This window comes from Blautia sp. OF03-15BH (assembly GCF_003463065.1).
In the GTDB taxonomy this organism is placed as follows: Bacteria; Bacillota; Clostridia; order Lachnospirales; family Lachnospiraceae; genus Limivivens.
On sequence record NZ_QSCM01000001.1, the window covers coordinates 346,029 to 403,699 of the forward strand.

The following is a 57,671-nucleotide window of genomic DNA, read 5'->3' on the forward strand; positions in this document are numbered from 1 at the left end:
TCAGATCAGCATGCTCTGTGAGGATATGAAAACCGAATATGAGGCAGGAAACTATGTGCTTTGCGGCGGAGATTTCAACCATGATCTCAAAGCCTCTGAAGACGATTCTTCCACGCATGAATCCTGGGCTTATCCGTTCCCAAGAGAAAGCCTTCCGGAACATTTTACCTTCTGTCTGGATCTTTTATCCGAAAAAGAAAAAGCGGATCTCTGGGACAGTGCCCGGAATGCCGATATGGAATATGTGCCAGGTGTAACCTACACCGTTACCCTCGATGGCTTCATCATCTCCGACAACCTGGAGTGTCTTTCCTATGAAAACATCAATACCGGTTATTCCTGCTCCGACCATGATCCGGTATATCTGAAATTTAAACTGAAATAAGAATCCTGCCCGGAAAGTTTTTTGTTTTTATTTCAGAATGATGGCAACGCTTATGAATCTCAGGCAAAAATTGCGAATGTCCGCTTTAGAATCGCTAAAAAATGCAGCTCATGTGAATTTCACACATGAGCTGTATTTTTTACATCGATATCCATCCAAAAGCGTTTGCGACAGAACTGATCAGAATAATAGCTGCAAAAACCGGGCATAAGTAGCGGATCATGAAAGCAAAGATCTTCTTTCTCCGGAAAGTACCATTCTCAAGAAGCACCTCTTCTTCAATTCTCTTTGTCCCCACTACTCTGGACACCAGGATACAGGTTGCGATCGCCGCAATGGGCATCATGACGGAGTTCGTCAGGAAATCAAAGAAATCCAGAAACTGCATGCCAAGGATCTTTACCCCATCCAGAGGACCATAGCCCAGAGAAGACAGGGAACCCAGAACCACCATGATCACTCCCACGATAAGAGCAGATTTTTTCCGGCTCCAGCCCAGTTCATCCTGGAATGTAGAGACGGCACTCTCCGTCAGTGCAATCGAGCTTGTAAGCGCCGCACAGAGGACCAGAAGGAAAAACAGGATCCCGACGAAAGTTCCAAGACCCATACTTGCAAAAACCTTCGGGATCGTGATGAACATAAGGGAAGGACCTGCCTTCAGACTTTCCGCATCACCACCGGAAAATGCAAACACGGCAGGAATGATCATCAGACCTGCCATAATGGCAATGGCCGTATCAAAGATCTCTACATTTTGTGTCGATCCCTCAATGGAAATATCTTTTTTCATATAAGAACCGAATGTAATCAAAATTCCCATGGCAATGGAGAGCGAATAAAACATCTGTCCCATAGCAGTCACAACTGTCATCCATGAAAAATTCTTCACATTGGGAATCAGGAAATATTTTACACCTTCCAGTGCCCCCGGTCTTGTCATGGAAAAAACAGCAATGATCACAGAAAGAACCACCAGAACAGGCATCATACACTTTGACACCCGCTCCACTCCGTTTCTGACTCCGGCATAAATGATCCCTATCGTCAGCAGGGTAAAGATCAGAAAACAGATTTCTGTGGCTGCTCCATCAGAAATAAAGCCTGAAAAATAACCATCCGCTGCCAGGCCTGCCCCCTGACCTGTAAGGTAACTGAACAGATATTTGATCACCCATCCGCCGATCACAGAATAGTAGGGAACGATCAGCACCGGAATAATGGCGTTGATCCAGCCGCCGAAAGACAGCCACTTCGATTTTCCAAAAGAAGCATATGCTCCCACCGGGCTTTTTCTGGTCATACGTCCCAGCGTCGTTTCTGCCATGATCATGGTATATCCAAAGGTAAGGGCCAGTATAATATAGACCAGCAGGAAAATTCCTCCGCCGTATTTTGCCGCCAGATAAGGGAAGCGCCAGATATTTCCCAGTCCGACCGAAGCTCCGGCTGCTGACAGCACAAATCCCAGTTTTCCTGAAAAAGTACTTCGTTTATTATGATGTGTATCCATAGATTTTCTCCCGTTTTTATCTTTTATTCTGCCGTCAGATCTTCAAAGAACAACGGATATCTCTCCTGGAACTCTTTGAGGATCAAACGGGTGATCTCACGGATCTGGGGATGCGCAGCCTTGGCACCGCGAAGACGGATGAAATGTCTCCATTCCCGGAGATCCATTGTCATAACGATCTCTGTTTTCAGAGAGTTCGGAAGGATGCTTCTGGCCTCTTCAGCCCGGGCTCCCAGTTCCAGCATCCTGAAGTAATATTTTTCTGCGGATTCCATAGCTTCCTGCCAGAGCAGATATTTCTGACGGTCTTCCTCTTTATTCAAGTCATAGGCAAAACCGTTTGCAAGATCGATACAGGAAATCTGATTTTCAAATTTATCCTTTGAATAATTGCAGTAACGGGTACTCTCCTGGCTGTAGCTGGCCAGACGATGACGGACGATCTCATGCGTCACTCCACGGTCGCAGATCACTTTCACCGTGATCCCTGCATGCTCAATGACGGATTCATGACCTCTTTTCAGAATGTTCCGGATAAAACGCTCTGCGGAACCGTCCTCAATGCTTTCCTCACTCTTGTAGCAGACACGTCCTGCTCTCTCCACTCTTTTTAACATTTCCTCGTAAGGCTCTGTGCTGATGATTTCTATGCTTGCCGGTACGATCTTCATCCTTGGTTCGCTCCTCTCTTATCTTTTCCTGCCTATTCTGGCAGACCCTTTTCGTCTGACAGCTGTTCGCAGGTTTTCTTTTCGGGATTTTGACAGATTCATGCCAAAACATCTCTCAGGACCGTGGCCCTGAATAGTTACTTCAGACAGCTTGTCCGCTTCTCTCTGTAAGTATTTCCGCATGTTCTTTTTTCATGCGGTATCGGAACTATGTTACCACAGATCGTACGGTCACGCAATGTTTAGTTACCAGAGGCTTCATAGGCCGTTTTATCCTGTGATTACAGCACATACTCCAGCTGCCGGTCTTTCGGAGCGTTTTTCATGTGTTCTTCATCCGGCTCCTGGGCATCCGTGCAGCCTAACGCCCGGTAAAAGAGCTGGCTTTCGATCGCCGGATTTGCAGCGATATAAAGCTTCTGTCCGCCCATGGCCAGAGCCCAGCCGGCAGCCAGATGAAAGAGCCGGGTGCCGATCCCCCGTCCTCTCATATCTCTGGAAACATGAAGGCTGGTAAGATCCCGGTAGGTTCCTGCATAGCCCAGCGGATTCCCGGAAACAGAAGCAAAGCCTTTTACCGCATTTCCTTCAAAAGCACCAAAGACCACGCCGCCTTCCCGGATCGTATCCTGAAGACAGGCCAGCAGAAATTCATAATCTTCCTTTGACCATTCCTCCACCAGGGATACCGGCCGTTCTACCCAGGCATCCCCCTGTTTCTGAAGCTGCCGGTCCACATTCTGCCGGCGCTGGAATTTCCGGAAAAGCTCCAGTTTCAGTTCTTCCATCTCTATCTTTCGATATATCAGTGTATCGTCCATTGTTTTTCCCCTTTTTGATTATTTGCTCCCTTTTTTCTTTCCATCCTCCATGGTACGCCGTCCCAGGCGCACATCCTCCATCAGTTCCGCCATTTCTCCCGGAAGCTGATGGATCAGGAGGTTTTTCGACGGCTCCTGCCGATTCAGATAATCACCGCGGATCTCTCTGCTGGCAGCCTCCATCTCTTCTCTGAGACCTTTCGCAGAAAGCCTTCTGGCTCCCTGTCCCAGAATGATCACCTGTTCCAGTCCGTCTGATGTTGCCACCGTCACTCCGTATTTCCGGCCAATGGCATGAACCGTTTTTTCGATATACTGGTCTGCCGTTTCCGCCTCTTTTGTATAAACGATATGAATGTTGTGGTATTTCACTACTTCTCCCGGATTTCCTTCTACCTTATAGGCGTCAAAGACGAGGATCACATGGCATTTCCGGTAACCCTGATAATTACACAGAAGGTCTGCCAGCTTGTTTCTGGCACCTTCCATATTCACCCTGGAAAGCTCATTTAAATCCTCCCAGGAAAAAATAATGTTGTAGCCGTCCACCAGCAGATACTGCTCCTGCGGGGCCTCTTTCTTTACCGGCCGGCAGGTCTGTGTGCTTTCAGAAGAAGAACGGCGGACTCTTTTTTCCAAAGATCCCCGCTCCTTTCTGACCGGGCCATACGTCCGTTCAAAAATGGCTTTCAGTTCATCCTCCGATGCATAACCTTCCGAAGCCGCTTCTCTCTGCCTCCGGATACTCTCCGTGACCGGCAGACCTTCCGGTTCTTCCTTTGGACTGCTGCCGCCCCAGGCACTTTCCAGGTGCATATAAGCTTCCACCTGATCCCAGTCCACCACAAAACCGGCTCCATGAGCGCAGAAAACAGAGCCTGTGGGATTTTCCGTATCGCCTTCCGGATCGTAAGCGGAAAGAGCCACGATCTCCTCGCTGTTATGGCAGGGCTCATAACCTTTCAGGGCAACGGAAAGTCTTCCTCTGCCTCTGCTGTAAGCTGTCACCTCTCTTGGATAGCCACGCATGGCAGAAACCGGTGCCGTACCGGTAAGGACTGCTGTTTCCCCATCCAGCTCCGGTCCGGAAAAATTCCCGTTCATCCGCTGGATATCCGCCATTGCCCTGCCGACCAGATCTGCCGGGAGCTCCAGCCGGTACTCATACACCGGCTCCAGAAGAATACTTTTCGCTTTTCGAAGCCCCTGGCGTACCGCCCGGTAGGTCGCCTGACGGAAATCGCCGCCTTCCGTATGTTTGATGTGCGCACGCCCGGTAAGAAGTGTGATCTTCATATCTGTGATCTCAGAACCAGTAAGCACGCCCGGATGCTTTTTCTCTTCCAGATGAGTCAGGATCAGCCGCTGCCAGTTCCGGTCGAGCACGTCTTCACTGCACACGGTATCAAAGGTAAGGCCGCTGCCCCGTTCTGCCGGTTCCAGCAGAAGATGAACCTCTGCATAATGACGCAACGGTTCGAAATGCCCCACACCTTCGACCGGTTCCAGGATCGTCTCCTTATAAACGATATTTCCGTCTCCAAATTCCACATCCAGCTGAAAACGGTCACGGATCAGGCTTTTTAATATCTCGATCTGCACTTCTCCCATGACCTGTGCATGGATCTCGCTGAGCCGTTCATTCCAGACAATGTGAAGTTCCGGAATCTCCTCTTCCAGTTTGAGAAGCTTCAGAAAGGTTTCGTGGACGTTGGTTCCTTCCGGAAGCTCGATCCGATAGGTCAGTACCGGCTCCAGAATGGGAAGACTGCCTTCTGCCTCTTCACCCAGACCCTCTCCGGCGAAAGTCTTGCTTAAACCTGTGACCGCACAGATGCTTCCCGGACCGGCTTCATTTACTGTCTGATAACCGGATCCGGAATACAGACGGATCTGATCTGCTTTTTCTTCCCAGATCTCACTTTCTTCCATGCCTTCCCGACGATTGGTCAGCGGCATTTTTACTCTCAGCACCCCTCCTGTCACCTTCAGATGAGTCAGGCGGCTGCCGGCCTCGTCCCTGCTGATCTTATAGACTCTGGCAGAAAACGCTTCCCTGCAGACAGCAGAAGAAGCATACATTTCCAGTCCTTTTAAAAGCTCCTCCACTCCCTGGATCTTTAAAGCGGAGCCAAAAAAGCAGGGAAACAGCTTTCTCCCAGCAATGGCTTTCTTTAGCGTTTCCCGGTCCAGCCTGCCGCTTTCGAGATATTCCTCCAGAAGACTTTCCTCACTCATGGCGGCTTCTTCCGCAAAAGCGGCGTAATCCGTCTCCTCCTGGTTGAAATCCACACAGTTTCCGTCCAGTCTTTTTTTCAGTTCCGAAAGAAGCGTTTCCCGGTCCGTCCCTTCCTGGTCCATCTTATTCACAAAGAGAAACACCGGGATCCGATAATATTTCAAAAGCTTCCAGAGTGTCTCCACATGGCCCTGGACACCGTCTGCTCCGCTGATGACCAGCACTGCTGCATCCAGAACCTGTAAGGTACGTTCCATTTCCGCAGAAAAATCCACATGGCCCGGTGTGTCCAGAAGCGTCACTTCCCGTTCTCCCAGCTTCAGTCTTGCCTGCTTGGAAAAAATCGTGATCCCTCTGGAACGCTCCAGTTCATAATTGTCCAGAAAGGCATCGCCGTGATCCACCCGGCCGATCTTACGGATACTTCCACGAAGATAAAGGATACTCTCCGCCAGGGTGGTTTTTCCCGCATCTACATGGGCGAGAATGCCCAGTGTCAGTTTTTCTGTATGATCCATAAAAATTTTCCTTCAATCTCTTGATACTCTCCGTCTGGCTGCCGGTACTTTCTCTGCTGTTCCGGCAGACTCCTGCAGTCAGTCCGCAATTACGTTTTATTCTATCATTTTCCGGACCGCTTTACCAGAAAAAAATGAACAGAAACCAAAAAACGGAAAAAGCGTCCGAAAGACTTTCGTCCTGCAAACGCTTTTTCCCGTTTATTTTCCATTCAGTTCTTCATTTCTTTTTTCTGCTGCCAGGCGCTTGGGATGCTCCGGTGCATAATGATTCTGAAATCCCTGCAAAGCTGTTTTCAGATATTTCTTTTCCTTTTCCGTTTCTCCCAGCATCCGGAATGCCCGCGCCAGATTCCAGGCGGGCTCCGCACAGGCGATCTCTCCCAGCTTTTTTTCTTCAGCCAGCTGGTAAGCCTCCTTCAGATAAAGCACGGCTTCTCCCGGCAGTCCGTCATCCAGATAGGTCACACCGATGTTGTTGTCCGTCAGGGAAAGGGTATTTCCCTGATCGTAAGCATTTTTCAGCAGTCCTTTTCTCATCAGAAACTGATTCTCCAGCGCCTTTTTCCGGTTTCCCACTCGATTATAGGCCGTTCCCAGTTCTCCGCAGGCTGCAAGATAATTGATATGATTCTTTCCGTAAAACTCTTCCAGCATTTTTTTATGACGTTCCAGAAACGTAAGCGATTCCTCCAGGTTTCCACGGCAGGCAGCCATCTGCCCTTTTATTTGGACCAGACAGAGCAGAAGCCCCGGCGGATTTCCGGTTTTCTTTACCACATCTTCCAGAAGCTCGATCGTCTGAGCGGCTTCTTTGTTTTCTCCGATCCCCAGGTGCGTCATCCCCTTCATGTAAAGGATCATTCCGAGAAGTTCTCCAAAACCGCCATCCACGACTCTCTCCAGCCTGACCTTTTCTTTCTCTTCCCATCTTTTTTCTACGGGAACCGCATGACAAAGGAGCAGCCAGATCCCGTGTTCAAAGCATGTGATCGCTGCTGAAAATTCTGTCCGGTAATAGCAGCACTGCCCCCGGAGGAATTCTCCGTACACTTTGAAGGTCAGACTTTCCGTACATAAAAGGACCCTGACACTGAACGTTTCTGTTTCTGTAAGCTTTCCCAGTGCAAGAAGGTGCTGGCTGTAATTGATAATCACATGCAGGAGTCTGTCTTCGGGAAGAAGTCCTTTCTCTATGTAAGTAACAAGCTGATCACTATAATCAGAAACATTCGTCATAAATTCCAGCTGAAGACTCCTGGCCAGAAAGCGATTTTCCTCTGACAGACCCACGCACCGCTCGATAAGCCTTTCCAGTTTTTCTCCTGCCTGATAGCGTTTCCTCATATAAAAAAGAGCTTTCAGTCCCAGTCCCACCAGATGGTCACTGACCGTTCCGCAGATGGAAGAAACTGCATTCCAGATCATCCAGGCGATCTCTTCCATGACCGGATCCTCTGCCGGTCCCGGCTGTCCGTCAAAGAAACACTTTTCTGCCCGCTCCCAAAAAGGAAGGAACTCTTCTTCTGCCGGTGCTTTCATCCGGATACTCTCGGCAATGACCGGATGCATCCGGTAGCCGTCTTCTGTGTTTTCCAGCCAGCCAAGTGCTGAGAGCTTCTTCAGTTCTTCCTCCAGAAACTCTCCTTTTTTTAGAAAGCCCTGAAAAAACATTCTCGTAAAGGCAATGGATATCTCACGATAAGGCAGGATCGCAAAGATACGTACCAGTTGTCCGCCGGTTTCGGAAGTTCCGGACAGCTGATAAAGCCGCCGGTACATATCACGAAGTCCTGCGTCTCCTGTCGTTTCCACCCAGGCAGTCTCCAGTTCACTTTCCAGTTCCTCCAGCGTCCAGAGTTTTTCCCCTGCTGCCTTTCCAAGAAGGCGAAGTGTCAGAGGATGCTGGAAGATCTGCTTTTCCAACAGCTGATTTAAGCTTTCTCTTTCTTCCATCGTAAGCGTACGCTCATAGTTATCACGAAAGATCAGACCAAGCGCACTTTTTCCTGGTGTCCCCACCAGAAAACTCCGGAATCCTTCCAGTTTTTCCATCCGGCTGGAGACAAAAACAGTACAGGAAAGGTCTTTCAGTTCCAGAAGTGTCGGATCTTCTTTTTCTGTATGGTCAACATTGTCCATAAAAAGAACGGTCTTTTTTCCGGAAAGACGATAGAGACCTTCGTGAAAACGCTTCTCCGGATCTTCTCCCTCCAGATCCTGAAAGCTCCTGTTTATGCTTTCTGAAAGAGTATTGACATACTGGACCACAGCGATCTTTCTGGCTTTTCCTTCTCTTTCACACCAGATCAGGAGCTGACGGAGAAGTTCCGTCTTTCCCATGCCTCCAAGACCCGTAAGCAGGAATTTTCCTCCACTTTCCAACATTTCCTTCAGATCATAGAGTTCCTCTTCTCTTCCGAAAAAATGTTCCACGTCCAGAGGGGCCACACAGAGTTCGCTGTTTCTCGAAGTGAGGAAGACGGGTTGGTGCTTCGCCTGCTCCTGCTCCATTTTTTTCCACAGAAATTCCGGTGCCAGATCTTTCCGTTTCCGGAGTTCCTTCATTTTTTCCATATCCATCTGGTCACCGGCCATGGCATGAAGTGAAAGCATGCTCAGAAGCCAGCCTGCCAGAAAGCGTTCCGGCAGTTTCTTCCGGTTTTTTTCTATATCACTGACCCAGGCAAGAAGATTTCCTGCACATTCTCCGGAAAGCCAGGGATCTTCCCTTTCCGCTTCCAGAAGAAATTCTTTCAGTTTTATAAGAAAAACAGAATGATCATACTCCCGTTCCGTCAGAAATTTTTCAAAAAGCCGAAGCTGCTTTCCAAAGCTCTCTGCCGTCAGTCCGTCCAGTACCTCCTGAATATAGACTTCATACAGCGGAAAATCAGCCCGACGATTACAGATTTCAGAATGATAACGGTTTCTGCTACCGCTGGTCCTCCAGATCAGCCGTCCGTGAACGGTATTTCTCCACTCATACAAAAGATACTCATCCCAGAAACGGACCAGTGTGAGCCCCTTCTTGTTTTTTCTCCGAAGGATCCCGGTGGAATAGACCGGGTAATCCTTCGCTGTAAGCAGGCGGTACAGATTTTTCAGGGAAAGCTGTACATTGTTTCTGCTTTCTGTAGCCATCCTTATATTCTCCCTTTTCTTTTTCCTAAATGATGATGCAGAGCAGGTCTTATCTTTTCCGTTTCCGGCTCCGCTTTCTGATTATAAATACTATCATAAGCATCCTGGCAAAACAACGACTGGAAACGCTTTTGCGCTTTTTGTACACGAAGTTGTCTTTTTTGTTCACAAAAAAGACAACAACAGGAAGAATGGTTTACACAAACCGTTTCTTATGGCATAATGGAGAAAGTTCTAAAGAAACGAGGAAATGTTATGATCATTCAAGTAATCAGCACCATCTACAACTTTCTCTGGGGCGATCTCATCCAGATCCCGCTTCCCGGAGGCAGCAGCATCGGTATTTCTCTCCTGATCCTGCTTTTGATCCCAACCGGCATCTTTTTCACCATCAGAACCCGTTTTCTTCCGATCCGGCTCTTTCCGGATATGCTCCGGGCGCTGAAAGGAACGAAAGGCAGCAAAAACAGCCTCTCCTCCTTCCAGTCTCTCATCATATCCACCGCCACCCGGGTGGGGATGGGAAATCTGGTCGGTGTCGTGGCTGCTGTTTCTGCCGGCGGCGCCGGAGCCGTTTTCTGGATGTGGATCACCGCCATCATCGGTTCTTCTACAGCATTTATTGAAGCGACTCTTGCCCAGCTGCACAAAGAAGAGGATCCTCTCTATGGCGGATACCGCGGAGGACCTGCCTATTATATCCATCATCTGATGGAGGAACGGCTGGGACGGAAAAAAAGATACATGCTGTTTTCTGTACTGTTTGCCATCTCCGGCCTGATCTGCTGGTGCGGCATCAGTCAGGTTATCAGTAACTCTGTCGCTTCTTCTTTTGAGAACGCTTTTTCCATCCCGCCCCTTTACACAAGCATCCTTCTGGTGATCATTTCTGCAATCATCGTTCTCAGAAAACATGCAACGGTAAAGGTTCTGGATACCATTGTCCCCATTATGGCAGTCTGCTACTTCTTCATCACGCTCTTTATCATCGCAGTCAATTACCGTCTGCTTCCCGGCGTTTTTGCCCGGATCTTTGAAGAAGCCTTTGGAGTGCGCCAGGCAGTAGCCGGCGGTTTCGGTGCCGTTCTCATGAATGGAGTGAAAAGAGGACTTTTCTCCAATGAAGCCGGTTCCGGCTCTGCTCCCTGTGCGGCAGCCGCAGCAGAATGCGATCAGCCCGCCAAGGCCGGTCTGGTTCAGGCGTTCGGTGTCTTCATCGACACCATCGTGATCTGCAGCTGTACCGCCATGATCATGCTTCTTGTTCCGGAAGATCTGATTTCCGGTCTTTCCGGTATGACACTCCTGCAGAAAGCCATGGATTACCATCTGGGACAGTTCGGCGTGATCTTCATTGCACTCACGCTGTTCCTCTTCAGCTTTTCCACTTTTCTCGGCATTATTTTCTATGCCAGAAGCAATGTGGCTTATCTTTTCGGAGATAAATGGTGCTGGCAGACCCTCTATAAAATTCTGGCTCTGGTCATGCTCTTCATCGGCGGTATCGCAACTTATACCTTCGTATGGGATCTTGGCGATGTGGGGATCGGTCTTATGACCATTTTCAATATCATCGCTCTTTATCCCCTCTCAGGTCAGGCTCTGAAAGAACTGGAACGATACGAAAAAGACCACTGAGCTGATCTTATTCTTTCATCTTTGGCTGAAAAACAAGACTTGCCAGATAAGAAAAAATCAAGGCGGCAGAAATACCTGCGGCACTGGCTGTAAAGCCGCCCGTAAAAAGCCCCAGGAAACCTTCCTCATCCACAGCTTTTCTTATCCCCTGATAAAGGGTGTTTCCAAAGCCCAGAAGAGGAACGCCTGCCCCGGCTCCGGCAAAAGCCTTTAATGGTTCATAAATCCCAAGGAAGCCCAAGACCGCACCGGAACAGACCAGCAGGACCATAACTCTGCCCGGCATAAGTTTTGTCCGGTCTAAAAGGATCTGGACCAGTGCACAGATCAGACCTCCCACCCAGAATGCATGGATATATTCCATATCATTTTCCTCCATTATTAATGGTCGATATCCACAGGCCTGCAGGCATCCTATTGCTGCAGGCCTGTTTCATTATGTTCCAGTACCACTGCATGAGCGATTCCCGGAACACTCTGCCCTTCATTATAGCTCACGGTTGACAAAAGGGCGCCTGTCGGTACAAAAAGCACCCGTTTCCATTCACCGGAAACAAGCTTCGGCAGGATCAGCGCAGCCAGAGTCACTGCAGAGCAGCCGCAGCCGCTTCCACCGGAATGCGTATCCTGCTTTTCCTGATCAAAAATCTCAATGCCGCAGTCCATATGCTGTTCCTTGATCCTGATCCCCTTTTCTTCCAAAAGTTCCAGAAGGAGTCTTTTTCCCACATATCCCAGATCTCCGGTGATGATCCGGTCGTAATCCTCCGGTTTTCTTTTCAGATCTTTTAAATTCTGTTCAATGGTATCCGCAGCGGCCGGAGCCATACAGGCTCCCATATTCAGAGAATCCTTCACTCCGTAATCCACAATCTTTCCTGGTGTCACTTCCGGGATCCTCACCTTTCCTCCTCTTTTCCCAAGCAGAAAAGCACCGGCTCCGGTCACTGTCCAGGTCGCGGAAAGAGGCCGCTGATTTCCGTATTCCAGAGGAAAACGAAACTGCTTCTCTGCTCCGCCAAAATGACTGCTGGTGACAACTGCCACATGGTCTGCAAAGCCTCCCGCCACCGTCATGGCTGCCAGACACAGTGCTTCCCCGCAGGTGGAACAGGCTCCGTAAAGACCAAACAGCGGGATTCCCAGCTCCTTTACCCCAAAAGATGTGGCAATGAGCTGTCCTAACAGATCGCCCCCGAAAAGGAAACGGATCTCTTTCTCCTGCATGCCTGTCTTTTCCAGAACCTTTTCCAGTGCTGCACGCTGTATGGCGCTTTCTGCTTCTTCCCAGGTGGCTTTTCCAAAAAAAGGATCCTCAAACACCTGATCAAACCGGTCTCCCAGAGGACCCTCCCCTTCTTTTTTGCCTGCGATGCTGGCCGCACACAAAAGATGTACCGCCTCGTCAAAACGGATGCTCTGTTTTCCTGTCATTTCCGCCTGTTTCTTTTTTTCTTCCACTTTTCCGGTTCCTCCTTCCATTTCTGCCTTCTGTCAGACGTTTCCGTTTCAGAAGACAAGCTACCTGTTTAGCCCCGTAAGAAACCAAAGGCCCAGTAAATAAGTCCCAGCCCCCAGCTGGTGATGATGCCATACAGAATCACAGGTCCTGCAATGGTGAAAATTTTGCATCCGATACCAAAGATCTGTCCTTCTTTCTGGTATTCGATGGCCGGAGCAGCCACCGAATTGGCAAAGCCCGTGATGGGAACCAGTGTTCCTGCACCTCCGAATCTGGCAATTTTCGGATAGAGATTAAAACCGGTGAGTATCACGCTGCCTAATACCAGAAGCAGAGAACACCAGCTGCCTGCCACATCCGGGTCCAGTCCCTGCGCTTTGCAGAAATTTAAGATCACCTGCCCCAGAAGACAGATTGTTCCTCCTGTCAGAAAAGCACCTGCCATATTTTTCAGAAGATTATGCTTCGGTGTAACCTGCTCTACATAGTCTCTGTACTGCTGCTTTCTTTGTTCGTTCCTGTCCATATTGTCCCCTTTCTACCATGTTCTTTTCATAAGTTTACCACCGCAGATAAAAATGCAGCAGGCTTCCGGTCATTTTCCCAAGAGCGATCGCAATAACCACCACGCTTAAGCCTCTGGTCAGCCCGATCCGCCGGGCAAGAATGGGAAAAATATTGACAACCTCTGCCAGTGCCAGGATCCAGCCTCCCACAAAGATCCCCGAAAAAAGCCCTAAGACGGCAAGTCCCGGAAGCTCCAGCGGGATTGTCGGCTGATAGACGGTCATCAGTGTCCCGCACACGGCTCCTGCAGAAATTGCTGTTTCATAAATTTTCACCCTGTCAGCCGTATGGCTGATTCCCACAAAACGAGTAATCACTCCAAGCCCCACCAGAAGAGCGGTCACCCCGCCTGCGATGACAAGTCCCCCGGAAAGCCCGATGATTCCCAGAAAGATCTGTTCCTTCAATGTTTTTCCTCCTTTTTCCTCTCCGGTGTTCTCCTGCTCGCCTCCAGAACCGTGGTATCCACCTGATCCTCATAGGAACGCATCTCCACTTCCAGCGGTGTCGGGTCTGCCGTCAGCTTTTTCCCCGCAAAATGATTAAAAAAGACCAGCACTCCCAGACCGATCCCGATGGAATAGGTCACTTCCAGGATGGTAAAGCCATCGGAGACCTGCCCGGTAAACTGTTCATAAAGCTGCCCGAAAAGTCTTGGGATGTCCACGTCGTTATTAAAGGTCATAATTGCAAAAGCTGCACCGAAAAAAGCAATGAAAGCCACAAGTACCGTCTTGCACCAGGCCAGGATCCCTCCCGGCTGTTTCTTTTTTTCAAAGGTCAGGATAAAATCCGTTTCCCCTTCGTTGCTGACTGTGACTCCCGGAATTTCTTTCTGGATCAGAGCGATCACAGTCATCACAGAAACCGGATAACGCCCGGGTCCCTGAACCGTATCCGCCGGAAGCTTCAGCACCCGGATCCGGTTTTCCAGGGCACTGTCATCTGACACGATCTGTGCAATGTCTTTCAGATAAACGCTCCGGCTGCGGATCTGCACGTTTTTTTCAATTTTCAGATAAACGGTCCCGCTCATACAAAGCACCTCTCTTTTTACAACTATTCTTCCTTTTCCGGACAAAAAATATGCAGGGACTCAGAAAAATCTTCCCCGCATTTTTTTCAGTACCTTTTTTTCCATCCTTGAGACCTGAACCTGCGTCATGGAAAGAGCGGCCGCCACCTGATTCTGAGTCTTTTCTTCAAAATACCGCATTTTGATAAGCTTTTTTTCCTGTTCCTCCAGAGAATCCATCACCTCCTGAAGGACCAGATGATCCAGAAGTCTTTCATTTGGATTGTCCTTTTCCTCCAGCCGGTCTTCCAGAGAAATGGCATTTCCGTCTCCCTGATAGATTGTCCGGTAAATGGAATCCACCTCTGCAGACGACTCCATCGCCATAACGATCTCCTCACCGGAAAGCCCGGTCTCCGCCGAAAGTTCCTGCATGCAGGGCTCTCTTCCCAGACACTTTTCCAGCCGTTCCCTGGCCGAAAACACCTTTCTTGCATTCTCCTTCAGGCTCCGGCTTACTTTGATCATCCCGTCATCCCTCAGAAACCGCTTGATCTCTCCGGCGATCATAGGAACCGCGTATGTGGAAAACTGCACTTCAAATCCCGTATCAAACTTGTCTACCGCCTTGATCAGACCGATGCTTCCGATCTGCACCAGATCTTCCATTTCAATGCCCCGTCCCAGAAAACGGCGCACGATGCTGTAGACCAGTCCGATGTTCTCTTCTACCAGTGTATTTCTTGCCTTTTTATCCCCTTGGTGTGATTTTGCGATTAACGCCAGGGTTCTTTCCATAGGCTTCCTTTCACTGTTCAAACTTATTTATCGTTCTTCCGATCTTCTTTTTCATCGTTACCCGGGTTCCTTCGCCCGGACGGGACTCCACCTCCAGCGAATCCATAAAAGCTTCCATAAAGGCAAATCCCATACCGCAGCGTTCGGAATCCGGTTTTGTGGTAAACAAAGGCTCCATAGCCTGATGGACATCTGCAATGCCGCAGCCTCTGTCCTCTACCAGTATCGTAAGCTCCTGTCCTTTGATCATACATTCCACCAGGATCTTTTCCACCTTTCCCTCATAGGCATGGACCACACAGTTGGTCACAGCCTCGGAAAGAGCAGTCTTCACATCTGCCACCTCCTCAAGCGTAGGATTCAGCTGACTCAAAAAAGCTGCCACGGCTACTCTGGCAAAGCTTTCATTGGCAGAACGGCTGTCGAATTCCAGTTTCATTCTGTTTTCATACTCCATCTGCATTTTCCTCCTCAAAATACTTCTGAATGTTTTGGCAATTCCTCATAGATATCGATGTATTTATAAACACCGGACAGTGTCAGGATCCTGCGGATCCGCTCGTTGACCCGCACAGCCAGCACCGTACCTCCGGCAAACCGGATATTTTTATACCGGCCCATGATCATTCCGATACCGGAGCTGTCCATAAAACTGGTCTTTTCGAAATCAAAAATGATACTCCGGATATTCCTTGTTTCCAGCAGATGATCTGCCTCTTTTTTGATCTCCTCCGCATGATGATGATCCAGTTCTTTCGGCATATGGATCGTCAGATTGGTTCCTCTGACCACAAAAGTTTTTTCCATTTCGTTTTGTCTCCTTCCTTTTTAAATCTTTTTTTCAATAAGAAAAGGACGCATGGATTTTTCTTTCCATACGTCCTCTGCTCCGAGGTTTCTCTTATTTACTGAATCGTTGTAATGTCATCCGCATCCACCGGATTGCCGCTGGCGTCTGTTTCTTTCGTCTGCGTCACCGGATTGCCGCTGGCATCTGTTTCTCCTGTCTGTGTTTCTGTCCCACTGGAAGTATTTGTGATATAGGGCTGGATCTCGGAAGCCTTTGCCGGGAACCTCTGCAGTGCTTCTTTAAACGTCTTATCTGCATTGACCGTATCTCCGGAATTCCGGTAAGACCATGCCAGATAATTGATGGCATCAAAAGAGTCCGGATTTGCGGCCACTGCTTTGGTATACTCGGCAATAGCAGTCGCATAATCACCTGCCATGTAAGCAGTGCCGGCTTTATTGTAAGCTTCATTAAACACATAGTCCTGAAGCAGGGTATTCAGGCTGGTGTAAAGATTTTTTCCTTCACCGGTCATGGATTCTCCATCCACCTCTGCCAGCTGGGCTGCTGCAGAAGACTGATCTCCCGTCAGATAAGTGCCTGCCGCTTTCAGAAGCTGATCATAAGACTCCACCTTTTTATTCGCGTCATCCTTTGTCTTGTTTGCCGCATCCACCTCACTCTGGTAAGTCTCGATCTGTTCCTCCAGTCCCTGTACCTGTGCCACCTGCTGCGCCATTTTCGTATTTGCATCCGTCACCTGCTTATTCGCAGACGCATTGACACTCTGACGCGTAGCCGGAACTGCTAAAAACCACACAATAGCCCCGCCCAGGATCAGTCCCAGGAAGATATTAAAAAAGGTAGCTGCCGCAGAGCTTTCCCGAAAAGTAGCCGGCTGAATGATCATCTCATTGCCGTTCATGTAGGTTGTCGCCCCTGTCAGCCGGTTTACCGTCTCTTCACGGGCATACTTCTTCTTATGCTTCACCTCAAGACTGGTGGAAATACCGGTTGCCAGTTCCACTTCCTTCAGATAACGGAGCGTGGTGGTATTCGTGGTATCGATATAAGCCGCCTTTTTGAGAAGCTTTCTGGCTTTCTCGTAGTCCTGACGCTTCAGATAGAGAAGTGCCAGAAGATGATAGGCTTTGATAAACTTCGGGTTCTGGGCAAGAACCTTTTTCAGCTGGATCATAGCCATGTCTTCATTGTCCTGACGACAATAAAGAAGCGCCTGGTTATATTTCCGGATGGTCTGGTTGATGGTATCCAGTTTGTTTTTATTTGACTGCAGCTTGGCTATGTACACATCTGCCACATTGTCGGGTACGTTCAGATTTTTACTGATGACCCACTCACTTAAGGCAGATACCACCTCACCGGTCTCAAAATAGACCAGACCCAGGAGGTTTCTCGCCGCTACATTTTCCTTGTTGAACTTCAGACTCCGTTTCAGACAGGCAATGGCTCCGGAAAGATCACGCACCTGCGCTTTCTCCAGTCCTTCGTTGTAAAGAAGGTTGGAGATCCTTCCGATCCGCTTCAGAAGCGTCACATCCGCACCGCAGCCCGTACAGTAGTCAATGGATGACAACGGAGTTCCACAGTATATACATCTCATAAATTCCCCTTATGATTTCTGTTTCTTTTTCTTTTCATCGTTGATCAGCTCTTTCAGGATATCGGTGACATCCGTGAAATCTCTGTTATAGATCGCATCCTCTGCCTCGTTTACATCCAGGCTTGGATGAAATTTCTTTAATTCTTCTTCGTAATTGATCATGTATCAGCACTCCTTCTTTTTCCGCTCTGCCAGAATCGCCTTCAGCTCACCCACCAGATAAAGAGAACCCACACAGAACAGCATGCCATCTTCCTTCTCCTTCAGGGCTTCCTCGAACGCATCAGCGATCCCGGATACCGCCGTTACCGGTGCGTCCGTATATTTCCGGAAAACAGCCGCCAGCTCTTCTGCCGGTACGTTCCGGTCACCTTTGATCTCTGTGGCAACCACAGCAGAAAGGTTGGTCTCATGGCAGATGGTTTCGATCATGGTCTCAAAATTTTTCTCCACAACGGCAGCAAAGAGCATAACTACCCGACGGCTTCCTTCGATCTCTTTCACCGTCCGGACGAACTCCTTCACACCTGCCGTATTGTGGGCACCGTCCAGAACCACACCTGGCATCACCGTCTCCATACGGCCCTGCCAGCGGGTCTTTTTGATTCCTTCCAGGCGGGTCTCCAGCGAAATCTCATGCGCTTGATCCACTGCATCTATAGCCATAAGTGCCAGAGAACTGTTCATCATCTGATAGTCAGCCAGATAGGGAACTGTCACAGCCGTATGTTCATAATACCCACAATTCAGGTAAAAATCAATGCTTTTGTCTGTCTTAAGGAAAACTTCACACATGGACGGATAAACCGGGTAAGCCGGACTTCCCAGTTCCTTTGCCCGGGCAAGGATGACTTTTTCTGCCTCTGGAGAGCTTCCGTCATAGATCACAGGCACACCCGGTTTGATGATACCGGCTTTTTCAAAAGCGATCTTTTCTATCGTATCACCAAGGATCTCCGTGTGATCCAGACTGATGGAAGTGATCACAGTCGCCAGCGGATGCTCGACGGTATTGGTGGCATCCAGCCGTCCGCCAAGACCTGTCTCCAGGACTACATATTCCGCCTTGAGCTCTGCAAAAAGCACCATCGCCACACCAAAGAGCAATTCGAAATAGGTGGGATGCGGCAGCCCGTCTGCCTGCATGCCTTTTACCACTTCATCTACTTTTAAAAAGGCAGAGAGAAATTCTTCATCCGATACCATCTGATTGTTGATCTGAAAACGTTCGTTGATCTTCACCAGATGCGGAGAAGTAAAGAGAGCCGTTCTCTTTCCGCCCTCCGTCAGCATGGAGGAAAGGAAGGCACAGACAGAGCCTTTTCCATTGGTCCCTGCCACATGGATGATCTTCATGGAACGCTCCGGATGGCCCAGCCGGTTCAGAAACTCTGCTGTATGCTCCGGTTTGTTTTTTGTCGTAAATTTAGGAATATTGTATATATATTCAACTGCTTCTGTATAATTCAAAATAGTCACCTTTTTTCTTTAGATTTGTACAGGCACAGGGGAACCTGTCCTTTTGCCCCTGCATCACCATTATAATATAGCCTTCGATTTATGCAAGAAAATTTTTTCGCAAAAACTGTCAAAAGCTTCTTTCCATAAAAAAGAAGCCCCGGAAAACCGGAACCTCTTTATGGATATTGGTTTATTGTAACTGTTCAGGACGTTCAAAACAACAGGCCACAGACCCGCGCATTGCATGCGCTCTCGCTGCATTCGCAGCTTTTGTCTGAGGCTAATGGGCGTTCCGCCCATTCCCAAATAAAAAATTCATCCTATTGCAAACAAGTTTGCATAGTCTGATTTTTCATTTCGCTGATATTCTGAACTGTTACGATTTATTTGATGATCTTGCTCAGGAACGTCTTCAGACGTTCACTCTTTGGATGTTCAAAGAAATTCTCCGGATCATTTTCTTCCTGTACCTGACCGTCTGCCATAAAGATCACCCGGTCCGCCACCTCACGGGCAAAGCCCATCTCATGCGTGACAACCACCATGGTCATATGCTCGTTGGCCAGTTCCTTCATAACATTTAACACCTCGCCTACCATCTCCGGATCCAGTGCAGAGGTCGGCTCGTCAAAAAGCATTACTTCCGGATTCATGCAAAGTGCCCGGACAATGGCAATACGCTGTTTCTGTCCGCCGGACAACTGACTCGGATAAGCGTTGGCACGGTCTTCCAGACCAACCCGTTTCAGAAGCTCCATTGCCTGCTTCTCCACTTCTTCCTTTGGCCGTTTCTGCAGTTTGACAGGCGCCAGCGTCATGTTTTTCAGGATCGTCATATGCGGAAACAGGTTGAAATGCTGAAACACCATCCCCATCCTCTGTCTGTGTTTATCCAGATCCACATCTTTTCCCATCAGATCCGTTCCGTCAAAATAAATATGGCCTTCCGTCGGGACCTCCAGAAGGTTCAGAGAACGCAGGAAGGTAGATTTTCCGCTTCCGGAAGGACCTACGATCACAACAACCTCGCCTTTACGGATCTCCTGGCTCACACCGTTCAGGGCATGCAGACCGCCCGGGAATACTTTTTTCAGATTTTCGGTCCGGATCAGGACCTCTCCTTTATTAGTGGTCACTGTTACGCAGCCTCCTTTCCAGAATACCAACCAGTTTGGTGAAGATCGTTACCATGACAAGATAGATCAGTGCCACAGTGAGCAGCGGGAAAAATGCGCTGAAAGTACGGCTTCTGATGATATCGCCGCCCTTCGTCAGATCCTCCAGAGCAATATAACCAGCAACGGAGGTCTCTTTTAAGAGAACGATAAACTCGTTTCCAAGTGCCGGAAGTACATTTTTGAATGCCTGCGGCATGATGATATAAAGCATGGTTTTTCCATAACTGAAGCCAAGGCTTCTTCCAGCCTCAAACTGTCCGTCATCGATGGACATGATACCGGAACGGAAGATCTCTGCCACATAAGCGCCTGAGTTCAGGCCAAACGCCATGATCGCCACAAAAACCTTGTCGATCTTCACGGAACCAAATACCACGAAATAGATGATCAGAAGCTGTACAACGACCGGAGTACCACGGATCACCGTGATATAGATTCCGCAAAGGAAGCTTCCGATCTTCATTTTGCCTGTCTTTGCATAAGTAGAACGAACCACCGCTACCAGAAGTCCCAGAACAATACCGATGAGTACGGCAAAGAAGGTAACCTCCAGTGTAACTTTCAGACCATTGGTCAGATAACGCCATCTATTATCGGCGATAAAGTTGTTATAAATCTGCTCGCGCAGCCACTCCATAATTTTACCTCACATCCTTTTTTCCAAAAACAAGGGAGCCAGCTTTCCGGCTCCCCTGCCTGTTACCTATAAAGCGTCTTTCTTACTCCTCAAAATCATCTTTTACAATGATGACCTGTTTGGAGCTGTAATAGCTGTCAGAGAACAGAACCTCTTTCTCACGGTCCGGAGTTACGGTCATACCTGCAACACCCATATCTGCTTTTCCGCTGTTTACTGCCGGAATGATGGAATCAAAAGCCATATCCTCGACCTCAAGCTCCATGCCCAGTTTATCACAGATGGCCTGAGCAAAGTCTATATCCAGACCGGTGATCTCATCACTTTCATAATATTCATACGGCGGGAACTCTGCGTTGGTAGCCATGGTCAGGGTACCGTTGGAACGATCCACATCTTCCGGAGACTCATAATAGTTCTCTCCGGCCGTATCACCAATGTAGGAATTGGCGATCTGATCGAAGATTCCCTCTTCTTTCAGCTCTTTAATCGCCTCGTTGACTTTGTCCGCAAGTTCTGTATTCTCTTTTGAAAAGCAGATTGCATAATCTTCCTGGCTGTATGCACTCTCCAGGATCTTCAGTCCTTCTACTGATTTTACAAACTCTTCTGCCGGCAGCTCATCGATGACAACGGCATCGATCTTTCCCTGAACCAGAGCCTGTACTGCCTCAAAGCCTTTATTGTAACGCTCTACTGCATCGTCACCATATTCATCGGTAACAGAAAGATCTCCGGTAGTTCCAAGCTGTACACCCATAGTCAAGCCGGTCAGATCTACTTTTTTCTCCGTCTCACTTTCTGCTTCGGAGGCTCCCTCAGTCTCTGCTGCAGCTGTTTCAGTCTCGGTCTCTGCTGCTGAAGCAGAAACTGCCATCGGAACGACTGCCATGATTGCGCTTAACATTACTGCTACGATACGTTTTTTCATAATTATACATCCTCCTAAATATTTAAAAATTATCTTCCCTAAAATTAACATTCTTTTCCCCACTTGTCAACTGCCAATTTTCGGTTTCTCTGTCTTTTTTCACCATCATTGTATTTTTTCTGCGAATCTGCCAATATTGGAGACACTTCTTCCGTCACTTTGTCAGACCTGCACAAAGGACGTACTTTCTCCATATTTCGCCTTTTCATCTCCAGAGAGGAATGGACGTAACGGTTCAATGTGATATTGACGCTTGCATGGCCGAGGATCTCACTCAATGCTTTGATGTCCACACCACTCTCTATGCAGCGGGTGGCAAAGGTATGACGAAGTGCATGGAAATTCACCGGCCGGAGCCGACAGGCCTCCTGATATTTCCGGAAATGGTTTTGCAGGTTTCTCGGTTCCATAAAACAGGTTTCCGAACCGGTCAGTAGATATGCTTCTTCCGGGTAACTCCTCATATATTCCATATGTTCCAGAAGAAACGAAGGGATCGGAATTTCCCGGATCGAGTGAAAACTTTTCGGTTCCGTAATGACGATCTTCGTTTTCGGACCTTTCTCCGCTTCTGCTGCCTGTACCCGCTGCATCGTAGCATGGATCCGGAGGATTCCTTCCTCATAGAAGACATGCTTTCGCTTCAGAGCGCAGATTTCCCCCAGACGGATCCCCATATAAAGACTCAGCAGGATTCCCGTCCGGACCGGATCCTTTTCTCCCAGAAGAAAAGCTTCTAATTTTATTTGCGACTGCCGTTCCAGCACAACTGCCTTTTTTTCTTTTTTCTTCACATGCAGAAGTTCCAGCCTGCACGGCGTATGATACCCCAGAAGTTCTCCGTAAGACAGGATCTCCTTCAGGACCATCAAAATGTCTCCCATCGTTTTTTCGGAAATTTTTTCTGCTGTCTCCTCTCTCATCAGCTCCAGTCCCAGCTCTCGCCGCACCATCTCCTCTGCCTGCCGGGTGGTAAGTTCCCCATCCTGGCAGTTTCCAAGAGCGGGAATCAGATGTTTTCTTACTACATTTGCATACTTTGCATACGTGGATTCTTTGACCCGGCAGCGGATGTTCCCCAGCCAGAGCTCTGCCACTTCTTGAAACGTACTTTCCATTTTTCTTCCTCCAGATAAGTTTTTCAGAAAGTATCGTATCAAAAAAAGACTCCGGAAAACGCTTTTCCTGTTCCGTTTCCGAAGTCTTTCCTTTACTCAAAGTCTGCGATCACCGTTTCCCCTGCCGTTGCATGGATACCCGTGTGAAAATGGATCTTCTTTACACCGGCTTCATCCGTCACTGCCAGGATCGTCAGAGCCGTATGGCCTGCCTTTTTGATCTCTTCCGGTGAAAATGTGATAAGCGGTGCTCCTTTTTCCACGTTCTCCCCTATGCTTACATGAAGCTGAAAACCTTTCCCCTTCATATCGACTGTATCGAGGCCTACATGGATCAGACATTCCACGCCATTGACAAATTTCAGCCCCAGTGCATGTCTGGAATCTTCCATAACTGCTGTTACTTCTGCTGCTGCCGGTGCTGTCACCACATGATTTTCCGGCTCGATGGCCACGCCGTCACCCATGATCCCTGCGGAAAATACCTGATCCGGTACTTCTGAGATCGGAATGACCTTTCCATCCAGAAAAGCGGTAAGCGTTTCCAGTTCCTGACCTTCTTTTTTCTTTACAAATGAAAACATGTCAACCCCCCTTTTTGGTTTTTCAGACGCCCTCCCCGTTAAAATCAGGGATAAAGCTCTCTTTTGCTGCTTCCCCTTCCTGAAAAAAGCCGTTTTCAATTCCCAGCTCCAGGGCATAATCCAAAAGCCGCTCATACTCCCGCCTGGTCACTTTCCGGTTGAGTTCCTCAAATGGCAGCTCCTTCGAAAGCGGCGTATACTGACTCATAATGCTGATATAGATCCGGTTTCCATAGGTGTCATGAAGATAACGAAGCACTTCTCTGGAATTTTTCACATGACCGGGCAAGAGAAGATGACGGACAACGACCCCTTTTCTGAGATAACCTTCCTCATCAAAAACGCACGCCCCTGTCTGACAGGCCATCTCGTCAATGGCCTTCATCGCCCGTTCCCGGTAATCCGGCACTCCGGAAAAACGAAGTCCCAGTTCATCATCCCAGTATTTAAAATCCGGAAGCCAGATATCTACAGAACCCTTCAGAAGACGGATCGTTTCCGGCTTTTCATAGCCGCTGGAATTATAGACTACCGGAAGTGTCAGCCCCTGTTCTTTTGCAAGTGTCAGCCCCTCCAGGATCCCGGGAACAAAATGCTCTCCCGTCACCAGATTGATATTGGCCGCCCCTTTTTCCTGAAGTTCCAGAAAAATCTCTGCAAGCCGTTCTTCGCTGATCTCTTTTCCAAGACCGCCATAAGAAAGCTCCCGGTTCTGGCAGAAAATACAGCCCAGAGAACAGCCGGAAAAAAATACCGTCCCGGAGCCTCTTGTTCCGGAAATACAAGGTTCTTCCCACATATGAAGTGCTGCTCTTCCCACACGGAGCACGGAATTTTCCCCACATGCTCCTTTTTTGCCGGAAAGACGATCCGCATGGCACTCTCTCGGACAAAGCGTACAGCTTTGATAAAGCTCGTTCTTCAAGTTTTCACCTTCTTCTATTTTACACCATTTTTCCAAACAGTAAAGCGGACATTCACAATCCGCTTCGCGCCTGCATTCAAATTATATAGTTCTTTTTTGGGATTGTCCATTTATTTCTTGTTTTTATTATTTCTTTTATCTGCATGCACTGTTGTTAGTATCATTCCATTTAAGTTAAAAAAGAAGGTGCTGCCATCAGGCAACACCTTCTCAAACGATCCGTATCTATTATGTGTTTTATTTTTCAACAAGTGCCAGCAGTTTTTCCTTTATCTTTTCCTGCTCTGCAGGATCCGGATACATCCGCTTTGTCCACTCAAGTGCGATCGGAAGATATTCCTCCTTCACGGCCTTATCATCGATCGGTTTGGGATTTCCCGGCTGAATAACGCTTCTGTAAGTATCCCGGTAAATCTTCTTCAGTGCTTCATCTGAGAGATTTAATCCTTTACAGCGGTAGCCATCTGCATTCATATAAACAGCATCTGTTTCCAGACTGCTGCGCAGGCACTCGATCCGTCCTTCCCAGCCTGCCCCGAAAATGTCTGTTCCATAAACAAGCCTTCCGGCATATTTTTCAATGAAATCACGCCATCTTTCATCCCGTTCAAAACCTTCATACATTTCCCATCCTGGGCACAGATCAAACGTCAGATTCGGATACGTCTCCAGCAATTCCTCCGCAAGGTCATACTGATCAGCATTGGAAAGGAAGAAGATATGTGCGATCGTCATGTTCAGCTTCGGATGCTTCTTCAGGATTCCAATCGTTTCTTCCCGGATCTGCTCATGAGTCGGATACGTTTCGTCACAGTAATATCCGGCTTCCATTGCCCACTTTGGAATCCGTTCTTTGTCCCAGAATTCCACCGGATCGTTGGAATGCAGGAGTACCGGGATATTATTTCTTTCCAGAAAATCGTACATCGGATCGTAACATTCATCACACAGAGAAACACCATCCGCCTTACGACATTCCGGTTTTCCGAACAGCAGCTTCATTCCGTCAAATCCGACTTTATGATAAGCCTGTACCTGCCGCAGCAGCTCGTCCGCCTCCGGTGCACCCTCTCCTGTCTTATGAAGGCATGCATAAGCATAGATCTTTTCCGGTGCTTTTTTCTTGATATCCAGAAGTTCCAGATTTCCCCAGACACATTTTGGATTTATACTCCCTGATAAAAGCACATACTGTTCATATTCCGCTTTCTTCACTGCTTTGTTGATCTCTTCGATATCGCCTACATGAATGTGTGTATCGATGATCGGATATTTAAAATACATTTTTTTCCTCCTGTTCCGGCCTTAAGCCTTGGTTCCTGTCATTGCGATTCCCTCTACAAAGCTCTTCTGGAAGAAGAAGAAGAGAAGGATCATCGGCATTGCGGCGATTACGCCGCCTGCCATGAGTTCCGGGTAATTGGTAATGTTCTGTCCTACCATGTTTGCAAGTCCTGCAGACAGCACCATCTTATTCATATCCACGTTGATGATCAACGGCCACATCATATCTTTCCATGCGCCAAGTCCTGTCAGAATACACAGAGCTGTGATCGGTGCTTTCAGAAGCGGGAGCAGGATCTGCAGGTAAATCCGAAAACGGCTGCAGCCATCCAGCATTGCCGCCTCGTCCAGTTCCAGCGGCAGTGAGGAGAAAAACTGCCGCAGCATGAACAATGCAAAAATATTAAAGACCTTCGGCAGCCAGAGCGCTGTCAGGGTATTATTCAGATGCCATGCCACCATGATGTCATAATGTGGAATCAGAAAGATCTGACTTGGGATCATCATCATACTGAGGATCAGCAGAAACAGCAGATTTTTCCCCGGAAACTTCAGTCTGGCAAACGCATAGGCTGCCAGTGAACAAACCAGGATCTGGCTGACGATTGACAGGATCATGACAATAAAAGTGTTCACATACAGTCTCAGGATCGGATAGTTATTCCATACTTTTGCATAATTTGACCATTGAGGGAGCTCCGGAAAAATTACCATAGGGATCTGAATACTCTCGGCATACGTTTTTAAAGAAGTCAACAGCATCCATCCAAATGGAACCAGAGTGATCAGGGCACAGAGGATCAGAAACGCATGGATCGCGATCGTCGCTTTTCGTTTTCTCACTTGTCATCACCTCCGTTTTCTGAATAAACCCATTTTTTCTGAAGTTTCATCTGAACAATCGTGATCACCAGAATGATCAGGAAGAGCATATTTGCCATTGCCGCGCCGTATCCTTTGTTAAACTTGGTAAATGCCTCCTCATAAAACAGCATAACGATGCTTCGCGCTCCCTTCATTCCGGAACTTGTCGATGAGATCATCAGGAAAATAAGATCAAATACCTGGAAGAATCCGATGATTTCCGTCACAACCAGCATAAACGTTGTTGGTGAAAGAAGCGGAAACGTGATGGATCTGAACTTTTGCCAGGCGTTCGCGCCGTCGATCTCTGCCGCCTCATAGTAAGAGGTTGAAATCCCCTGCAGACCAGACAGAAAGATAATAACTGCCGTTCCGATGCTGGACCAGATCAGTACGATACAGACTGCCAGCAGCGACCACTTCGGATCAGAAAGCCAGGCAGGTCCGGTGATCCCGATCCCTGCAAGCATTTCATTGATCAGACCGAACTGGTTGTTAAACAGCCACTTCCACAGCATTCCCACTGCAGTAGGCAGTGTGATGACCGGAAGGTAGATTAGTGTCCGGTAAATCCCCATTCCTTTGATTTTCTGATTCAATGCCACCGCAATAATAAGTGACAAAATAATAACTGCCGGCACGCAGATCACCACATACAACAGTGTATTCTGGATCGCCTGATAAAATTTCGCATCTGCCAAAAGCTTCACATAATTGCTCAGTCCGACAAACTTTGCCTGACCGAGACTTTTCTTATTTGTAAAGCTGATGATGATATTCTGAACGAATGCATAAACATTAAAAATTGACACCCCGACCAGGAAGGGCAGCAAAAAAAGATACGCCTCCATTGCCTCTTTCTTTGCCCGTCTGCTTCTGTACTGCCGCACGTTCTCACTCCCTTTCATGTTCATTCAAAAATACCATCGGCAGGATTGCTGTGAAATGCACGTTATGCAACACATGACGTATTCATCTGCGCATCCTGGCAATCCTGCCGAGGGCTATATCAGATCAGAGACCGAATCTCTTCACTGATCAATTTCTTTTGTTGTATTACTTACCAGCTTCAATAGCGGCATTGATATCTGCTGCCATCTGTTCCAGGCCTTCCTTTACTTCGACATTTTTATTGAAGATTTCAATGATCTGCTCATTCATGATGGAGTTGATTTCATCTGACGCATAGGCCGGTCCCATTTCAGCCGGTTTTGCTGACGGGATCACATCTACAAATGCCTGACCGTTAAATTTGGTAAAGCTTTCTCCATAATATTCCTGGGAGGATAATCTGGCCGGAAGGTCGATTCCGCTCTTTCCGATGATATCATTTGCTTCCTCACTTGCCAGATACTCTAGGAATTTCCATGCCTCGTCTTTGTGCTCACTTGCCGCATTCATGCCGTAATGCATGGTTGCAGCGAGGAAGTCCTGTGATTTTGCAGCCGGGATCTGGATCAGTTTTACATTTTCCATCTCTGCCTGCTCAACCTTCTGTGCACTGAAGGTCGGCAGATACAGCATACATGTCTGTCCGGAAATGAACAGTTCTTCCGCAGCAGTATCACTGATCGTCTGGTAATCCGGAATGTATCCCTCATCGATCATGTCCACCAGTGCCTGAATACCTGCAACTGCTTCATCAGAAGCAAGTGCGCTGGTGCCATCCTCATTGAATGCCTGACCGCCAAATTCATAGATCACAGGCTCCCAGGCTCCATTTGCAGAATTCAGGATAAAGTCCATCGGATAGATTGAATCTCCTGCTGCTTCGATCGCCGTTTTCAGTTCTCCACATACCGTGAGCATATCGTCCCAGGTCCATCCATTCTCCGGCTCTGTCACCCCGTATTTTTCAAACAATGCGGAATTGACGATCACTGCCAGAGAATCGGTTCCCTTCGGAACTGCGTAGTGTACACCATTGTACGTGCTGCTTTCAACTACTGACGGGGCATAAAGGGAAAAGTCGAAATCAGATTTCTCCATATAGTCGTCCAGCGGTTCCAGAATTCCTGCTTCTGCATATTTGGGCACCCAGATATTCATAAAGAATACATCTGCCGCCTGGTTTGCACCTGCTGATGCATCAAATTTTGTCCAGTACTGATCCCACGGAGTAAGCTGCATCTCCACATGGATATTCGGGTTCTGCTCCTCAAAATTGTCGATCAGCTGCTGGTAGACTACGGACTGGATCTCATCCCAGAGTGAAAAAGTGATCGTTACCTGGTCCTCCGCCGCTGTACCGGTTACTGCCATTGAAGCTGCGAGTACGCCGCTTAATACCATTGCTGTAAGTCTTTTTCTATTCATTTACGTTTCCCCACTTTCATTTTTTTGTTTTCATTCTTTTTTCTATCATTTACGCGCTGCGAAACTGCCGGCTTTTTCGCTTTGCAAAATGTTTCTCTGTTTAATTCTGTTTTCTTTCTGCACAGCTGCCCTTTTCCAGCAGCTGAAACCCTTTTAACCCATAGTGTCTTGATTTTCTATTTTCAGTTGTTTCCTTTTCTTCCTCACAGGCTTCCTTTTTTGGAAGCTCAAGGATTTCCATGATCGCCCTTACCAGGGCATCTGCATATGCATCCATCGGAAACGCCATTGTGGTAAGGCGTGGCGTCATACAATCCCCAAACGGGATCCCGTCCAGACCGATCACTGAAATATCCTCTGGAATCTTTATGCCCTGCTGCATCAGATACATCATTGCACCGATGGCCGTCTCATCACTGTAACACACGATTGCGGTCGGCTTATATGCGGAATGCATGATCGATCCGACACGTTTGTTTGCTTCCCTCATCGTACTCACATTATGCAGAACAATATCATCAATATACGGAACACCATATTTTTTGAGTGCCATCTGAAAACCACGCTTTCGCGCCGCTATAAATCCTGTCTGCCTCTCATCCTCTGCAAAAATTCCGCCGATCACCCGATGGCCGAGCCCGATGAGATAGGAAGTTGCCTCATAGATTGCTTTTTCGTTTACTTCTGCCCAGTGATCTTCCCACACCTCATTTGAGTCAAAAAAACAAGTCTGACGGCTTCTTGAGCGAAGAAGTTCTTCTTCCTTTTTACTCGTCTCTTTAGCGCAGAAGACCAGTTCTACATTCTGTTCCTGAAGGCGTTCATATGTCCGTATAAAGTTTTCATACCCCTCCTTCGCAAAGGCCATTGATACATTATAGCCGGCCTCTGTGATCCTGGTATTCAGACACTGAAGCAGATACAAATGATACTGGTTCATTTGTTCCGGAAAAATAATTCCGATCAGCCTGCTCCGTTTCGTTGCCAGCCCTCTGGCCATCGCGTTCGGATGGTAATCGTATTTTGCGATCACATCATAAACTCTCTGTTCCAGCTCACTGCTTACCCGTTTGCTCTTATTGAGCACCCGTGATACCGTCGCCGGTGAACATCCTGCCTTTTTTGCTATAAAATCAATGTTTACTGTATCCATTCTATTCCTCCGTGAAAGCGCTTTCCGTGATCCTTATTCTAGTGGGAAAGCCCTTTCCCCGCAATTGACAAAATATATAAATCAAACCTATCTTTGGTCGATTATTTCCATTCATTTTCTGTAACCATTCAGGATATCAACAAAACAAGAAATCAGACTGTGCAAATTTGTCTGTGACAGGATGTTTTTTTATTCATGTTTCATAAAAAGCAAGTGAGATCCATATATAAAAGAAGGTGCTGCCATCAGACAACACCTTCCAAAACCATTCCTATCTATCTTTCTTTTATTTTTTTGTACTCTTCTTCAATACCTGCGATCAATGTTTCCATTGTATACTCCAGTATTTCATTACCGAACGCTTCCGATGATTCTTTGACCGGATGGCGTCCTGCGATTCCGATCAGATTGCTCTCATCGTCTTTTACCTGTCCAAAGTCAACCAGCTCCGGCCGCACAGCCATTACGATCGAGGTCTCATTCGCTCCGGCATGGTCATTCTGATACTTCAGTCTCTCATCTTTCGCAAATGTCCATGCTGTCAGGATGCGCAGACCATACTTTTCTTCTGCCTCTTCCTTTAGTTCCTGAAATGCATTTGTCGACGGACCGTGTCCATGTCCGACAACGATACGGATTCCCACTCTGGAGAGTTGAGCAAAAATACTGCGCAGATACTCTTGAAACAGTTCCTTTTCCATCCAGTAAGCGCTGCCTTTCAGCTGCTGGACATAATAGGTATGCAGTGCGCCCTCCGTATTGATATCCATTCCATAAAATGCTTTTCCACCGTCATGAAAGATACGGTCGGGTCCCATAAACAGCATCGGAAGCACCACACCGCCGACCTTTTCTGCTACCCGGACAAACAACTCTTTCGACTGAATTCCGTCGGCTCCAAGAGGCATATGGGGGCCATGCCACTCCAGTGTACCCAGCGGCAGGTAAGCAACCGGCATCTCCTGTACTCTCTGCACCAGTTCTTCCGGAAGTAATTCTTCGTACAATACTTTTTTCATAGTCTTTCCTCCATTTCTGATTGAAATTTCCCTTATTGTTTCTTTTGTATCATATGATGTTGGGGTCAAAAGGTCTTTTTCCGGTTCATCCAGATGATCCCTGAGTTCATCGACTGGAATATTCCGAAAGCCGCTAATATCCTTCCCGAAATACAAAATGATTCCCCAAATATATCTTTCATTTTAATTCGACTTATTTCTTCTGTCAATTATGATAAATTGGTAACTGTTCAGAGTCAAGCAGATTTTCATGCAAAAGTGTGAATCATGCTTGCATGAATGAACACTTTTACATGGAAATCTATTTGGCGGATACGCCACACCGACGAAATGCGAAGCATTTTGGAGGCTGGCTCTGAATAGTTACATAAATTGTAACTTTTCAGGACATTCAAAACAGAATTTCCTGTTGCCTTATGATTTCCGCTAATGTCGAGAGTAACTGTTCAACCTGGATCGGCTTTGCTATATGAGCATTCATTCCGGATGCAATCGCTTCTCTCTTATCTTCTTCGAATGCATTGGCCGTCATGGCAATGATCGGTATGCATGCCTTATCCTGATCTGGCAGATTTCTGATCACCCGTGTTGCTTTATAACCGTCCATTTTGGGCATCTGGATATCCATCAGGATCATATGATATGTGCCTGCCGGCATCCTTTCTATCCTGTCTACGCACTGAATCCCATCCTCCACACGTTCTGTTTTCATCCCGGCACGTTCAAGGATTGCTTCCGCGATCTCTGCATTCAGATCATTATCTTCTGCCAGAAGGATCTTCCTGCCTTCCAGGATTTCTCTGCCTGTTCCAGACTCTTCAGCGTGCTTTTTTACATAATAGCTTTCATCCGCTATCCTGTGTTTTAGTGTAACGGTAAAGGTGCTGCCCTTTCCGGACTCACTCTCTACCTCTATGGTTCCGCCAAGCAGTTCCACATATCTCTTAACGATCGACATGCCCAGTCCGGTTCCTGCGATCTTGCTCTTTGTGGTATTCTGCTCACGTGTGAAGGCTTCGAAAATCTTTGTCTGATAATCCTCACTCATACCGATTCCGGTATCACTCACCCTGGTCCTCACGGTCATGCATCCAGACTCATCGCATGGTAATTCCTCTACGTTTACCATAACAGAACCACCGGCCGGAGTATATTTTATGGCATTGCTCAGGATATTGACAAATATTTCTTTTACCTTGGTAACATCTGTCAGTATATGCCCATGCTCTACATTTATCGTGTAATGAATTGCGATATCCTTTTTCCTTGCTTTCTCATCAAATACTACAATCAACATCTGAAGGACATCTTCGATCCGACTATAATTCTCATCAATTTCCATCCTTCCACTCTCAATCCGGGCCATATCAAGTACATTATTTATGATCGACAGAAGAAGATTCCCGGACTGCTGCAGTTTTTCCAGATGTTCTAAAGTTTCCGGCAGCTCTTTTCCTTTCAGTTCATCCTTCATAAGCTGTGCATAGCCCAGGATCACATTCATAGGTGTACGGATGTCATGCGACATATTATTAAGAAACCGGGTCTTGGCGAGACTGGCATCCTCTGCTTTTTTCAAAGCGATTTCCAGCTTATCATTGAGCTTTTGTGTATCATTTGCCGCAAACTTTGCGACAGCTTCTGCTTTTCTTGCCTTTCTTAAAAGTACAAGGATAAGGCCAATGATGCTGATCGTACAGAATCCCACAGTGACAAAAACAACAAGCAGATTGTCTTTTATAAAGTCAGAAAATGTTACTTTATCTGGCATACTGTCATAGCTGGCAAGTGCACTGGTAAGCATGTCAGACGGCATGGTCTTCAAAGTTTTATTCAGTATCGACAAAAGAGATCCCTCTCCGCATCTTACTGCAAAGCATGCCTCCATTGTTTTTGTAAGCGGAACACTCTTGAAATTCCGATTGTTATCATACGTCAATGCCTGACTGGTCCCCATGAGAAAACAGTCTGCTTTTTCGTGACTGACCATATCTGACGCATCCGCAAATGATTCGTAATCTACCAGCTTCCATTGTGGATAACTGAACGCAATATGCTGTTTTAAGCCTTCTTTTCCCTTTGGCACAGCTACGGTATGCACCTCATTCTCATTAAAATATCTCTCACCCGTTACTGCCATCATGCTGTAGGTCCAGGCTGTATTGGTAAGTGCATATCCTTCTTTTTCTGCAAGATCAGGATTTCTGCTGGCATAAAAAATCATGTCAATTTCCCGCTCCTGCAAAGCCTGAAGCATTTCGTCATAATCCTCATATGCCTGCACATGAAATTCCAGTGTCTGATTCCCCAGACAGTCTTTGGCATAGGAAAAATATTCTACCAGCATACCGGTAAGTTCTCCCGTCTCTTCGCCCATGGAAAAGATGGCCGGATCATTGTTCAAAAATCCGATCTGGATACCACCATGCTCCTCTACCCAGGACTTTTCTTTGACAGTAAGACTCTGCTTGTAATCAAGTGTAAAATACTGCTTATACAGATCTGCCTTGAAAAAAGGACTGTCCTGATCCAGCTGGTGCATCGCATGATCCAGCTCCTCCTTGATATCACTGCGCTCTTTATTGATCGCAAAATAGATACCTGATTTGCCAATCGTGGTAACGGATAAGATTCCCTGTTCAGACCAGAAGGATTCCTCCAGAGATACAAAAGCATCGATCTCATGATTTGCTATTTCTTTTCGACATCATCATTATGATACACATTTACATGCTCTGTCTGTATCCCATTCCTGTTTTCCCACTCTGTCAGCATGATTTCAGGCTCTGTACCTAAGAGCACGCCTACACGTTTCCCGTCCAGGAACTCGAAATCCGATATCTCAATGTCCATATTTGACAAATCCGCATAAAGAATGTATTTTTCCTCACCCATCGGTTCCTCTGAAAAAAGCATCTTTTCCGCACGTTCATCGGTGTAAGAGACATCACCCATGATATCGATCTCGCCATTTTCAAGCTTATCAAAACAGTTGGACCAGTCACATTTCACATACTCAAATTTCCATCCGGTATAACCTGCCAAAGCCTGCAAAAGTTCGTAGCCATAGCCTCGTCTGACACCGTTTTGATCAACATAATCGAAAGTATCCTCAAAGGAACCGATACGGATGGTCTGCGGCTGTGTTTCATCGTTATTTGTTTCAATAGCCAGGCAGTGTGCTGATAACATCCCCCACATTCCCAAAACCATGAATATCGCTATACATAATACCGCTGATCTTTCTCTAATTTTGTACATTGTTCTTTTCTCCACAACTTCTCAGAATCATTTCCATTGCTGTTCGAATCAGTAGTTTCTGCCTTTTGTTCCTTTTTCTGTTTCCCTTATCCGCGTGGTTTTTCTGATGTTCCTGTCCCCTGTTCCAGATTCTTCTGTAAGGTACCGATCAGTTCTTCCATAATGATCGGCTTGGATAAAAATCCATCCATACCACATTCCAGCGCTTTCTTTCTGTCTTCGTCAAAAGCATTGGCAGTCATGGCAAGGATGGTGATTCCCGCCAGAGCCGGATTCTCCAGTGCACGAATCTGCTTTGTGGCTTCGTATCCGTTCATGACCGGCATCTGCACATCCATCAGTACCAGATCATAATCGCCCAGTTTCGAATGCTGAACCCTCTCCACTGCCTCTGCTCCATTTTCTGCGGTATCAACCAGAAAGCCGTATTCATTCAGGATCTCCACTGCTATTTCACTGTTCAGCTCATTGTCTTCCACAAGCAATATATGCCTTCCTCTGAAATCCGAGCCTGCCGCCGGAAGGATCGGATGCTCTGCCTCGGCCTGTTTCTGACCGATAGCAGCCATCAAAGTCTCTCTGATATCTGACATAAACAGAGGTTTTGCGCAAAATGCAGTTACCCCTGCCGCTCTGGCTTCCACTTCGATATCTGACCAGTCATAAGCAGTCAGGATAATGATCGGTGTGTCGTCGCCAAGACTGCGGATCTGACGGGTGACTTCAATACCATTCATATCCGGCAGACGCCAGTCGATGATATACGCATGAAAGGCATCCCCGAGTTCCATCGACTGCCGTGCACGGAGAACAGCCTCTTTACCGGAAAGTGTCCATTCGGAACGCATTCCGACCTTTACGAGCATCTTCGTCACACTGTCACAGGTATTGAAATCATCGTCTACCACCAGTGCCTTAAGGCCTTCCAGCTCTGCGATCTTCTCTACACGATGGTTCTCAGGCTGGACGCGGAACGGCAGACGGACAATAAATTCGGTGCCTTTGCCCTGTTCCGTCTGAACTTCAATGGTTCCGCCCATCATATCCACGATGTTCTTGGTAATGGCCATGCCAAGCCCTGTCCCCTGGGTCCTGCTGACAGTGGAAGTCCGCTCCCGTTCAAAAGGAGAAAAGATCTTCTGTACAAATTCCGGACTCATGCCGATTCCGTTATCCTTTACCCGGATCTCATACCGTTCACAGCCGCTCTTTGTACCCGGATACTGTTTCAGCCGGACAGAAACCGTTCCTCCTGCCGGAGTAAACTTGACCGCATTGGACAAAAGATTCAGCAGCACCTGGTTCAGTCGCGTCTTATCACAATAGACATCCTCATTCGTCACATCCATGGCATCCATATAAAGCTCCAGCTGCTTCGCATGAATCTGTCCGCTGATGATCGTCTTCAGATCATGAAGCACATCCGACAGACTGACCTCCGTTTCTTCCAGATTGATCTTTCCACTTTCAATACGGCTCATGTCCAGGATATCGTTGATCAGTGAGAGCAGATGATTGCTGGACGAAAGGATCTTACCCAGATAATCCCGTACCTTTTTTATATCATCAATATTACTTACAGCCAGTGTCGTAAAGCCGATGATCGCATTCATTGGCGTCCGGATATCATGAGACATGTTGGAAAGGAAGGTACTCTTTGCCCGGTTTGCTGTCTCCGCAGCATGAACTGCCTCAGAAAGTGCCTGATTCATTTTTTTGTCAGAGGTACGATCTGACAGAACCAGGATGTATTTCTTTTTTCCGTTTACTTCACTGCCCATGGCAATGTTATGAAACCATCGTTGTTCCCCGGTTTTTTGGTGAACATATTCAAAATCCCATTCCTGCTGTTCATCCACCCGGATCCCCTCCAGATAATTCTTCTCCGGATCTTCAGAGTCACCGGGATTCAGTTTTCCCAGGACACAAATATCTTTCCGGATCTGTTCTACTGTAATACCAAGCAGTTTTTCCACATTCGGACTGACGTAATCTGTCTGATAGGTTCTGGCATCCAGCATCAGGAAAACATCATCCACATTCATCGACAGCTTTTGAAACAGCTCATCCCGATACAGGATCTCGCTATCCTTTTTCTTAAGGTTTATCCTGCTTTTTTGAATGATCAGGCTGATCAGGAAGGCGGCGATACAGAGCACGACCACACTGGCAAGGAGCATCGTGCTAAGCTGCAGGCGGTTCATACTGGCATTGACGATATCTGCCTTTACAAGTCCTAAGAATATCCAGTCCTGAATATCTGATTTTTCATAGACCAGATAATAGTTTCTTCCATCCAGATTTACCAGCATCGCATCGGTATGTCCGGCATTAAACTTCTCCGAAATGGAAAGGATCTCTTCTTCAGACATATTGGAATGCTCTCTCAGAATGCCAAAGAAATTATATACCTTCCCCCATGACTCAGAAGAATGATCGACCACAACACGGCCGTCCGGATGAACAACATAACTCTGGGCATTTCCATTGAAAACAGAGATATCCAGTACCTTTATGATATCAGAGTTCTCATAGGCGATCGCGATCGCATCATATTCAAAGCCCTGATAGCTTCCATGAGCTCTGGGAGTGGCAAAAACAAGCATCTGAGATTTTCCGGGAACCGCTACATTTGTGATCACATCATTCCCCTGCCGGATCTCTTCTTCCATATTTTCCTGTAACCCGAGATACCCGTTTTCCCCTGTCACCATCTTATAGGTGCCATCGGCTGACAGGAAATAGAAATTTAAAAAACCTGCATCTTCCTGTGCTTTCTCTATATAATCACGGATTTCGCTTTCACCGGAAGTGCTCTTTAGATACTCTCCCCACATATGAAGATAAGTCAGGTTCTTATCTGTCAGTTCCTTTAACATATGATCAGACTGGTGAAAAATCTCCGTCAGATGAGAAACACTTTCTTCAAAAACCGTTTTCGACACAAATCTGAAATATTGGAAAACAGACAAAATAATTCCAATGAAGAGAGCAATAAAGACAGCTATCCTTACCCGTTTTCTCACAACACGCTTCTTTCTTTTTGCATTATGCTTTTTACTGTCCATTCTTCTCACCTCAGAGTTATATAGTCTTCAGGCTCTGCAAGAACGGCATCACCATCTGAAACATATCCTGTCCAGGTATTTTTTACGGTGGTATCCGCTCCATCAAATACCACAGTATCATCTGCCGGATAGGCTTCCATGTGTTTTGGTATCGCCAGGCAGGTTACTGTAAAAGTATCTTTGTCCTGAACAGTTTTTCCATCCTTTTTGACTTTCTTTAATATATAACCATCCTCTGTTTCCTTGATCTCCACAGAAATGCCACTGACTACAGGCAGAGAACCACGATTAAAGGGGATGAAGCCTCCCTGGTAGCCTTCCACAAAGTTTCTGACCGTCTCCTTCAGTTCCGCCCCGCTCATCTTGCTGCTGTAAGCGGAAAGACTGTTTGGCATGATCATATTACCCGCCTGTTTTTCCGTATAACCGGCCTTCAGCACATTTCCCGTAAAGCTGTTTCCGGTTGCGATCAGCACATCCGACCCGTAAATGCTGCGCAGCGTATTTGCCATAACCGAATAAGCTGCATTGCCTCCACTGCTATGGAAGCGGTTGGAATAGGACTTCTGTGAATCCAATACGATATTCTCAGAAGTAGCTTCTTCCTCAAGAAGCTGCGTGTTAAATGACTGATAAGCCTGCGCTGCATCGTATTCTCCTGCGATCATCCTGGAAACCACATCCCTGGAAACAGAGAAAAAATCATTTGAGGCAATGCGGATATACATATGGTTTTCTTCGATCACCGGTTTCACATCTTTCAGATATTCCGTAAGCTTAAGTTCCACATTCTGGCTGTAACTCAACAGATCCTGCCCGTCAAAAATGACCCTGCTCTGTGCATCCTCTGAAAGCATGGTGTCCAGTACCTTCATTGCTTTCTTCCGGCGTGTCTCATCCTGTGCCAAATCACGGTTTAAGGCCACCTGAAAATATGGAGTAGTCATCAGCCACTTTTCACCGTCCTCCTGGAAGAATGGCAGAAAGGTTGTATTGATGCCCTGATCCTGAAACATTTTTACACCGGAAGAACTGCCGAAGTACATAGCAAGCTTACCACTTCCGTACATCTCAAGCACATCATCATAATTCAGATCCAGATCGTTCCGGCTCAGGCCGGTATCCTGGATAAACTGCTCCATACGTTCAAAAACTTCCGGCCAGACGCTACTGTCCAGACCTTCTCTCTTTGTATGATCCGGGTCACTGTAAGTCGTGCGCCACTTGCGTCCGTCTATAGAAGACAGTTCTGACGCAGATAACCCCTGCAGGGTTTCCATACAGGTATAATCATAATAATAGTCTGCGGTAAAGCCGCGAATCCCCACTTTTTCAAACGCCTGGCAGGCAGAAACAAAGCTTTCATAGTCGGTCGGCAGAGGAATCTCATACTTTTCAAAAAGATCCTTGTTCACTATAAATCCATGAGCATCCGCACACACCGGAAGCCAGTTTACGCTGCCATCCTCATTCTTAAAATTGTTAAGGTAGGTATCATAGACAGCACCGGCCGCATTGGTTGTGGAAAGATCCATCAGGCTGTCTTTCAGCGGACTGGCATCATGCAGGGAAAACCTGCAGCAGGTTATGATATCCGGCAGCCCTCCGTTTTCATTCAGAAACCGGTAGAAATCCAGGTCATTATTGCCTACTACAAATTCCACATTGATATCCGGAAGCTGTTCCTGGATGTATGGTGCATATTTTTCATACATGCTTGTACTCCATAAATACACCGTGATCGTTTCGGCATCTTCTTTTTCCGCGTTCTTCCCGCCACAGCCTGACAGAAGTGACAGGACTGTCGCCATCACGAAAAATGCCGCCAGAACTCTGTTCCATTTTTTCTCTTTCATTACAATCTCCCTTCTGAAATTGTTTCCGTCTATTCCATCAGCTCATGAATGACCTTTACCAATAATTTTCCATCAACCGGTTTTCCAATATGCTCATTCATTCCTGCTTCTTTTGCTCTCATTTTATCCTCCGCGAAAGCATTTGCTGTCATCGCAATGATCGGAATTCGTTTTGCATCTTCTCTATCCAGAGAACGGATACGCTTTGCAGCTTCATACCCATTCATGACCGGCATCATGATATCCATAAGAATGACATCAAACTCACCAGATCCGCTTTTTTCGAATATCTCAACCGCTTCCTGGCCATTCCATGCTTTGGTCACGACAGCTCCCTCATTCTGGAGCAGAAATTCTGCGATTTCCATATTCAGCTCATTGTCTTCTGCCAGAAGAATATGCAGTCCCCGGATAGAAACTTCTGTTTTTTCTCCAGTTTCCGTTCTGCCGCTCCTGTCTGTATCGATCCGGAACGGGACACGGATCACAAAGGTCGTCCCTGCACCTTCTGCACTTTCAAAGGTGATCGTTCCACCCATTTTTTCGACTAGATTCTTTGAAATTGTCATTCCCAGTCCTGTTCCGGCAAATTTTGTGCGGCTTCCGGCATCTTCCTGTGCAAACGGTTCAAAAATATGTTTCTGAAACTCTTCTGTCATCCCGATCCCGGTATCCCGACAGACAAATTCCATTGTCGTCATTCCCGGCTGTTCGGATGGGATTTCCCTGCAGCTGATATAGATCTGTCCGTTTGCTCTGTTATATTTCACCGCATTCGACAGGATATTCATCATCACCCGTTTCACATGCCCCGGGCTTCCGATCAGATCCCGGTGTATGATTTCTTTTTTCCCCCACACGATCCGAATATTCTGTTCTGCGGCAATCTGTTTGATCACAACAAGCACTTCTCTGGAAATGCTGCTCAGATTAAACGGAATTTCTTCCAGGATCACTTCATCTGACTCCAGTTTACTCATATCCAGGACTTCGTTTACCAGTTCCAGTAACAGATTGGATGCCTCTTTGATCTTTGCCCTGCATTCCGTCTGTTTCTCCATATCGTCTGCATAATGGTCTGCCACATCGAGCATGCCGCAGATCCCATTGATCGGAGTCCGGATATCATGGCTCATCCGTTGAAGGAATTCGGTTTTTGCCTCGTTGGCTGCTTCTGCTTTTTTTGCCGCTATCAGAAGTTCTGCTTTATATTTTTCCTCTTTTTCCTGTTCCTGCTTCTGATGTTCCAGATTGGTTCTGGATATACAGAACCAGAATATACCGAATATCAGCACATAAAGAGAAATGACACCTGCCACGCTTAATGGGAGGTTATGGAATATTTCCGTATCCGGAAGATATGCATAAATATAATAGTCCCGCTGCTTCAGCATGATCCCGTAGCATCCGGTTCCTCCATTCTTCATATGATAAATGTGCTGACTGTCTGTATGCTTTTTCATTGCCTGAACGACCTCGTTGCCGGCTGTATCCTGCCTCAGCAGTTTCTCATCATTGCTGGCAACAATGATCCCATTGTCTGCAACAATAATCGTTCCGTCTTTCTGGATATTGTAACCATTTAAAAGACCCTGTATCGTCAGAGTATAGTTTCTGACAAATTCAGGCGGTGTATAATAATAGATCGCCACGACACCCGGTACATCTTTTCTGGCACAGGCTGCAATATCGATACTTGAACCGTCTTCTCTGGTAAACCGTTCCGAATAGCTTCTTTCTTCATATCCGGTAAAATCCATGATGATGTCTTTTTGCAGATACTCCGTGATCTCATTGGTCAGGGATTCATCCGTGCTGTATTCACAGTCCGTCTTTCCTTCGGTATCCAGTACAAGAATACCGTCCACCCAGAGAGTCTGCAGATTTTCTTTCAGGAACTCCCGGCTTAGCTGACCGCCGTTTTCTGTTTCCATCTTAATATTTGTACTCATCTGTCTGGCACTTTCAATCGCACGGAGGAGACTTTTGGATTCCGAAGATTCATTATAATGGGTATAGGTAGAGCACTGCACTTTGACATAGTTTACAATCTCCACCATCCTTTTCTCTGCTTCCGCCTTTTCCGCATGAAAAAAATAAAACAGAGCGGATGCAGCCACAAAGAGCCCAAGCAGTCCACCGACCACCTGGATCTGTTTTCCTTTCATCTTTCCCTTAATACCCAAGATCATCCACCTCCAGATACTTTTCCGGATCATCCAGATATTTTCCGATGATTTTCAGAGTTGTGCCATCCTGACGCATTTCTTCCAGTGTCTGATCCATCTGCTCACAAATCCCTCTGTCATCCTCTTTTGCAAAAGCAACTCCTATCCCGACGATCATCAGAGGTTCTTCCAGGATACGGAAGCCTGTATCATAATCCTTCATATACTGTACGATCGATTCCTCATGTGCGGCAACTGCATCCACATATCCTTTCCCAAGAAACGTATAGATCAGCTCCCTGTGTCCCAAACTGATCAGATTGCCAAGTTTGGGGATTCTCTCATCTGTCCTTTTCAGAAAGATGCCTTCCGGTTTGGTTGTAGACTGGACGGCCAGATTCTTTCCCTCCAGGTCACTCAGCTTATAAATATCACTGTTCTCATTTACGGCTACTACCTGGCGGCTTGCTATGTACGGTCCGGCCCAGCGGTAATCGTCAAGGCGCCCTTCCATGGAAAAACAGCCCATGATGCAATCGATCTCTCCGCTCTCCACCAGTTCTTTTTTCTTCTCCCAGTTGATCTGGACCACATCCACCTGGTATCCCATTCTTTTGAAAGCTTCTGTAGCCAGTTCTGCGTCTATGCCCGTCGGTATGCCATCCTCATTCAGATAATTGTATGGGGGATAGCTGTCGCTGCCGAGCATAATGACAGGCTTTTCCGGTTCTTTTTTACTGACATCCGTGTTTTTGCATCCTGTCAGGGTGCCAGCTAAAATTCCTGCAAGCAGAATGCCTGCGATTATTCTTTTTCCTTTCATTTTCCTTCCATTCCTGCTGCTGTTTTATATTTCTGTAAATGGTAACTGTTCATGACGTTCAAAACAACAGGCCACAGGTCTACGCGCCGCTTTGTCCATTCCGAACTGTTACCAAAAAAACTGATTTCATTATACTTCCACGTTCCACTATACACAACAAAAACATCATCGCTTTATATATTTTATTATAGCAGATATTAAAATACTCATATCAACCGGCTTCGCCACATGGTCATCCATTCCGGCATTCAAAGCAGCCTGCACATCCTCTGCAAATGCATTTGCTGTCATTGCAATAATAGGAATCTCTTTTCCATCCGGACGGTCCGGCAGATTTCTGATCGCTTTTGTCGTTTCATACCCATTCATTTCCGGCATCATGATATCCATCAAGATCAGATCAAAGGTCCCCGGAGTTGTATTGCAAAACTGTATCAGGGCAGATTTCCCATCGGCAGCTCTGGTCACAGCCATCCCTTTTTCTTCCAATAGAGCAATCGCTATTTCTGCGTTCAGATCATTGTCCTCTGCCAAAAGAACATGCAAACCATGCAGATCCATATCTTTCCTTAACTTTTCATTCGCTTCCGTCCGTACCTGTTCTGCTATAAGCAGAGGGATTTCTACTGTAAATGTTGAGCCAATGCCCTGTCTGCTGCTGACCTCAATTTTCCCGCCCATAAGATCTACATACTGCTTGGCAATCGCCATTCCCAGTCCGGTTCCCTTATAACTGGTTCTTGCCCCATCAGTTTCCTGACTGAACTCATCAAATATTCTGTTCTGGAACTCCTCGCTCATACCAATTCCGGTATCTGATATGCGGTAACGTACGATCATATGCTGCTCATCATTGCCCGGATCGTTTTCTGCAACAAATGAAATGCTGCCTCCATCTTTTGTAAATTTGACTGCATTGCTGATGATGTTGAGCAATACTTCCCGGATCCTGAGTTCATCTGCCATCACATAAGGATTTTTCAGTTCTTCTCTTGAAACATAAAAATGAAGGTCACGGTTTTCCATATAACCCCTTGCAATCGACAAAACCGTATTTACCATCTCCCCAAGATCTACCGGTACTGGTTTATATTCCAGTTTACCGCTTTCAATGCGGCTGATATCCAACACATCGTTAATGAGCGTCATCAGATATTCTGAGCTCTGTCTGATCTTTTTCAGACAATTCTCCACCTCTTTGTCCGGTTTCCTCTTCATGGCAAGCTCTGTAAACCCAACGATCGCATTCATTGGTGTCCTGATGTCATGGGACATATGGTTCAGGAACGTCGTTTTTGCGATATTCGCAGCATTTGCATTCTGTGCTTCTTTCAAGGCTTCCATCTGTTTTTTCCTGCTTACCAAAAGAGAATAGATCAGAAGAAGCAGTACAAAAATGATCACAAAGGAAACTCCGATAGCGAAACCAGCATACTCTGCAAATACATCCTGCAAGGTCATTTTCTTTTCCAAAACGGAATTCTGTGCAAGGACAACGCCATTTAAAATATTGGATGACTGATCAATTGCTTTATTGATAATGGTAGCTGCTCTTCGGTTTTCCCTCGTCGTGAACATTCCCAATTCCTGCCGTTTTGCCATCTCTGCAAATGACAGACTTTTGGTCAGTGGACTTTCATTAAGAAGATTGATCTTTGAAGAGGGAATAACAGTTGTTGCATCCTGGTAAAAAATGGAAAAATCCACGATATCGTGCCTGACACTGCCGATCTTTCCGGCTACACAAAAATTGATCTGAAAGGCCACTACATCCTTCCCGGCCTCATCAATATGCACGTCCACCTCGCCGGAAGCGGAAAGCCGCAGAAAAAACAGCGTGACAATGAAAAACTGGTAAATACCATCATGAGCACCTCACTCACCAGAGCCATTGCTTACCGAATGGTTGCTGGCTTTGCCAAGGACGAACTCTTAAGCGGCGTCACCACGATCCGTACCGTGGGCGGTCTGGGAGATTTTGATACCCGCCTTCGCGATGAAATCAAAGCCGGATCCAAAATTGGGCCCCGCATCCTCGCCTCCAATCAGGGAATCTCTGTGCCCGGCGGCCATATGGCCGGTTCCGTGGCAGTGGCCGCATCATCCATTCCAGATGCCCTCAGCCAGCTCAAAAAATCCAAGCAGGAAAAGGTGGATCTCATCAAGCTTATGATCACCGGCGGTGTCCTGGATGCCAAGGAAAAAGGCGTGCCCGGCGAGCTGAAAATGCCGCCCGAAATGGTTCGGGCTGTCTGTGAAAAAGCCCATGCCGACGGTTATCTTGTCGCCGCCCATGTGGAATCTCCGGAAGGTGTCCGTGTCGCCCTGGAAAATGGCGTGGATTCCATCGAACACGGGGCAAAGCTCACCGACGAGATGATAAATCTCTTTAAAGAGCGGGGCGCTTTCCTCTGTACCACGATCTCCCCGGCCCTGCCCTATGCCTTATTTGACCGCTCCATCACCAACGCCACCGAGGTGGAACAGTATAATGGAAACGTTGTTTTCGAGGGAATCATCGCCTGCGCCAAAGCAGCTCTCGCAAACGATATTCCCGTCGTTCTCGGCAATGATGTGGGCTGCCCCTGGATTACTCAGTACGATTTCTGGCGCGAACTTTACTATTTCCACAAATATGTAGGTGTCTCCAATTCATTCGCCCTCTACACTGCTACCAAACGGAGCGCTGAGCTGGCCGGCATCGGCTCCCTCACCGGTTCCATAGAAAAGGCAAAGCCGCAGACCTGATCGTCACCACTCAGAATCCGCTGAAAGACCTGAAAGCACTCCGAAACCTGGAGATGGTCATGGCTGGCGGCCGCCTCATCGAACAGCCTAAGATCAAAAAGAGAAAGCAGGTCGAGGCAGAGCTGGACAAATTCCTCTGATCTTTACATCTCGCGATTCATAATGGGAGAAATGACAGGCTTCCCTTCTCTGTCCAGCAAGGGTGTCATTCCTCCCGCATTGCCGCTTGTATGAAATACATAGTTTACGCCAGTCTCCCTGTCCACCCAGATTTCCGTTATTGTCAGGGTGCCCTGTGAATAAATTCTCTCAAATCTCTGCTCTTTTGCCATTTTCTTTTCCTCCTTTTTAACACTTCATAAATCCGCGACAGCCAATTTTCGCAAACTCTGAAAAGCCCAGCGATTCATAAAACGCCGCTTTTTCCGGGCTCTGGTCTGTCGTCAGCTCGATTTGGCGAACAGTCGGATAACGCTCAAGAACAGCCTTCACCAGAGCCGTCCCGATGCCTTTTCGCTGTTTTTCAGGAAACACCAGCAGATCCTGAATAAAAACGACCGTAACCCCATCGCCAACGACCCGAATAATTCCAAGCAGCTCTTCCCCCTCATACGCTGCCAGCACCAATAACGAATTTTGAAATCCCAGCTTCAATGCCTGCGGTTCATCCGTATACGCCGTCCAGCCGACACTCGAATAAAGCTTCAGGATCTCCTTTTCGTTGTATGTGGAATAGTTTCTGATTTCCATTTTGCCTCCATTTAAGAGAATTTGGTCTTTTCTCTATGCGATCATGTGATTGATACCTTTCATCTCATAGATTGTAAATGGATCAATATCTATACAATCTGTCTCATCCCAGTTACCTGAAATGTCCCAAGCCAGAGTTCCATTCATAACGGTACAAGCATCTTTAAACTTCTCTATCTTCCTCAACGGTTCAAAGAGCGCTGTCTTTAAATCTTCCGTGACATCATAGTCAACTACTTTCCCATCATCAAAGAAAACCTGCACATGAAAATTATCCAATGGTATTACTTGTACAACTGTAGGAAAATATTCATTCATATATCTTCACCTCCAAGTATTAGATAAGTGGATTTATTCTATTTAACGGCTTCATATCTTTTGCCAATTCCCAATTCTGCATCAATTCATCCTGATGAATCGTACACCATGCCAATATTAATCTTAACTGTTTATTTGGTAAAGAACCTTTTATTACCTGTATATTATTGATATCCACCAATGCTTTGTGTCCATTGTACTCTGCATGAAAATGTGGCGGCATGTGGTCTTTGTAATACATTGTCACTCTAATTCCATAAAATAATGATATTTCTGGCATATTTATTATCTCCTTTTGTAGCTACGAACACTTATGTTTTATTTGATGCACTCATTTTAAATCTTTTCTCAAAATCGGCGCCTCACTCAGTTCTACCTCTGTAAAGCTGTGATAAAACTTATCTGCATTGGCATTTGTGGCTCTGATGAGGTAATATTGGTCGATGCCATTTTTTCTGCAGTCCTTTTCCATTTCTTTAAATAAACTTTGAGCGATGCCTCTGCGCCTATACTCCGGCAAAACATAAACCCAGTCAACATAAGCCATATGATAGCCATCCTGCATACAGCCATAAAAATGATATTCTATGCGCCCAAGAACTTTATCCTTTTCCATTGCCAAAACAGAGGTTGTTTTTCTGAAAAAGGGATCCTTAATTCTTTCTCTCAGACCCTCTTTATCAATCTTGTCTACATGCATCTGCTCCGGCTCAACAGCCAGTGCATGTTCCAAATATTCTATGTATTTTTCTATATTACTTTCATCCAGTTTAACAAAAATCATATGCTCACCACCGCCCCATATTCTTATGAAATTTCTCCGTATAAGCTGCCTTCAGTTCTTCCGCTGTGATTCCATAGCACAGCAAAACATCATTATAATACATGAGCACATCTGCCAGTTCCTCCACCAGATGGCTTCTCTCTGCACTTTCTTCACAGGCCTTATGATCGCCATTCTTTTTTATAACATCGATCACTTCTCCGATTTCTCCCACCATCCAGAGCAATTTATTCTTTCCAATCTCCGGTGAAATACCTTCCCACTTATCCTTATATTTTTCCTGTAAGGCTTTCTGCATCTCAAGCATTTCATTGATTCCAAAATCATTCATGTTAGCTCTCCTTCATCTGTTTTTTCTATGAAATGATGCTCCGACTCATTCCAATATTTTTCTGTTCATACTCCTAACTCCAACACCATCTGCCCATCAATCCAGCTTTCCTGCTTTGCTTCGTGAATGATATCTTCCGGCCTGCTTTGGCCCAGCAGAAAAGGAGACCTAGGATCGTGTCTTTTCATATTTTCTTTTACCAGTTCTGCATTGGCGTTTGCATAGCAATACCTGCACAGATGACCACAGGTATCATAAGCTCCGATATCAACACCGAGAAAGCAGGCGCATTGCCCATTTCTCTGATTTTCCTTTCTTTTTGGCACGTCCAGATGCGTGTGAAGAACCGTCTCAAATGTTTTCACCGTCATACAGCCTGAACAATCCGCTCCGTAAGGCGCCAGCTCTGTCCCTTCCGCGCAGGGCCGGATCGTCATTCCATACCCTTTGGCAATCTCGATAAATGCTTTTCCAATTATCAGTCTGTCATTTTTTGAAACGGTCCTGGCCTCTGGAAAATTCCGCGCAACCTTCTGATAAATATCAATAAAACTGATCACACAGGTTTTTGTATAACCAGAAAGACAGGCCGCCATTTTTTCAAATTCAGAAATATGCCATTCCACCGTATGCTCTCTGTCCAGCAGAATCGGATCATATCTCCAGCCTACACTGTCAATTCCTGCCAGCTTCGACAACTTTTTGAAATCTTCCATTACGATTTTCTTATCCGGCACATTCGGTTCTATCTCTTTGCCGTAAGGTGTGATCGTCACAAACCAATACTGCCCATAGGGCTTCAGCACATCCATGTGAGAAAGCATAGGTCTGGGATTCTTTGTGCAAAACGCGATCAGATCCACAACATCCGGCGATAACCGATATCTTGTCACCTGCTGCTGATTATAGGGATTCCGCACAAGCACATAGCCTTCTCTGAGCCGATTAAGAAACCACTCGGAATAAAATGCCGGGATATCTGTTCTCATTCCTGTCTGGATAATCATTTATTTCTCTCCTGTTTTATAAATCGTATCCACCAGCTTTCCCCTTCATCTTAACACAAAAACAGCGGTACTGCATAGATATTTCCTCTACGCAATCAACCTTCCCTTCTCCGGCACCTCCGAAACTCCAGCGGCGTGACGCCATAAGTTTCCGCAAATACTCCGGCAAATTTTCCCTGATTCTCATAGCCTACCTGATTCGCGATCTCGATTACCTTAAGTCCGGTGTTCTCAAGAAGCTCCGCTGCCTTTTCCATCCGCTTTTTCCGGAAGTAAGAAAGATAGCTATCTCCCAAAATTCCCCTGACATACCATTTGAAACTGCTCTTGCTGATTCCAAAACGCTCCGCCATCTCTTTTGCCGTAATCCGCCTGGAAAGATCCGCAAGAATCAGAGACTCCGCCTCATTGACAATGGCGATCTGCGAGCGGGTAAAACAGGTATCCAGCTCGCTTTCCTTAGGCATATCCTTTATTTCATGCAAAAGCCGAAGGGTAAGATACCTGAGTTCTCCAGGCTCCAGCGCTTCCTTTTTCTCCCAGATCTTTTTCACCACCGTATGGACCGAATCGCTCATCCGATGCAGATAAACTCCATCGTTTCCGCGGAATTTTTCCGCAAGTCCCGCCGGACAGATTCCCAGAGCCGGCAAAAAATCTGTCTCCTCCTCTGCTCTGTTAAGACCCACATAGATCTGGATTCCCTCATACAGTCTGCCCGGATAATAAAAATCCTTCGTGGGCCAGATGGTACTGGCGCAGAGCTGTCCTTCCTTGACAATCGCGTATCTGTTCTGTGCGAGGGACACATCGCATCTTCCCTGGATGCAGAAATTCAGGATCAGCATTTGCCCGGAAAACTGACTGCTGTCTCCCTTCGTCCAGCTGTTCGTATGGATCTCATCGAAGCAAATTCTTAAGCCCGGTGCAAGCAGGTAACTGTCCACCCGTCCCTCGTTTTCTATCTCATGCAGACAACAGGAAAGACGGCAAACACCAGTTTTACCGCCTTTGATAAAAAAGCACTCTCCCCGGTAAAAGGAAAATTCATGGCCTTTGGTATCATCCTCGTCATCTTCCTTTTATCCATGATCTTTGCAGGGGTGATTTCCGGCATCGCCTCAGCTATCCTCACGCCCCTGGCCGCCCTCCTGGTGTCATGTGTGGTGTACCATATCGGGCTGGTGATTTTCCCGTAAAACTTGTTGTGGGATTTATCCTTTCAAAGGACAAATCCCACATTCTCAAATTTTGCACATATTACCTATATTACCTATTTACTTCTGCCTTTGTTATACCCTTAATCAATTTCCTCAAATAATTCGTCAAAGTTGATCTTTATTTGAGGAAAATGAAATAATTGTAATTCGTCTTTGTTTTCTTCTGTAATTACCTGAATCCCCTTTTTAAGGTTTATAATTTCAAGGTTTATCATATTTTTTGCATTTTTTTTGCAAATTTTTCTATATTTTTACCTCATCAAATTTTTCACCTCAGCATCCCCGGCAAATCCACCTTCTTCTCCGTACCCAAAATCATATTCCGGAGGCCGGGGGCGTGCTGGCGGAGCATGATGAAGGTCATGAGGACTGTCAGGAAGCCGGACTCCGGGCCGTACTCCAGGAAGGCCGGGAGGATGAAGGCGGCGGGGATCAGGACCGCGCCTAAGGGGAGATAGCCGGTGAGTAGCACAGCCGTGAGACCGATCAGGCAGGAAAAGAGGCCGCCCATGGGCCAGATGAGGATCAAGGCAGCTGCGTTGCAGGCCACGCCTTTTCCGCCGTGAAACCAGTGCCAGAAGGGATAGTCGTGGCCCAGGATGCAGCCAAGGCCGGCGTAGGCTGCGGCGAGAGTCCCAAGCTTTGCTCCACAGACATAGCGGCAGAGCAGGCAGGCCAGGAGCGTTTTGCCCACATCGCCTGCCAGCACCCGGAAGGCGCAGCCCACGCCGCCCTGCTCTGCCAGATTTGCCATGCCCGGATTGCCTGTGCCGATCTCAAAGGCGCTTTTTCCGATTCGTTCCTGCGCCACCAGTTCCGCTGTCAGGAAGCTGCCGCAGAGATAGCCCGTTAATATACAGAAAATTCTTCCCATCTTTGTCTCCTCTTCTTCCAATTTATGCTTATTTCCGCTCTGCTTCATTCATGCAGAACATCTTCTTTCCCTATTATTTTTCCCGGTTAAGCGTTGACAATTCAACTTTTTTCCACTATGATTAACGTTGAAATTTCAACAAAATCAATCTATCAAAGAAAATGCACGTTCCTTTGACAGATACCAAATATGAAAAATTACAAAGGATTCCCACATTATGCTCGAACGATTCGAAGATCTCACCGCCGGTGTCACCCAGGTTTACAAGAACATTCAGCGGATCAAAAAACAACGGATGAACAGCCTGGGCCTTAAGGGCACTCAGGTCATGTGTATTTATTATCTCTCCATCCACCCGGGGGGAATGACTGCCGCTGACCTTTCCCGTATCACTGTGGAGGACAAGGCCAGCATTTCCCGGATTCTCGCAGAGCTGGAGGAGGAAGGCTACATCACTTATAAAACAGAGCCTGGCCGGAAATACCGGGCTCCCGCCCTTCTCACAGAAAAAGGCCGGGAAACAGCGGTGAAAATTCAGCAGCTGATTCTTCAGGCCACGGAAGCCGGAGGCCAGGGGCTCACTGACGAGGAGCGGGAAATTTTTTACCGGGCACTCTTCCAGATTGCAGACAATCTCTCCGCCCTCCTCACAAACCTGTCCAAGTGACGCCTGATGCGTGTAAAAACCTCATTGTCACTGGCAATACTTCAAAACATGGGCAGCCATATTCACGACTCTTTGCTGCTACACATTACCTTAATACAGCGTTTTCAAACCAGCCAGACCATTGACTTATCTGCTTCTCTTTGAAACGCTATCCTGGAAAGGATCCATCCATGAACCCATTAAAGAAAATTTACTGCCGCACCTTCCAGACGACATTTAAGCTGGCTCTTCCTCTCCTTCCCTACCGCAATCCGAAAATTCTGGGAAGCGTGAAGGAGATCCCGGCTCTTCTGGAAAAGAAAAACTGCAATACCGTCCTTCTCATCACCGACGGCGGCATCCGAAAGCTCGGCCTCACAGAGCGCCTTGAAAAAGCTCTGGCCGATGCCGGAATCCCCAGCATCGTCTACGACAGAACTGTTGCCAATCCCACTACTGCCAACGTCGAGGAGGCCCTGAATCTCTATCTTTCCAACAACTGCCAGGCCATCATCGGTTTCGGCGGAGGTTCCAGCATGGACTGCGCCAAGGCCGTCGGTGCCCGGGCCGCCTGCCCGAAAAAGAGTCTCGCCAAAATGGAAGGAATCCTCAAAGTCCGCCATAAGCTGCCCCTTCTCATCGCCGTTCCCACTACCGCAGGCACCGGCAGCGAGACCACTCTGGCTGCCGTCATCACCGACGATAAAAGCCGACACAAATATCCCATCAACGACTTTTTCCTGATTCCGGACTACGCGGTGCTGGACCCGAAGGTGACACTTAGCCTGCCACCTTTCATCACCGCCACCACCGGAATGGATGCCCTGACCCACGCCGTGGAGGCCTATATCGGCAACTCCACCACTCACGGCACCCGGGAAAATGCCCTCCAGGCCGTGAAACTTATCTTTGAAAATCTCGACACCGCCGTCGAAAAAGGCTTCGATATCAACGCCCGTCGAAACATGCTCCGGGCCTCCTACTATGCAGGCTGTGCCTTCACCAAATCCTATGTGGGCTACGTCCACGCCGTCGCTCATTCTCTCGGCGGAGCTTATAACGTTCCCCACGGCCTTGCCAATGCCGTTCTTCTGCCCTTCGTGCTGGAAGCCTACGGCCCCGTCGTTTACCCGAAACTCCATGCCCTGTCCATCGCCGCCGGTCTCGCTGACAAAAACACCTCTGACGAGGAGGCCGCAAAAACTTTCATCGCTGCCATCCAGGCCATGAAAAAGCGCTACGGCATCGGCGATCACATCCCCGAAATCCGCGAAGAGGATATTCCGAAGCTGGCACGCTACGCCGACAAGGAAGGAAATCCCCTTTATCCCGTTCCTGTCCTCATGGACAGCAAGGAGCTGGAACAATTCTATTATCTTCTGATGGAAAAGGAGGCCTGACCTATGAATGAACAAGAAATTCATGCAATCGTAAAAAAACAGCGCGCCTATTTTTACACCGGAGCCACTTTAAACGTCGATTTCCGGCTGGCCGCCCTGAAAAAACTGAAAACTGCCATTCAGAAGCGCCAGGACGAGATCCATGCCGCAATCCAGGCAGATCTCGGAAAAAGCGCCTTTGAGAGCTATATGTGCGAGACCGGTCTGACCTTAAGTGAGATCTCCTATATGCTCAAGCACACCCGCTCCTTCGCCCGGGAGAAAAGGGTTCCCACGCCCCTGGCCCAGTTCCACTCCAGAAGCTTTACGAAACCTTCTCCCTACGGCTCTGTCCTGATCATGAGCCCCTGGAACTATCCGTTTCTTCTCACGATCGAGCCTCTGGTGGACGCCATTGCAGCCGGGAACACCGCCGTCTTAAAACCCAGCGCCTACTCTCCCAATACCAGCGCCGTCATCAAAGAGCTCATCGAAGACTGCTTCCCGCCGGAATTTGTCACCGTCATCACCGGCGGTCGGTCAGAAAACACCTGCCTTTTAAAAGAACACTTCGACTATATCTTTTTCACCGGAAGTCAGGCGGTCGGAAAGGATGTCATGCGCCAGGCTGCCGAGCATCTGACGCCGGTCACGCTGGAGCTGGGTGGAAAAAGCCCCTGTCTCGTGGACCGTACCGCCAACCTCAAACTGGCTGCCCGCCGGATCGTCTTCGGCAAATTTTTAAACTGCGGTCAGACCTGCGTGGCTCCGGACTACATCTACTGTGATCCGGCCATCAAGGACCAGCTCGTTGAGGAGATCAAAAAAGAGATCCGCCGGCAGTTTACCGGGGATCCCCTCTCCGTATCCACTTATGGAAAAATCATCAACGAAAAGCATTTTCAGCGAATCCTGAAACTCATGGATCCCGCCAAGACCGTCTGGGGCGGCTCCACCCTGCCGGAAAAGCTGAAAATTGCACCTACGGTCATGGACAACGTAACCTTCTCCGATCCGGTCATGCAGGAGGAAATCTTCGGCCCCGTCCTGCCGGTGCTGACCTGGGATTCTCTGGAGGGTGCTGTCGCCAAAATCAATTCCATGGCTCATCCCCTGGCCCTCTACCTTTTCACCAGTGACAAAAAGACCGCCCGCTTTGTGACCTCCCATTGCGGTTTCGGCGGCGGCTGCATCAACGACACAATCATCCATCTGGCCACCAGCGAAATGGGATTTGGCGGTTTCGGTGAAAGCGGCATGGGATCCTACCACGGAAAAGCCGGTTTTCTCACTTTCTCCCACACCAAGAGCATTGTGGACAAAAAGACCTGGCTGGATCTTCCCATGCGCTATCAGCCCTACCGGAAGTTCCATGAGAAATTGCTTCATCTCTTTCTCAGATAAGCAGTTTCCACTCACAAAAAAACACCGCAGTTACAGGTGAGAGAACCTGCCGCTGCGGTGTTTTTTGTGTTTTGATCATTATCATTATGCCAGTTTTCCCTGGCTTTTCTCCATTTCGACCCGATAGACCATCAAACGGAAAAGATAGTCCGGCATATGTCGGTTGCCGAGCTCCCAGTCTTGTACCGTGCGGTAGGGGATCCCAAAATAATCGGAAAACTGTCTTCTGTTCATTCCGGTGGATTTACGAAGCTCCACCAACTTTTCTGCCAATTCCATAACTTTTTCCTCCTCCGCTGTTAACCAAACGTTTTCTCCTGGCTGACGTCTATACTACAACCGTCACCCATACAGTCTGTACCCGTTATTTTTGCATGCAACCTTCGCGTGATTTTGGCATATTCACGCCAAAACACCTCGCAAAATAGTGGTCTCTGAATCGTTATCTTTATCCGACCAAAGCTGCCGTATACACAAGATCATCCTTCTGATACAGCTGCTTCAGCGTTAGTTTTTCCTCGTTATAATGGATCACCCGGTCTTCACAGTAAATGGAATAGATCCCGTCTGCTTTCCATTTCTCCGGTGCAGAAGCATCAAAAGAAGCGGAAACATACACCGGTATCATCGTCAGGAGCACTTCTGCACAGCCTTTTTCTGAAGAATAGGCAACCAGATCATTTCTGCTCGTCCTCTGTAGGCCATCTGCTCCGTCTATATATGCAGTCCGGATCTCTCCGGATTTCATTTCATAATAATGTGCCTGATCCTGCGTGCTGATCGGATAATTCCGAAGATACACAAGACTTTCCGGTCCGTTGTACTCCATGACTGCTGCCGGATAGATATCCTGACCAACCCGGTCAAAAATATGGAACGAATAAGAGACATCCCGCTCATCCAGATTCCGGTAAAAGCCGTCATAACTGGAGATCACTCCCCGTGTATATCCGTTCTCAAGCATCACTTCTGCCAGATAATCGACAAGAAAAGCGTTTTTCATCCAGTAAAAATCCAGATACGTTTCATATCCATGCTCTTGCGTCCAGCTCTGATATTCCTCTGAAACCTCCAGGCACACCTGATTTTCTCCAAGAAGCTTCAGGTCTATGGCTTCCGGGTCTGCTGCAAAGGCTGCCAGAACAGCAAATTCCTCTTTCAGCACTTTGTTCTGCTCCGGATCAAAAGAAGCCGTTTCATAATCTTCCTTACACTGGAAAAGGTTATACATTTCCTCATAAACAGGTCCGAGATACAGATTCCGGTTTCCGTATTGTTCCAACAGTTCCAGAGCCTTATATAAAGGCTCCTCCACGGTCAGGATCTCTCCCGGATGCTGATTGAGCTCATAGAGATTCACAACGTCTTCGAAGCTTTCATCCGCACTGAAAATCTCGTAGGCTTTTACCGTCGCATCACTGTAGAGAATCGTGAGCGCCTTGTACTCTGCTGTGGCGGAAGTTTCCCCTCCGCCCAGCTCATACTGAAAGGTAAATTCATCTCCCACATTGGCCTTTGCCGCGGAGCTCACCTGAATGACCTTCCATCCCGTATCCTCTTTCAGATAGGAAGTCAGGGCATAAGTGAAGCTCACCGCCGCAACCGCCAGGAGCAGGATCACCAGAAATATCCGAAGATAGAGATGCTTCTCCGAAAGCCGGATTTTCTCCACCGGCTTCGGTCTCCGAATATTCTGATTTTTGATCGTCCGCCCCATACCGGCTACCTTATGACAACCAGAAGCAGTGCCAGCAGGAAGATCGCCAGGATCGCAGCGATAACGATAAAGCCGATAATTGCGCCTTTTTTGCAGGCCTTGTAGTTGTGATAATACTGTTTGTGTTTGTAAACCTCTGCCGCAATGATACCAATGATCGGCAGGAAGAAGGAAAGTACCGTATACCAGATGCTTCCGGTATCGTGAACCGGAGTCTTCAGGAATTCATCCTCAGCCTTGGAAAGATGAACCTCATGGGCGGTCTCCTCCACCTTTTCTCCGGGTTTGCGGATCGTGATCGGCTGAAGCGGCTCATCTTTCTCACGGAGTTTCTTATACTCCTCGATTTCTTTCTTATTTCCGTATACATAATGATCGTGTCCGATGTTGACAAATTCCGGTTTATCCTCGGAATAATCATGAATGGACGGATCGTAGGTGTAGAGCACCTTGTTTTTCTCCAGCTGCGGATCCGGAATCGGGATCGCAGAGATCAGAGAATGGGTATACGGATGCAGCGGGAAGTTGAACAGTTCTTCTGCCTCTGCCACCTCCACGATGGTACCTTTGTAAATTACACCGATACGGTCAGAAATGAAACGCACGATGGAAAGGTCATGGGCGATGAAAAGGTAGGTCAGCTGTTTTTCTTCCTGGAATTTTTTCAGCAGGTTCAGCACCTGGGCACGAATGGAAACGTCCAGAGCGGAAATGGGCTCATCTGCCACAACCAGTTCCGGTTCCATGACCATGGCACGGGCCAGGCCGATACGCTGACGCTGTCCGCCGGAAAACTCATGGGGATAACGGGTCAGATGCTCGGGAAGAAGACCAACCTCCTCAATGATATTTTCTACTTTTTTCACGCGGTCTGCTTCATTTTCAAACAAATGGAAGTTATAAAGTCCCTCGGAAATGATATAGTCTACGGTAGCACGCTCATTTAAAGACGCTGCCGGATCCTGGAATACCATCTGGATATTACGGATGACTTCTCTGTCCAGGGAATGAGGGATCTTTCCTGAGATTTTTACTCCCTTATAATCAATCTCACCGGCTGCACAGGGATTCACCCGGATCACTGCACGTCCAATGGTGGTTTTTCCGGATCCGGACTCACCTACCAGTGAGAAGGTTTCTCCTTTGTAAATATCAAAGGAAGCATTTTTTACTGCCTTTACCGCATCCTCTCCTTTTCCGAAGGTGATGTCGATATTTTTCACAGACAGCAGGACTTCTTTCCCGTTTTCTGCGATGGGGCCATGCTCCGGCAGATGGGAGGCACGCACCTTTTTCTCTTGCTCATTTACAGCCACAGTCTGTACCTCCTAAATATTGTATGCGCGCAGCAGCTTCTCGTGGATATCTTGGATAATCTCCGGTTTTTCCACCTTCGGAGCGTTGGGCTCCAGAAGCCAGGTCTTTGCATAATGGGTTTCGGTGACTTTGAACATGGGCGGTTCCGCCAGGGTATCGATCTTCAGACAGTACGGATTACGCGGAGCAAAAGAATCGCCCACGATCTTGTTGTACAGGGAAGGGGGGGTACCCGTAATGGAATAAAGCTTCGTGTTTCGCTCTGCCAGCTGGGGCAGGGAGGACAACAGTGCCCAGGTATAGGGATGTCTGGGATCGTAGAACAGCTCTTCTACCGTAGCCAGCTCGATGATCTGACCGGCATAAAGAACTGCCACACGGTCAGCGATATTTGCTACCACACCCAGGTCATGCGTAATGAACACAATCGTGTAATGATATTCCTTCTGCAGATCCTTGATCAGCTTCAGAATCTGTGCCTGAATGGTAACATCCAGAGCCGTTGTCGGCTCATCACAAATCAGGATCTTAGGCTGACAGGAAAGAGCAATGGCAATAACGATACGCTGTCTCATACCACCGGAATACTGGAAGGGATAATCGTCAAAACGTGCTTCCGCATTGGGAATTCCCACCTTTTCCATCATTTCCAGTGCTTTGCCTCTCGCTTCCACCTCGGAACAGCCCTGATGCTTCATAATAATAGAAGTGATCTGTTTTCCGATCGTGATGATGGGGTTCAGGGAAGTCATGGGATCCTGGAATACGGTAGCGATCTTTTTACCACGGATCTGGCCCCAGTCATTCTGATCCTTGACCTGTGCCAGGTTGATGATACAGGTACCATGGAGACGTTCACTGTTTTCATCCAGATAACGCACACGGAAGGTCACGTTTCCGAAAACCTGGTTCCGCTCTTCTTCACTGTTTAAGTCCACACCGAGCTGCATGGCTTTTTTCAGTTCTGCGATCAGGCCTTTTCCCATCTTAAAGCGTTTTTTGAATTTATAACGGCCAACAGAAAGGTAAACTTCCTTTGCCAGCGTTTCATTTCTCTTTTTCGTGCTGTCGCTGATGTCTTTGGAGGTTTCCTCTGCATACTGCTTTTTCAGCTTCTCCATACGCTCCTGGTAGGATTTCTGATAAGCCGCATCATGAGCCACGGCATTTTTATGCTCTTTGATCTTCTGCTCGGTAGCTTTTTCCAGAGCTTTGATCTCGGCATCCAGCTTCTTGATCTCGGCTGCTGCTGCTTTGATCTCCGCTTTTTCCTTCGCAGGATCAAGTGTCTGCTTCTTGTTAAAGGTTTCCGTCCGTTTCACCTTCAGGGCATGAAGTTCTTTCT

Annotated in this window: 55 protein-coding genes (2 of these 55 cut by a window edge); 7 read left to right on the plus strand and 48 right to left on the minus strand. The window is 47.3% G+C overall.

Features of this window, described 5'->3' with window-relative positions:
* Positions 1-385: the final stretch of an endonuclease/exonuclease/phosphatase family protein gene (locus tag DXA57_RS01600; RefSeq protein WP_117764152.1), read on the plus strand. 749 nt of this gene lie to the left of the window's left edge; only the last 385 of its 1,134 coding nucleotides appear in the window; its start codon lies off the left edge, out of view; the stop codon is at positions 383-385.
* A 139-nt stretch (positions 386-524) separates the two neighbouring features.
* Here DXA57_RS01600 and DXA57_RS01605 read toward each other — a convergent pair whose 3' ends face one another.
* The 5 genes from DXA57_RS01605 to DXA57_RS01625 all read right to left on the minus strand — a co-directional run bounded on the left by DXA57_RS01605 (position 525) and on the right by DXA57_RS01625 (position 9,291).
* Positions 525-1,898: a sodium-dependent transporter gene (locus DXA57_RS01605; RefSeq protein ID WP_117764153.1), complete on the minus strand. Its 1,374-nt coding sequence runs from the start codon at positions 1,896-1,898 to the stop codon at positions 525-527.
* Between the two features lie 23 nt (positions 1,899-1,921).
* Entirely contained in the window at positions 1,922-2,569 is a 648-nt protein-coding gene (gene thyX, locus DXA57_RS01610; protein ID WP_117764154.1) for an FAD-dependent thymidylate synthase, read from the minus strand.
* Positions 2,570-2,850: 281 nt separating this feature from the next.
* Positions 2,851-3,390 carry a GNAT family N-acetyltransferase gene (locus DXA57_RS01615; protein WP_243005678.1) on the minus strand — a complete coding sequence of 180 codons (540 nt, stop codon included), beginning with the start codon at positions 3,388-3,390 and terminating at the stop codon, positions 2,851-2,853.
* 18 nt (positions 3,391-3,408) lie between these two features.
* Positions 3,409-6,147 carry a translation factor GTPase family protein gene (locus DXA57_RS01620; RefSeq protein ID WP_117764155.1) on the minus strand — a complete coding sequence of 913 codons (2,739 nt, stop codon included), beginning with the start codon at positions 6,145-6,147 and terminating at the stop codon, positions 3,409-3,411.
* Positions 6,148-6,348: 201 nt separating this feature from the next.
* Positions 6,349-9,291 carry a tetratricopeptide repeat protein gene (locus DXA57_RS01625; RefSeq protein WP_117764156.1) on the minus strand — a complete coding sequence of 981 codons (2,943 nt, stop codon included), beginning with the start codon at positions 9,289-9,291 and terminating at the stop codon, positions 6,349-6,351.
* A gap of 255 nt (positions 9,292-9,546) precedes the next feature.
* Here DXA57_RS01625 and DXA57_RS01630 point away from each other — a divergent pair, with 255 nt between their 5' ends.
* Entirely contained in the window at positions 9,547-10,929 is a 1,383-nt protein-coding gene (locus DXA57_RS01630) for an alanine/glycine:cation symporter family protein (protein WP_117764395.1), read from the plus strand.
* A 7-nt stretch (positions 10,930-10,936) separates the two neighbouring features.
* On the opposite strand, the gene spoVAE is transcribed toward DXA57_RS01630, so the two are convergent.
* The 30 genes from spoVAE to DXA57_RS01770 form a co-directional block, all read right to left on the minus strand.
* On the minus strand, positions 10,937-11,293 hold the full coding sequence (gene spoVAE / locus DXA57_RS01635) for a stage V sporulation protein AE (protein ID WP_117764157.1): 357 nt from the start codon (positions 11,291-11,293) through the stop codon (positions 10,937-10,939).
* A gap of 50 nt (positions 11,294-11,343) precedes the next feature.
* Positions 11,344-12,411 carry a stage V sporulation protein AD gene (spoVAD, locus tag DXA57_RS01640; protein WP_117764158.1) on the minus strand — a complete coding sequence of 356 codons (1,068 nt, stop codon included), beginning with the start codon at positions 12,409-12,411 and terminating at the stop codon, positions 11,344-11,346.
* Positions 12,412-12,458: 47 nt separating this feature from the next.
* Positions 12,459-12,917 carry a SpoVA/SpoVAEb family sporulation membrane protein gene (locus tag DXA57_RS01645; protein ID WP_117764159.1) on the minus strand — a complete coding sequence of 153 codons (459 nt, stop codon included), beginning with the start codon at positions 12,915-12,917 and terminating at the stop codon, positions 12,459-12,461.
* 34 nt (positions 12,918-12,951) lie between these two features.
* Complete coding sequence (locus DXA57_RS01650) at positions 12,952-13,365, minus strand: stage V sporulation protein AB (RefSeq protein ID WP_117764160.1); 414 nt, start codon at positions 13,363-13,365, stop codon at positions 12,952-12,954.
* Positions 13,362-13,994, minus strand: coding sequence for a stage V sporulation protein AA (locus tag DXA57_RS01655; protein ID WP_117764161.1), 633 nt, complete (start codon positions 13,992-13,994; stop codon positions 13,362-13,364). Before DXA57_RS01655 ends, DXA57_RS01650 begins: the two co-directional genes overlap by 4 nt.
* Positions 13,995-14,054: 60 nt before the next feature.
* Positions 14,055-14,771: a SigF/SigG family RNA polymerase sporulation sigma factor gene (locus DXA57_RS01660; protein ID WP_117764162.1), complete on the minus strand. Its 717-nt coding sequence runs from the start codon at positions 14,769-14,771 to the stop codon at positions 14,055-14,057.
* A 10-nt stretch (positions 14,772-14,781) separates the two neighbouring features.
* A complete protein-coding gene (gene spoIIAB / locus DXA57_RS01665) occupies positions 14,782-15,228 on the minus strand; it encodes an anti-sigma F factor (RefSeq protein ID WP_117764163.1) in 447 nt (148 codons plus the stop codon).
* 14 nt (positions 15,229-15,242) lie between these two features.
* Positions 15,243-15,578 carry an STAS domain-containing protein gene (locus DXA57_RS01670; RefSeq protein ID WP_117764164.1) on the minus strand — a complete coding sequence of 112 codons (336 nt, stop codon included), beginning with the start codon at positions 15,576-15,578 and terminating at the stop codon, positions 15,243-15,245.
* A 98-nt stretch (positions 15,579-15,676) separates the two neighbouring features.
* Entirely contained in the window at positions 15,677-17,185 is a 1,509-nt protein-coding gene (locus tag DXA57_RS01675; RefSeq protein ID WP_117764165.1) for a tetratricopeptide repeat protein, read from the minus strand.
* 9 nt (positions 17,186-17,194) lie between these two features.
* Positions 17,195-17,347 (minus strand): hypothetical protein, encoded by a 153-nt coding sequence (locus tag DXA57_RS17280; RefSeq protein ID WP_199612650.1) that lies wholly within the window; start codon positions 17,345-17,347, stop codon positions 17,195-17,197.
* A 3-nt stretch (positions 17,348-17,350) separates the two neighbouring features.
* Complete coding sequence (locus tag DXA57_RS01680) at positions 17,351-18,664, minus strand: bifunctional folylpolyglutamate synthase/dihydrofolate synthase (protein ID WP_334294757.1); 1,314 nt, start codon at positions 18,662-18,664, stop codon at positions 17,351-17,353.
* Between the two features lie 365 nt (positions 18,665-19,029).
* Complete coding sequence (locus tag DXA57_RS01685) at positions 19,030-19,782, minus strand: amino acid ABC transporter ATP-binding protein (protein ID WP_117764166.1); 753 nt, start codon at positions 19,780-19,782, stop codon at positions 19,030-19,032.
* Positions 19,772-20,461 carry an amino acid ABC transporter permease gene (locus DXA57_RS01690; RefSeq protein WP_330423171.1) on the minus strand — a complete coding sequence of 230 codons (690 nt, stop codon included), beginning with the start codon at positions 20,459-20,461 and terminating at the stop codon, positions 19,772-19,774. Before DXA57_RS01690 ends, DXA57_RS01685 begins: the two co-directional genes overlap by 11 nt.
* Positions 20,462-20,543: 82 nt before the next feature.
* The gene (locus DXA57_RS01695; protein WP_117764168.1) at positions 20,544-21,392 is read right to left on the minus strand and encodes a transporter substrate-binding domain-containing protein; all 849 of its coding nucleotides are present in this window, start codon (positions 21,390-21,392) and stop codon (positions 20,544-20,546) included.
* A 44-nt stretch (positions 21,393-21,436) separates the two neighbouring features.
* Complete coding sequence (locus DXA57_RS01700; protein WP_117764169.1) at positions 21,437-22,510, minus strand: site-specific integrase; 1,074 nt, start codon at positions 22,508-22,510, stop codon at positions 21,437-21,439.
* 92 nt (positions 22,511-22,602) lie between these two features.
* Positions 22,603-23,094 (minus strand): PTS sugar transporter subunit IIA, encoded by a 492-nt coding sequence (locus tag DXA57_RS01705; RefSeq protein ID WP_117764170.1) that lies wholly within the window; start codon positions 23,092-23,094, stop codon positions 22,603-22,605.
* A gap of 22 nt (positions 23,095-23,116) precedes the next feature.
* On the minus strand, positions 23,117-24,019 hold the full coding sequence (locus DXA57_RS01710; protein ID WP_243005679.1) for a radical SAM protein: 903 nt from the start codon (positions 24,017-24,019) through the stop codon (positions 23,117-23,119).
* A gap of 237 nt (positions 24,020-24,256) precedes the next feature.
* Positions 24,257-25,303 carry an amidohydrolase family protein gene (locus DXA57_RS01715; RefSeq protein ID WP_117764171.1) on the minus strand — a complete coding sequence of 349 codons (1,047 nt, stop codon included), beginning with the start codon at positions 25,301-25,303 and terminating at the stop codon, positions 24,257-24,259.
* 21 nt (positions 25,304-25,324) lie between these two features.
* On the minus strand, positions 25,325-26,146 hold the full coding sequence (locus DXA57_RS01720; protein WP_199612652.1) for a carbohydrate ABC transporter permease: 822 nt from the start codon (positions 26,144-26,146) through the stop codon (positions 25,325-25,327).
* A complete protein-coding gene (locus tag DXA57_RS01725; RefSeq protein ID WP_243005680.1) occupies positions 26,143-27,081 on the minus strand; it encodes a carbohydrate ABC transporter permease in 939 nt (312 codons plus the stop codon). Before DXA57_RS01725 ends, DXA57_RS01720 begins: the two co-directional genes overlap by 4 nt.
* Before the next feature lie 142 nt (positions 27,082-27,223).
* Entirely contained in the window at positions 27,224-28,483 is a 1,260-nt protein-coding gene (locus DXA57_RS01730; protein WP_117764172.1) for an ABC transporter substrate-binding protein, read from the minus strand.
* Between the two features lie 100 nt (positions 28,484-28,583).
* Complete coding sequence (locus DXA57_RS01735) at positions 28,584-29,636, minus strand: LacI family DNA-binding transcriptional regulator (RefSeq protein ID WP_117764173.1); 1,053 nt, start codon at positions 29,634-29,636, stop codon at positions 28,584-28,586.
* A 275-nt stretch (positions 29,637-29,911) separates the two neighbouring features.
* Entirely contained in the window at positions 29,912-30,655 is a 744-nt protein-coding gene (locus tag DXA57_RS01740; RefSeq protein ID WP_117764174.1) for a creatininase family protein, read from the minus strand.
* A 391-nt stretch (positions 30,656-31,046) separates the two neighbouring features.
* Entirely contained in the window at positions 31,047-33,197 is a 2,151-nt protein-coding gene (locus tag DXA57_RS01745) for an ATP-binding protein (RefSeq protein WP_243005681.1), read from the minus strand.
* A gap of 149 nt (positions 33,198-33,346) precedes the next feature.
* A complete protein-coding gene (locus DXA57_RS17425; protein ID WP_243005682.1) occupies positions 33,347-33,916 on the minus strand; it encodes a substrate-binding periplasmic protein in 570 nt (189 codons plus the stop codon).
* A gap of 86 nt (positions 33,917-34,002) precedes the next feature.
* Positions 34,003-36,984 (minus strand): hybrid sensor histidine kinase/response regulator, encoded by a 2,982-nt coding sequence (locus tag DXA57_RS01750; protein WP_117764175.1) that lies wholly within the window; start codon positions 36,982-36,984, stop codon positions 34,003-34,005.
* A gap of 5 nt (positions 36,985-36,989) precedes the next feature.
* Positions 36,990-38,840 carry an ABC transporter substrate-binding protein gene (locus DXA57_RS01755; RefSeq protein WP_117764176.1) on the minus strand — a complete coding sequence of 617 codons (1,851 nt, stop codon included), beginning with the start codon at positions 38,838-38,840 and terminating at the stop codon, positions 36,990-36,992.
* A 29-nt stretch (positions 38,841-38,869) separates the two neighbouring features.
* A complete protein-coding gene (locus DXA57_RS01760; protein WP_117764177.1) occupies positions 38,870-41,032 on the minus strand; it encodes an ATP-binding protein in 2,163 nt (720 codons plus the stop codon).
* Positions 41,016-41,831 carry a substrate-binding periplasmic protein gene (locus DXA57_RS01765; RefSeq protein ID WP_117764178.1) on the minus strand — a complete coding sequence of 272 codons (816 nt, stop codon included), beginning with the start codon at positions 41,829-41,831 and terminating at the stop codon, positions 41,016-41,018. Before DXA57_RS01765 ends, DXA57_RS01760 begins: the two co-directional genes overlap by 17 nt.
* A gap of 165 nt (positions 41,832-41,996) precedes the next feature.
* A complete protein-coding gene (locus tag DXA57_RS01770; protein ID WP_147345643.1) occupies positions 41,997-43,598 on the minus strand; it encodes an ATP-binding protein in 1,602 nt (533 codons plus the stop codon).
* Here DXA57_RS01770 and DXA57_RS01775 point away from each other — a divergent pair.
* Positions 43,545-44,579: an amidohydrolase family protein gene (locus DXA57_RS01775; RefSeq protein WP_330423173.1), complete on the plus strand. Its 1,035-nt coding sequence runs from the start codon at positions 43,545-43,547 to the stop codon at positions 44,577-44,579. The genes DXA57_RS01770 and DXA57_RS01775 overlap by 54 nt on opposite strands.
* Before the next feature lie 143 nt (positions 44,580-44,722).
* Here the strand turns inward: DXA57_RS01775 and DXA57_RS01780 are convergent, their stop codons facing one another.
* The 8 genes from DXA57_RS01780 to DXA57_RS01815 all read right to left on the minus strand — a co-directional run bounded on the left by DXA57_RS01780 (position 44,723) and on the right by DXA57_RS01815 (position 48,716).
* Entirely contained in the window at positions 44,723-44,911 is a 189-nt protein-coding gene (locus tag DXA57_RS01780; RefSeq protein WP_117764180.1) for a DUF6440 family protein, read from the minus strand.
* Between the two features lie 16 nt (positions 44,912-44,927).
* Positions 44,928-45,329, minus strand: coding sequence for a GNAT family N-acetyltransferase (locus DXA57_RS01785; RefSeq protein ID WP_117764181.1), 402 nt, complete (start codon positions 45,327-45,329; stop codon positions 44,928-44,930).
* Positions 45,330-45,362: 33 nt separating this feature from the next.
* Positions 45,363-45,647 (minus strand): DUF2442 domain-containing protein, encoded by a 285-nt coding sequence (locus tag DXA57_RS01790; protein WP_117764182.1) that lies wholly within the window; start codon positions 45,645-45,647, stop codon positions 45,363-45,365.
* Between the two features lie 19 nt (positions 45,648-45,666).
* Positions 45,667-45,927 carry a DUF4160 domain-containing protein gene (locus DXA57_RS01795; RefSeq protein WP_117764183.1) on the minus strand — a complete coding sequence of 87 codons (261 nt, stop codon included), beginning with the start codon at positions 45,925-45,927 and terminating at the stop codon, positions 45,667-45,669.
* Between the two features lie 51 nt (positions 45,928-45,978).
* On the minus strand, positions 45,979-46,431 hold the full coding sequence (locus DXA57_RS01800) for a GNAT family N-acetyltransferase (protein ID WP_117764184.1): 453 nt from the start codon (positions 46,429-46,431) through the stop codon (positions 45,979-45,981).
* Between the two features lie 4 nt (positions 46,432-46,435).
* Positions 46,436-46,762, minus strand: a complete 327-nt coding sequence (locus DXA57_RS01805) for a MazG nucleotide pyrophosphohydrolase domain-containing protein (protein ID WP_117764185.1) — start codon at positions 46,760-46,762, stop codon at positions 46,436-46,438.
* 65 nt (positions 46,763-46,827) lie between these two features.
* Entirely contained in the window at positions 46,828-47,769 is a 942-nt protein-coding gene (locus DXA57_RS01810) for a DUF1848 domain-containing protein (protein ID WP_117764186.1), read from the minus strand.
* 95 nt (positions 47,770-47,864) lie between these two features.
* Positions 47,865-48,716 carry a helix-turn-helix domain-containing protein gene (locus DXA57_RS01815; RefSeq protein ID WP_117764187.1) on the minus strand — a complete coding sequence of 284 codons (852 nt, stop codon included), beginning with the start codon at positions 48,714-48,716 and terminating at the stop codon, positions 47,865-47,867.
* A gap of 21 nt (positions 48,717-48,737) precedes the next feature.
* Here DXA57_RS01815 and DXA57_RS01820 point away from each other — a divergent pair, with 21 nt between their 5' ends.
* On the plus strand, positions 48,738-48,968 hold the full coding sequence (locus tag DXA57_RS01820; RefSeq protein WP_117764188.1) for a hypothetical protein: 231 nt from the start codon (positions 48,738-48,740) through the stop codon (positions 48,966-48,968).
* Positions 48,969-49,257: 289 nt separating this feature from the next.
* Here the strand turns inward: DXA57_RS01820 and DXA57_RS01830 are convergent, their stop codons facing one another.
* Positions 49,258-49,911 carry a glycerol-3-phosphate acyltransferase gene (locus tag DXA57_RS01830; RefSeq protein ID WP_243005683.1) on the minus strand — a complete coding sequence of 218 codons (654 nt, stop codon included), beginning with the start codon at positions 49,909-49,911 and terminating at the stop codon, positions 49,258-49,260.
* A 169-nt stretch (positions 49,912-50,080) separates the two neighbouring features.
* Between DXA57_RS01830 and DXA57_RS01835 the strand changes: the two genes are divergently transcribed.
* The 3 genes from DXA57_RS01835 to DXA57_RS01845 all read left to right on the plus strand — a co-directional run bounded on the left by DXA57_RS01835 (position 50,081) and on the right by DXA57_RS01845 (position 53,292).
* A complete protein-coding gene (locus DXA57_RS01835) occupies positions 50,081-50,530 on the plus strand; it encodes a MarR family winged helix-turn-helix transcriptional regulator (protein WP_117764189.1) in 450 nt (149 codons plus the stop codon).
* A 170-nt stretch (positions 50,531-50,700) separates the two neighbouring features.
* On the plus strand, positions 50,701-51,909 hold the full coding sequence (locus tag DXA57_RS01840) for an iron-containing alcohol dehydrogenase (protein ID WP_117764190.1): 1,209 nt from the start codon (positions 50,701-50,703) through the stop codon (positions 51,907-51,909).
* A 3-nt stretch (positions 51,910-51,912) separates the two neighbouring features.
* Positions 51,913-53,292, plus strand: a complete 1,380-nt coding sequence (locus DXA57_RS01845) for an aldehyde dehydrogenase (protein ID WP_117764191.1) — start codon at positions 51,913-51,915, stop codon at positions 53,290-53,292.
* Between the two features lie 84 nt (positions 53,293-53,376).
* Here DXA57_RS01845 and DXA57_RS01850 read toward each other — a convergent pair whose 3' ends face one another.
* From DXA57_RS01850 to DXA57_RS01865, 4 genes are all read right to left on the minus strand, one after another.
* Positions 53,377-53,571 carry a helix-turn-helix domain-containing protein gene (locus DXA57_RS01850; RefSeq protein ID WP_117764192.1) on the minus strand — a complete coding sequence of 65 codons (195 nt, stop codon included), beginning with the start codon at positions 53,569-53,571 and terminating at the stop codon, positions 53,377-53,379.
* Between the two features lie 169 nt (positions 53,572-53,740).
* Positions 53,741-55,009 carry a hypothetical protein gene (locus DXA57_RS01855; RefSeq protein ID WP_117764193.1) on the minus strand — a complete coding sequence of 423 codons (1,269 nt, stop codon included), beginning with the start codon at positions 55,007-55,009 and terminating at the stop codon, positions 53,741-53,743.
* Positions 55,010-55,014: 5 nt separating this feature from the next.
* Positions 55,015-56,325: an ATP-binding cassette domain-containing protein gene (locus tag DXA57_RS01860; protein ID WP_278309123.1), complete on the minus strand. Its 1,311-nt coding sequence runs from the start codon at positions 56,323-56,325 to the stop codon at positions 55,015-55,017.
* Between the two features lie 12 nt (positions 56,326-56,337).
* Positions 56,338-57,671: the 3' portion of an oligopeptide/dipeptide ABC transporter ATP-binding protein gene (locus DXA57_RS01865; RefSeq protein WP_117764194.1), read on the minus strand. Its footprint extends 415 nt past the window's final position; only the last 1,334 of its 1,749 coding nucleotides appear in the window; its start codon lies off the right edge, out of view; it ends in the stop codon at positions 56,338-56,340.

Excerpts from the sequence above, each read along its gene's own strand:
- DXA57_RS01855 (WP_117764193.1), bottom strand. The coding sequence starts at position 55,009 with ATGGGGCGGACGATCAAAAATCAGAATATTCGGAGACCGAAGCCGGTG.
- DXA57_RS01810 (WP_117764186.1), bottom strand. The coding sequence starts at position 47,769 with ATGATTATCCAGACAGGAATGAGAACAGATATCCCGGCATTTTATTCC.
- DXA57_RS01625 (WP_117764156.1), bottom strand. The coding sequence starts at position 9,291 with ATGGCTACAGAAAGCAGAAACAATGTACAGCTTTCCCTGAAAAATCTG.
- DXA57_RS01715 (WP_117764171.1), bottom strand. The coding sequence starts at position 25,303 with ATGTATTTTAAATATCCGATCATCGATACACACATTCATGTAGGCGAT.
- DXA57_RS01835 (WP_117764189.1), top strand. The coding sequence starts at position 50,081 with ATGCTCGAACGATTCGAAGATCTCACCGCCGGTGTCACCCAGGTTTAC.
- spoVAD (WP_117764158.1), bottom strand. The coding sequence starts at position 12,411 with ATGGAAGGAGGAACCGGAAAAGTGGAAGAAAAAAAGAAACAGGCGGAA.
- spoVAE (WP_117764157.1), bottom strand. The coding sequence starts at position 11,293 with ATGGAATATATCCATGCATTCTGGGTGGGAGGTCTGATCTGTGCACTG.
- DXA57_RS01605 (WP_117764153.1), bottom strand. The coding sequence starts at position 1,898 with ATGGATACACATCATAATAAACGAAGTACTTTTTCAGGAAAACTGGGA.
- DXA57_RS01765 (WP_117764178.1), bottom strand. The coding sequence starts at position 41,831 with ATGAAAGGAAAAAGAATAATCGCAGGCATTCTGCTTGCAGGAATTTTA.
- DXA57_RS01695 (WP_117764168.1), bottom strand. The coding sequence starts at position 21,392 with ATGAAAAAACGTATCGTAGCAGTAATGTTAAGCGCAATCATGGCAGTC.
- DXA57_RS01675 (WP_117764165.1), bottom strand. The coding sequence starts at position 17,185 with ATGAGATGTATATACTGTGGAACTCCGTTGTCATCCATTGACTACTGT.
- DXA57_RS01780 (WP_117764180.1), bottom strand. The coding sequence starts at position 44,911 with ATGGCAAAAGAGCAGAGATTTGAGAGAATTTATTCACAGGGCACCCTG.
- DXA57_RS01735 (WP_117764173.1), bottom strand. The coding sequence starts at position 29,636 with ATGGATACAGTAAACATTGATTTTATAGCAAAAAAGGCAGGATGTTCA.
- DXA57_RS01620 (WP_117764155.1), bottom strand. The coding sequence starts at position 6,147 with ATGGATCATACAGAAAAACTGACACTGGGCATTCTCGCCCATGTAGAT.
- DXA57_RS01760 (WP_117764177.1), bottom strand. The coding sequence starts at position 41,032 with ATGATCTTGGGTATTAAGGGAAAGATGAAAGGAAAACAGATCCAGGTG.
- DXA57_RS01800 (WP_117764184.1), bottom strand. The coding sequence starts at position 46,431 with ATGATTTTTGTTAAACTGGATGAAAGTAATATAGAAAAATACATAGAA.
- DXA57_RS01700 (WP_117764169.1), bottom strand. The coding sequence starts at position 22,510 with ATGGAAAGTACGTTTCAAGAAGTGGCAGAGCTCTGGCTGGGGAACATC.
- DXA57_RS01630 (WP_117764395.1), top strand. The coding sequence starts at position 9,547 with ATGATCATTCAAGTAATCAGCACCATCTACAACTTTCTCTGGGGCGAT.
- DXA57_RS01615 (WP_243005678.1), bottom strand. The coding sequence starts at position 3,390 with ATGGACGATACACTGATATATCGAAAGATAGAGATGGAAGAACTGAAA.
- DXA57_RS01755 (WP_117764176.1), bottom strand. The coding sequence starts at position 38,840 with ATGAAAGAGAAAAAATGGAACAGAGTTCTGGCGGCATTTTTCGTGATG.
- DXA57_RS01660 (WP_117764162.1), bottom strand. The coding sequence starts at position 14,771 with ATGGAAAGAACCCTGGCGTTAATCGCAAAATCACACCAAGGGGATAAA.
- DXA57_RS01850 (WP_117764192.1), bottom strand. The coding sequence starts at position 53,571 with ATGGAATTGGCAGAAAAGTTGGTGGAGCTTCGTAAATCCACCGGAATG.
- DXA57_RS01795 (WP_117764183.1), bottom strand. The coding sequence starts at position 45,927 with ATGCCAGAAATATCATTATTTTATGGAATTAGAGTGACAATGTATTAC.
- DXA57_RS01845 (WP_117764191.1), top strand. The coding sequence starts at position 51,913 with ATGAATGAACAAGAAATTCATGCAATCGTAAAAAAACAGCGCGCCTAT.
- DXA57_RS01655 (WP_117764161.1), bottom strand. The coding sequence starts at position 13,994 with ATGAGCGGGACCGTTTATCTGAAAATTGAAAAAAACGTGCAGATCCGC.
- DXA57_RS01740 (WP_117764174.1), bottom strand. The coding sequence starts at position 30,655 with ATGAAAAAAGTATTGTACGAAGAATTACTTCCGGAAGAACTGGTGCAG.
- spoIIAB (WP_117764163.1), bottom strand. The coding sequence starts at position 15,228 with ATGGAGTATGAAAACAGAATGAAACTGGAATTCGACAGCCGTTCTGCC.
- DXA57_RS01750 (WP_117764175.1), bottom strand. The coding sequence starts at position 36,984 with ATGGACAGTAAAAAGCATAATGCAAAAAGAAAGAAGCGTGTTGTGAGA.
- DXA57_RS01725 (WP_243005680.1), bottom strand. The coding sequence starts at position 27,081 with ATGAACATGAAAGGGAGTGAGAACGTGCGGCAGTACAGAAGCAGACGG.
- DXA57_RS01645 (WP_117764159.1), bottom strand. The coding sequence starts at position 12,917 with ATGGACAGGAACGAACAAAGAAAGCAGCAGTACAGAGACTATGTAGAG.
- thyX (WP_117764154.1), bottom strand. The coding sequence starts at position 2,569 with ATGAAGATCGTACCGGCAAGCATAGAAATCATCAGCACAGAGCCTTAC.
- DXA57_RS01730 (WP_117764172.1), bottom strand. The coding sequence starts at position 28,483 with ATGAATAGAAAAAGACTTACAGCAATGGTATTAAGCGGCGTACTCGCA.
- DXA57_RS01705 (WP_117764170.1), bottom strand. The coding sequence starts at position 23,094 with ATGTTTTCATTTGTAAAGAAAAAAGAAGGTCAGGAACTGGAAACGCTT.
- DXA57_RS01790 (WP_117764182.1), bottom strand. The coding sequence starts at position 45,647 with ATGAATGAATATTTTCCTACAGTTGTACAAGTAATACCATTGGATAAT.
- DXA57_RS01805 (WP_117764185.1), bottom strand. The coding sequence starts at position 46,762 with ATGAATGATTTTGGAATCAATGAAATGCTTGAGATGCAGAAAGCCTTA.
- DXA57_RS01840 (WP_117764190.1), top strand. The coding sequence starts at position 50,701 with ATGAACCCATTAAAGAAAATTTACTGCCGCACCTTCCAGACGACATTT.
- DXA57_RS01820 (WP_117764188.1), top strand. The coding sequence starts at position 48,738 with ATGCAGACAACAGGAAAGACGGCAAACACCAGTTTTACCGCCTTTGAT.
- DXA57_RS01830 (WP_243005683.1), bottom strand. The coding sequence starts at position 49,911 with ATGAAGCAGAGCGGAAATAAGCATAAATTGGAAGAAGAGGAGACAAAG.
- DXA57_RS01670 (WP_117764164.1), bottom strand. The coding sequence starts at position 15,578 with ATGGAAAAAACTTTTGTGGTCAGAGGAACCAATCTGACGATCCATATG.
- DXA57_RS17425 (WP_243005682.1), bottom strand. The coding sequence starts at position 33,916 with ATGTACAAAATTAGAGAAAGATCAGCGGTATTATGTATAGCGATATTC.
- DXA57_RS17280 (WP_199612650.1), bottom strand. The coding sequence starts at position 17,347 with ATGATCAATTACGAAGAAGAATTAAAGAAATTTCATCCAAGCCTGGAT.
- DXA57_RS01745 (WP_243005681.1), bottom strand. The coding sequence starts at position 33,197 with ATGCACCAGCTGGATCAGGACAGTCCTTTTTTCAAGGCAGATCTGTAT.
- DXA57_RS01690 (WP_330423171.1), bottom strand. The coding sequence starts at position 20,461 with ATGGAGTGGCTGCGCGAGCAGATTTATAACAACTTTATCGCCGATAAT.
- DXA57_RS01785 (WP_117764181.1), bottom strand. The coding sequence starts at position 45,329 with ATGGAAATCAGAAACTATTCCACATACAACGAAAAGGAGATCCTGAAG.